Annotated in this window: 47 protein-coding genes, 1 pseudogene and 1 riboswitch (1 of these 49 cut by a window edge); of the genes and pseudogenes, 32 read left to right on the forward strand and 16 right to left on the reverse strand. The window is 65.2% G+C overall.

The features are described from left to right. Nucleotides 1-60: 60 nt before the first annotated feature. The 5 genes from F6X61_RS07820 to F6X61_RS07840 all read left to right on the forward strand — a co-directional run bounded on the left by F6X61_RS07820 (nt 61) and on the right by F6X61_RS07840 (nt 4,763). Nucleotides 61-390, forward strand: coding sequence for an MliC family protein (locus F6X61_RS07820; protein ID WP_110994178.1), 330 nt, complete (start codon nt 61-63; stop codon nt 388-390). A gap of 100 nt (nt 391-490) precedes the next feature. Next, nucleotides 491-1,555, forward strand: a complete 1,065-nt coding sequence (fba, locus tag F6X61_RS07825; RefSeq protein WP_008093958.1) for a class II fructose-bisphosphate aldolase — start codon at nt 491-493, stop codon at nt 1,553-1,555. Between the two features lie 233 nt (nt 1,556-1,788). Further along, complete coding sequence (locus tag F6X61_RS07830) at nt 1,789-3,906, forward strand: bifunctional diguanylate cyclase/phosphodiesterase (protein WP_153786117.1); 2,118 nt, start codon at nt 1,789-1,791, stop codon at nt 3,904-3,906. 39 nt (nt 3,907-3,945) lie between these two features. Then, nucleotides 3,946-4,446: a M48 family metallopeptidase gene (locus tag F6X61_RS07835; protein WP_153786118.1), complete on the forward strand. Its 501-nt coding sequence runs from the start codon at nt 3,946-3,948 to the stop codon at nt 4,444-4,446. Between the two features lie 14 nt (nt 4,447-4,460). After that, on the forward strand, nt 4,461-4,763 hold the full coding sequence (locus F6X61_RS07840; protein ID WP_110994181.1) for a helix-turn-helix domain-containing protein: 303 nt from the start codon (nt 4,461-4,463) through the stop codon (nt 4,761-4,763). Nucleotides 4,764-4,842: 79 nt separating this feature from the next. Here the strand turns inward: F6X61_RS07840 and F6X61_RS07845 are convergent, their stop codons facing one another. Continuing rightward, nucleotides 4,843-5,295, reverse strand: a complete 453-nt coding sequence (locus tag F6X61_RS07845) for a GNAT family N-acetyltransferase (protein ID WP_153786119.1) — start codon at nt 5,293-5,295, stop codon at nt 4,843-4,845. Nucleotides 5,296-5,518: 223 nt separating this feature from the next. Between F6X61_RS07845 and F6X61_RS07850 the strand changes: the two genes are divergently transcribed. Continuing rightward, the gene (locus F6X61_RS07850) at nt 5,519-6,256 is read left to right on the forward strand and encodes an ABC transporter substrate-binding protein (protein WP_153786120.1); all 738 of its coding nucleotides are present in this window, start codon (nt 5,519-5,521) and stop codon (nt 6,254-6,256) included. 98 nt (nt 6,257-6,354) lie between these two features. On the opposite strand, the gene yccS is transcribed toward F6X61_RS07850, so the two are convergent. The 7 genes from yccS to F6X61_RS07885 form a co-directional block, all read right to left on the reverse strand. Next, nucleotides 6,355-8,538, reverse strand: a complete 2,184-nt coding sequence (gene yccS, locus F6X61_RS07855; RefSeq protein WP_153786121.1) for a YccS family putative transporter — start codon at nt 8,536-8,538, stop codon at nt 6,355-6,357. 173 nt (nt 8,539-8,711) lie between these two features. Continuing rightward, nucleotides 8,712-9,893, reverse strand: a complete 1,182-nt coding sequence (locus F6X61_RS07860; RefSeq protein WP_153786122.1) for an NAD(P)/FAD-dependent oxidoreductase — start codon at nt 9,891-9,893, stop codon at nt 8,712-8,714. A gap of 136 nt (nt 9,894-10,029) precedes the next feature. Further along, on the reverse strand, nt 10,030-11,367 hold the full coding sequence (gene dbpA, locus F6X61_RS07865; RefSeq protein ID WP_316906415.1) for an ATP-dependent RNA helicase DbpA: 1,338 nt from the start codon (nt 11,365-11,367) through the stop codon (nt 10,030-10,032). A 110-nt stretch (nt 11,368-11,477) separates the two neighbouring features. Beyond that, entirely contained in the window at nt 11,478-12,905 is a 1,428-nt protein-coding gene (gene mdtD, locus F6X61_RS07870; RefSeq protein ID WP_153786124.1) for a multidrug transporter subunit MdtD, read from the reverse strand. 136 nt (nt 12,906-13,041) lie between these two features. Continuing rightward, complete coding sequence (locus F6X61_RS07875; protein ID WP_153786125.1) at nt 13,042-14,370, reverse strand: TldD/PmbA family protein; 1,329 nt, start codon at nt 14,368-14,370, stop codon at nt 13,042-13,044. After that, complete coding sequence (locus tag F6X61_RS07880) at nt 14,370-15,812, reverse strand: TldD/PmbA family protein (protein ID WP_153786126.1); 1,443 nt, start codon at nt 15,810-15,812, stop codon at nt 14,370-14,372. Before F6X61_RS07880 ends, F6X61_RS07875 begins: the two co-directional genes overlap by 1 nt. 30 nt (nt 15,813-15,842) lie before the next feature. Beyond that, nucleotides 15,843-17,639 carry an acyl-CoA dehydrogenase gene (locus tag F6X61_RS07885; RefSeq protein ID WP_153786127.1) on the reverse strand — a complete coding sequence of 599 codons (1,797 nt, stop codon included), beginning with the start codon at nt 17,637-17,639 and terminating at the stop codon, nt 15,843-15,845. Nucleotides 17,640-17,912: 273 nt separating this feature from the next. Between F6X61_RS07885 and F6X61_RS07890 the strand changes: the two are divergent. The 4 genes and pseudogenes from F6X61_RS07890 (at nt 17,913) to F6X61_RS07905 (ending at nt 19,731) form a co-directional block, all read left to right on the forward strand. Further along, nucleotides 17,913-18,244 (forward strand): annotated as a pseudogene (locus tag F6X61_RS07890) (type II toxin-antitoxin system RelE/ParE family toxin). 41 nt (nt 18,245-18,285) lie between these two features. Next, nucleotides 18,286-18,570, forward strand: coding sequence for a helix-turn-helix domain-containing protein (locus F6X61_RS07895; RefSeq protein ID WP_153786128.1), 285 nt, complete (start codon nt 18,286-18,288; stop codon nt 18,568-18,570). Nucleotides 18,571-19,071: 501 nt separating this feature from the next. Next, nucleotides 19,072-19,314, forward strand: a complete 243-nt coding sequence (locus F6X61_RS07900) for a hypothetical protein (RefSeq protein WP_153786129.1) — start codon at nt 19,072-19,074, stop codon at nt 19,312-19,314. A gap of 153 nt (nt 19,315-19,467) precedes the next feature. Then, nucleotides 19,468-19,731, forward strand: coding sequence for a DUF3077 domain-containing protein (locus tag F6X61_RS07905; RefSeq protein WP_153786130.1), 264 nt, complete (start codon nt 19,468-19,470; stop codon nt 19,729-19,731). A 90-nt stretch (nt 19,732-19,821) separates the two neighbouring features. Here the strand turns inward: F6X61_RS07905 and putA are convergent, their stop codons facing one another. Further along, nucleotides 19,822-23,775 (reverse strand): trifunctional transcriptional regulator/proline dehydrogenase/L-glutamate gamma-semialdehyde dehydrogenase, encoded by a 3,954-nt coding sequence (gene putA / locus F6X61_RS07910; RefSeq protein ID WP_153786131.1) that lies wholly within the window; start codon nt 23,773-23,775, stop codon nt 19,822-19,824. A 361-nt stretch (nt 23,776-24,136) separates the two neighbouring features. Here putA and putP point away from each other — a divergent pair, with 361 nt between their 5' ends. The 8 genes from putP (at nt 24,137) to F6X61_RS07950 (ending at nt 34,094) form a co-directional block, all read left to right on the forward strand. After that, nucleotides 24,137-25,615, forward strand: coding sequence for a sodium/proline symporter PutP (gene putP, locus F6X61_RS07915; protein ID WP_153786132.1), 1,479 nt, complete (start codon nt 24,137-24,139; stop codon nt 25,613-25,615). 142 nt (nt 25,616-25,757) lie between these two features. Beyond that, entirely contained in the window at nt 25,758-26,594 is an 837-nt protein-coding gene (locus tag F6X61_RS07920; RefSeq protein ID WP_153786133.1) for a 23S rRNA (adenine(2030)-N(6))-methyltransferase RlmJ, read from the forward strand. A 194-nt stretch (nt 26,595-26,788) separates the two neighbouring features. Then, the gene (locus tag F6X61_RS07925; protein WP_153786134.1) at nt 26,789-28,546 is read left to right on the forward strand and encodes a carbamoyltransferase; all 1,758 of its coding nucleotides are present in this window, start codon (nt 26,789-26,791) and stop codon (nt 28,544-28,546) included. Next, a complete protein-coding gene (locus F6X61_RS07930) occupies nt 28,530-29,660 on the forward strand; it encodes a glycosyltransferase (RefSeq protein WP_153786135.1) in 1,131 nt (376 codons plus the stop codon). The genes F6X61_RS07925 and F6X61_RS07930 overlap by 17 nt, the downstream gene beginning before the upstream one ends. Then, nucleotides 29,660-30,556: an antimicrobial resistance protein Mig-14 gene (locus tag F6X61_RS07935; protein WP_153786136.1), complete on the forward strand. Its 897-nt coding sequence runs from the start codon at nt 29,660-29,662 to the stop codon at nt 30,554-30,556. The genes F6X61_RS07930 and F6X61_RS07935 overlap by 1 nt, the downstream gene beginning before the upstream one ends. Then, on the forward strand, nt 30,553-31,956 hold the full coding sequence (locus F6X61_RS07940; protein WP_153786137.1) for a PIG-L deacetylase family protein: 1,404 nt from the start codon (nt 30,553-30,555) through the stop codon (nt 31,954-31,956). Before F6X61_RS07935 ends, F6X61_RS07940 begins: the two co-directional genes overlap by 4 nt. A 47-nt stretch (nt 31,957-32,003) precedes the next feature. Then, nucleotides 32,004-32,957, forward strand: a complete 954-nt coding sequence (locus F6X61_RS07945; RefSeq protein ID WP_153786138.1) for a glycosyltransferase — start codon at nt 32,004-32,006, stop codon at nt 32,955-32,957. 48 nt (nt 32,958-33,005) lie between these two features. Then, entirely contained in the window at nt 33,006-34,094 is a 1,089-nt protein-coding gene (locus tag F6X61_RS07950) for a glycosyltransferase (protein WP_153786139.1), read from the forward strand. Between the two features lie 3 nt (nt 34,095-34,097). On the opposite strand, the gene F6X61_RS07955 is transcribed toward F6X61_RS07950, so the two are convergent. Beyond that, nucleotides 34,098-34,703, reverse strand: coding sequence for a toluene tolerance protein (locus F6X61_RS07955; RefSeq protein ID WP_153786140.1), 606 nt, complete (start codon nt 34,701-34,703; stop codon nt 34,098-34,100). A 105-nt stretch (nt 34,704-34,808) separates the two neighbouring features. On the opposite strand from F6X61_RS07955, the gene F6X61_RS07960 reads away from it, so the two are divergent. The 3 genes from F6X61_RS07960 to hldE all read left to right on the forward strand — a co-directional run bounded on the left by F6X61_RS07960 (nt 34,809) and on the right by hldE (nt 39,359). Next, on the forward strand, nt 34,809-35,984 hold the full coding sequence (locus F6X61_RS07960; protein ID WP_153786141.1) for an O-antigen ligase: 1,176 nt from the start codon (nt 34,809-34,811) through the stop codon (nt 35,982-35,984). Nucleotides 35,985-35,999: 15 nt separating this feature from the next. After that, on the forward strand, nt 36,000-37,808 hold the full coding sequence (gene msbA / locus F6X61_RS07965) for a lipid A export permease/ATP-binding protein MsbA (RefSeq protein WP_110995820.1): 1,809 nt from the start codon (nt 36,000-36,002) through the stop codon (nt 37,806-37,808). A gap of 129 nt (nt 37,809-37,937) precedes the next feature. Beyond that, complete coding sequence (gene hldE, locus F6X61_RS07970) at nt 37,938-39,359, forward strand: bifunctional D-glycero-beta-D-manno-heptose-7-phosphate kinase/D-glycero-beta-D-manno-heptose 1-phosphate adenylyltransferase HldE (protein ID WP_110995812.1); 1,422 nt, start codon at nt 37,938-37,940, stop codon at nt 39,357-39,359. An 86-nt stretch (nt 39,360-39,445) separates the two neighbouring features. On the opposite strand, the gene F6X61_RS07975 is transcribed toward hldE, so the two are convergent. The 4 genes from F6X61_RS07975 to F6X61_RS07990 all read right to left on the reverse strand — a co-directional run bounded on the left by F6X61_RS07975 (nt 39,446) and on the right by F6X61_RS07990 (nt 42,917). Beyond that, a complete protein-coding gene (locus F6X61_RS07975; RefSeq protein ID WP_153786142.1) occupies nt 39,446-40,411 on the reverse strand; it encodes a metal ABC transporter ATPase in 966 nt (321 codons plus the stop codon). A gap of 37 nt (nt 40,412-40,448) precedes the next feature. Next, a complete protein-coding gene (locus F6X61_RS07980) occupies nt 40,449-41,261 on the reverse strand; it encodes an aldo/keto reductase (RefSeq protein ID WP_153786143.1) in 813 nt (270 codons plus the stop codon). Continuing rightward, nucleotides 41,258-42,433, reverse strand: coding sequence for an FAD-binding oxidoreductase (locus tag F6X61_RS07985; protein ID WP_153786144.1), 1,176 nt, complete (start codon nt 42,431-42,433; stop codon nt 41,258-41,260). The genes F6X61_RS07980 and F6X61_RS07985 overlap by 4 nt, the downstream gene beginning before the upstream one ends. Before the next feature lie 151 nt (nt 42,434-42,584). Next, the gene (locus F6X61_RS07990) at nt 42,585-42,917 is read right to left on the reverse strand and encodes a multidrug efflux SMR transporter (protein WP_011535981.1); all 333 of its coding nucleotides are present in this window, start codon (nt 42,915-42,917) and stop codon (nt 42,585-42,587) included. A 90-nt stretch (nt 42,918-43,007) separates the two neighbouring features. Here F6X61_RS07990 and F6X61_RS07995 point away from each other — a divergent pair, with 90 nt between their 5' ends. Continuing rightward, on the forward strand, nt 43,008-43,898 hold the full coding sequence (locus F6X61_RS07995) for a LysR family transcriptional regulator (RefSeq protein WP_153786145.1): 891 nt from the start codon (nt 43,008-43,010) through the stop codon (nt 43,896-43,898). Between the two features lie 11 nt (nt 43,899-43,909). Continuing rightward, nucleotides 43,910-45,184 carry a lipid IV(A) 3-deoxy-D-manno-octulosonic acid transferase gene (waaA, locus tag F6X61_RS08000; protein ID WP_153786146.1) on the forward strand — a complete coding sequence of 425 codons (1,275 nt, stop codon included), beginning with the start codon at nt 43,910-43,912 and terminating at the stop codon, nt 45,182-45,184. A gap of 121 nt (nt 45,185-45,305) precedes the next feature. Here the strand turns inward: waaA and F6X61_RS08005 are convergent, their stop codons facing one another. Beyond that, nucleotides 45,306-46,739, reverse strand: coding sequence for a TolC family outer membrane protein (locus tag F6X61_RS08005; RefSeq protein WP_153786147.1), 1,434 nt, complete (start codon nt 46,737-46,739; stop codon nt 45,306-45,308). Nucleotides 46,740-46,900: 161 nt separating this feature from the next. Beyond that, a riboswitch (TPP riboswitch) is annotated at nt 46,901-47,007 on the forward strand. 157 nt (nt 47,008-47,164) lie between these two features. Here F6X61_RS08005 and thiC point away from each other — a divergent pair. Beyond that, complete coding sequence (gene thiC / locus F6X61_RS08010) at nt 47,165-49,045, forward strand: phosphomethylpyrimidine synthase ThiC (RefSeq protein ID WP_153786148.1); 1,881 nt, start codon at nt 47,165-47,167, stop codon at nt 49,043-49,045. A 128-nt stretch (nt 49,046-49,173) separates the two neighbouring features. After that, complete coding sequence (gene cytX / locus F6X61_RS08015; protein WP_153786149.1) at nt 49,174-50,457, forward strand: putative hydroxymethylpyrimidine transporter CytX; 1,284 nt, start codon at nt 49,174-49,176, stop codon at nt 50,455-50,457. Here cytX and F6X61_RS08020 read toward each other — a convergent pair. Next, entirely contained in the window at nt 50,426-51,172 is a 747-nt protein-coding gene (locus tag F6X61_RS08020; RefSeq protein ID WP_153786150.1) for an RsiV family protein, read from the reverse strand. The two genes, cytX and F6X61_RS08020, sit on opposite strands and share 32 nt — an antisense overlap. Before the next feature lie 185 nt (nt 51,173-51,357). On the opposite strand from F6X61_RS08020, the gene F6X61_RS08025 reads away from it, so the two are divergent. The 7 genes from F6X61_RS08025 to F6X61_RS08055 form a co-directional block, all read left to right on the forward strand. Continuing rightward, on the forward strand, nt 51,358-51,978 hold the full coding sequence (locus tag F6X61_RS08025; RefSeq protein WP_153786151.1) for an NUDIX domain-containing protein: 621 nt from the start codon (nt 51,358-51,360) through the stop codon (nt 51,976-51,978). Next, the gene (locus F6X61_RS08030; RefSeq protein ID WP_153786152.1) at nt 51,969-52,421 is read left to right on the forward strand and encodes a DUF1249 domain-containing protein; all 453 of its coding nucleotides are present in this window, start codon (nt 51,969-51,971) and stop codon (nt 52,419-52,421) included. The genes F6X61_RS08025 and F6X61_RS08030 overlap by 10 nt, the downstream gene beginning before the upstream one ends. An 85-nt stretch (nt 52,422-52,506) precedes the next feature. Next, entirely contained in the window at nt 52,507-53,310 is an 804-nt protein-coding gene (gene cpdA / locus F6X61_RS08035) for a 3',5'-cyclic-AMP phosphodiesterase (protein WP_153786153.1), read from the forward strand. A gap of 246 nt (nt 53,311-53,556) precedes the next feature. After that, on the forward strand, nt 53,557-54,165 hold the full coding sequence (locus F6X61_RS08040) for a YqiA/YcfP family alpha/beta fold hydrolase (protein WP_153786154.1): 609 nt from the start codon (nt 53,557-53,559) through the stop codon (nt 54,163-54,165). A 35-nt stretch (nt 54,166-54,200) separates the two neighbouring features. Continuing rightward, nucleotides 54,201-56,105: a DNA topoisomerase IV subunit B gene (gene parE / locus F6X61_RS08045; RefSeq protein WP_153786155.1), complete on the forward strand. Its 1,905-nt coding sequence runs from the start codon at nt 54,201-54,203 to the stop codon at nt 56,103-56,105. After that, entirely contained in the window at nt 56,102-57,088 is a 987-nt protein-coding gene (locus tag F6X61_RS08050; RefSeq protein WP_153786156.1) for an esterase-like activity of phytase family protein, read from the forward strand. The genes parE and F6X61_RS08050 overlap by 4 nt, the downstream gene beginning before the upstream one ends. Next, a protein-coding gene (locus tag F6X61_RS08055; protein ID WP_110996464.1) for a TIGR02281 family clan AA aspartic protease crosses the window boundary here: on the forward strand, nt 57,085-57,223 show its 5' portion. It continues 380 nt past the right edge of the window; the window shows 139 of its 519 coding nt (coding positions 1-139); it begins with the start codon at nt 57,085-57,087; the stop codon falls past the right edge of the window. The genes F6X61_RS08050 and F6X61_RS08055 overlap by 4 nt, the downstream gene beginning before the upstream one ends.

The raw sequence follows: 57,223 nt of genomic DNA on the forward strand, positions 1-57,223 counted from the left end.
CGCCGATGCGACTTACCCCGCGATGAGGCCGATACAGCAGGCTTGCTACGAGGATGTGTAATGAAAGCGCTTCTGGCCGCACTGGCCCTGGCGACCCTGGCAGGCTGCTCGCTGTTGCAACCAGCCCCCGCCCCGGTGGCGGACAACTGGACCCGCTGGGTCTGCGACAGCCAGGCCGAAGTGCTGTGGCGCTTCGCTGATGTGAAACAGGATGCGGTCGACGTGCGCCTTGGCGGCGGCGACCAGGTCTACCGGCTCAAGTCCGAGCCGGGCGCCTCGGGCGCGCTGTACAGCGATGGCGTGCTGGCCTTCCACACCAAGGGCCAGGAAGGCCTGGTGTACTGGGTGGCGACCAACGATCTGATTGGGCGGGGCTGCAAGGCACCGTGACTGGCCGGGCCGCCACGGTGGCCCACACTACTTGAACAGCAACCGCCCCTGCGGCAGGCTTGCACGAAACAAACGACGCTTGTCGGGAGAGAGATACACCATGGCACTCATTAGCATGCGCCAGATGCTGGACCACGCCGCCGAGTTCGGTTACGGCGTCCCAGCTTTCAACGTCAACAACCTCGAGCAGATGCGCGCCATCATGGAAGCCGCCGACAAGACCGACTCTCCGGTCATCGTCCAGGCCTCCGCCGGTGCCCGCAAATACGCCGGTGCTCCCTTCCTGCGCCACCTGATCCTGGCGGCCATCGAAGAGTTCCCGCACATCCCGGTGTGCATGCACCAGGACCACGGCACCAGCCCTGACGTGTGCCAGCGCTCCATCCAGCTGGGCTTCAGCTCGGTCATGATGGACGGCTCGCTCGGTGAAGACGGCAAGACCCCGACCGACTACGAGTACAACGTCCGTGTTACCCAGCAGACCGTAGCCATGGCCCACGCCTGTGGCGTTTCGGTAGAAGGCGAGCTGGGCTGCCTGGGTTCGCTGGAAACCGGCATGGCCGGTGAAGAAGACGGCATTGGCGCCGAAGGCGTGCTGGATCACAGCCAGATGCTGACCGACCCGGAAGAAGCGGCCGACTTCGTCAAGAAGACCCAGGTCGATGCCCTGGCCATCGCCATCGGCACCAGCCACGGTGCCTACAAGTTCACCAAGCCGCCCACCGGCGACGTGCTGGCGATCGACCGCATCAAGGAAATCCACAAGCGCATCCCCAACACTCACCTGGTGATGCACGGTTCCTCTTCGGTACCGCAAGAGTGGCTGGCGATCATCAACCAGTACGGCGGCGACATCAAAGAGACCTACGGCGTACCGGTCGAAGAAATCGTTGAAGGCATCAAGCACGGCGTGCGCAAGGTCAACATCGACACCGACTTGCGCCTGGCCTCCACCGGCGCCATGCGTCGCCTGATGGCGCAGAACCCGAGCGAGTTCGACCCACGCAAGTTCTTCGGTGAAACCGTCAAGGCCATGCGTGACGTGTGCATCGCCCGCTACGAAGCCTTCGGCACCGCCGGCAATGCGTCGAAGATCAAGCCGATCTCCCTGGAAGGCATGTTCCAGCGTTACCTGAAAGGCGAGCTGGCTGCCAAGGTCAACTGATCCGTTGGTAGTTGCTTGAAGAAACCCGCAGAGATGCGGGTTTTTTTATGCCTGCAGCAATTGAGCGACGGAGGAGGATTATTTCCACATAACCCACTGCCATACCGTTAGTCGGCTAACATCAATTTCGATGGCGCTTAGCCATCTACCCGCGTTGCGTCTTCGGTCGCCCTGTCTAGAGTAAAGATCGGATCCAATAGCGGGCCAGGGTCGGTCTAAACATGGGAAGCAGCATGGATGTCGCTCACACACAACCTCCGGACAGTCGGTCGGTGCTACTGGTAGTAGACGATTATCCAGAGAACCTCATCAGCATGCGGGCGTTGCTGGCCCGTCAGGATTGGCAGGTGTTGACCGCCAGTTCAGGGATGGAAGCCCTGAGCGCGTTGCTTGAACACGAAGTCGACCTGGTCTTGCTCGACGTGCAGATGCCCGAAATGGACGGCTTCGAGGTCGCCCGGCTGATGCGCGGCAGTCAGCGCACGCGGCTGACCCCGATTATTTTCCTCACCGCCAACGAGCAGTCCGACGCCGCCGTACTCAAGGGCTATGCCAGTGGCGCGGTGGACTACCTGTTCAAACCCTTCGATCCGCAAATCCTCAAGCCCAAGGTGCAGGCCCAGCTGGACCAGCAGCGCAACCGGCGCATGCTGCAGCGCCTGACCCGCGAACTGGAGTCGGCACGGGCCTTCAACGCCTCGATCCTGGAAAACGCCGCCGAGGGCATCCTGGTGGTCGACGAGGCGGGCACCATCGGCTTTGCCAACCCCGCCATCTCGCGGCTGCTCAATGCACCGGTGGACACCTTGCAGGGCGCCCACGTGCTGGACTTGATCCAGCTGCCTTGCGCCAGCCTGTGGCGCGAGTCGGACTTCTACCAGGCGTATCTGGGCCGGCAGATCTTCCGCGTGCATGACGCCCAATTGCGCACCGTGTCCGGCCAGCTTGTGCCGGTGGCGCTGTCCTGCGCGCCGTTGCCCGTCGAGCAGCGGGCCATGGTGGTGACGGTGCTGGACATGTCGGTGGTGCGCAGCCTGCATCAACAGCTTGAGTATCAGGCGGTGACCGACCCGTTGACCGGGCTGCTCAACCGCCGTGGCTTCTACCAGGCCGCCGAAGGCGCGTTGCTGCGCAACGAACGCTCGGACAAGGCCCGGGCCCTGATGTACATGGACCTGGACGGCTTCAAGCGGATCAACGACCTGCTTGGCCACGAGGCCGGCGACAAGGTGTTGCGCTGGGTGGGCGAGCAGCTCAAGGACTGCCTGGGCAACGACGCGCTGCTGGCGCGCATGGGCGGCGATGAGTTCACCGCGCTATTCGACGGGCTGCCGTACCCGGAGCAGGCCGGGCGCTTTGCCGAGAAACTGCTGGAGCGCCTGTCGGGCCTGCAGGAAGTGGACGGGCTGGAGGTCAGCCTGGGGGTGAGCATCGGCATTGCCACCTACCCCGATTGCGGTTCCAGCGTCGAGGGCTTGCTGCGTGCGGCGGATGCTGCGATGTACGCCGCCAAGCAGGCCGGGCGCCAGCAATACCGTTTCTATGACCAGGAGCTCAATGGGCGGGCGCGCTCGCGGCTGATGCTCGAAGATGGCGTGCGCGCGGCCATCGAGCAGAATGACTTCAACCTGGTCTATCAACCGCAGGTGGCGTTCGGCGATGGCCAGTTGCGGGGCTTCGAAGCCTTGCTGCGCTGGAAACACCCGAGCGTCGGCGATGTGCCGCCGGGGTTGTTCATCCCCTTGCTCGAAGAAGCGCGCCTGATCAATCGCCTGGCCAGCTGGATTTACCGCAAGGGCGCTGCCCAGCGCAAGGAATGGGGGGCGCGTTTCGGGCCCAGGCTGGTACTGAGCATCAGCCTGAGCCGCGCCCAGTTCGCCATGCCGGGCCTTGCCGACGAACTGGCGCGGGTGATCGACGAATATGCCCTGTTGCCTGCCCAGTTGGAGGTCGAGGTGGCCGAGACCTCGCTGATGTATAACATCGACGCGGCGGTGAAGCAGGTGAATCGGCTGCGCGAGATGGGCATCCGCGTGGCGCTGGACGACTTCGGTGCGGGTGACTGCTCGCTGCGCATGCTGCGCGACCTGCCCATCGATACCCTCAAGCTCGACCGGCACCTGGTGGCGCGGCTGCCGGATTCGGCGGCCGACATTGCCCTGGTACGCAGTGTCATCGAACTGTGCGCGGCCTATGGCATCACCGTGATTGCCGAGGGCGTGGAGACGCAGGCGCAGGCGCAATGGCTCAAGGGTGCGGGTTGTGCCTACGTGCAAGGCTTCCTGGTGGCAAGGCCGATGACCGCCGCCGATGCCGGCGACTTCCCGGCGGTATTCCCCTGGGGCGAGTGATTGGTAAACTCGGCACTCCTTACCCCGATCTGCATCCTGATGACCGCCTTACGCTACCTGCAAGCCTACCCGCCGCATCTACAAGACCAGGTGCGTCAACTGATCGCCAGCGGTCGCCTGGGCGCCTACCTGGACCAACGCTATGCCGAGCGGCATACGGTGCAGAATGACAAGGCGTTGTACGGCTACGCCCAGGATCTCAAGCAGGAATACCTGCGCAGCGCGCCGCCGCTGGACAAGGTGCTGTTCGACAACCGCCTGGACCTGACCCATCGCGCCCTCGGCCTGAACACCGCGGTGTCGCGGGTGCAGGGCGGCAAGCTAAAGGCCAAGAAAGAGATCCGCATCGCCTCGCTGTTCAAGGAAGCGGCGCCGCAGTTTCTGCGCATGATCGTGGTGCACGAACTGGCGCACCTGAAGGAGCGCGACCACAGCAAGGCCTTCTACCAGCTCTGTCAGTACATGGAGCCGGACTACCACCAACTGGAATTCGACCTGCGCGTCTACCTGACCTATCGGGAGCTGCCGGGCAACACCTGAGGGACAAGCACCAGATGACCACGGAAGTGAGCAAGACCCGCAGCAGTTTCTACCGTCGCCTGTACGTGGCCTGGCTGATCGACAGCCAGACCGCCACCAGCGTGCCGGCGCTGATGGAGGCCACCGGCATGCCCCGGCGCACCGCCCAGGACACCATCGCTGCGCTGGCCGATCTGGACATCGTCTGCGAGTTCGAGCAGCAGAGCGGCGCCCGCAATCATGCCGGGCATTACCGCATCCGTGACTGGGGGGCGATCGACAAGCAGTGGATCATCCAGCATCTGCGCCAGATCAGGGATGTGCTGGGTTATCCGTGATCTCGGTGTGGTCCTGCAGCTGCAGTACATGTGGGAGCCGGCTTGCCGGCGAAAGGGGCGCGACGCGCCCCCGGCAGTTTCAGCCCTTGCGCATGCCGATATGGGGAATGTCGTCTTCCAGATATTCCTCGCCCACCGCCACGAACCCGTGCGTGGCATAGAACGCCTGCAGATGCGCCTGCGCCGACAGGTAAACCGGAACACCTGGCCAGCAATGCCCGGCCGCTTCCAACCCTTTCATCAGCAGCGGATGGCCCAGTTTCAGGCCGCGCACTTCGGGCGAGGTCACCACGCGCCCGATCACCACGTCGCCACCTTGTGATTGCGGGTCGAGCAGGCGCAGATAGGCCACCAGCTTGTCGTCTTGCCAACCCATCAGGTGCAGGGTGTCGCCGCTCAGGTCCTGCCCGTCGACTTCCTGGTAGGCACAGTGCTGCTCGACCACGAACACTGCCGTTCGCAGTTGCAGGACGGCATAGAGCTGCTCCTTGCCGAGGTCGCTGTGGTGTTTGCAAATCCACTCGATGGACATGGGTATGAGCTCCTTGTATGGGCGCTCGATCATCGCAAATCCTGCCGCTGCGCACGAGCCTGGCCTTGCTGCAAATTACGTCTGATGGCGTTCGGCCAAAATAGAGGCTAAATGACATTATTGTCCGCTGTCGCCGGGCTGCGGCTTGTGTAATCTGCAGGATCTGTTGTGAGTAGAGATCGCCATCTTCAGCGTGGGCCCCCAACTGCGAAAGGATTTGAGCATGCGGCCACTGCTTTGCGTTCTTGGAATACTGGGTGTGTTGTGCGCGATGCCGGCAGCTGCCCAGGAGAAACTGCGACTGGTGGCCGACAGCTGGCCGCCCTTTACCGACGCCGCCATGCCCGGCGGTGGCCTGGCCACCAGCATCGTCACCACGGCGCTTAACCGCGCAGGTTTCGCCACGTCGTTCGAGGAAGTGCCCTGGGCCAGGGCGCTCATGGGCATTGGCGAGGGGCGTTACGATGTATTGGTCAACGCCTGGTACAACGATGAGCGCACGCGCATCGGCGAGTTCTCCGGCCCTTACCTCATCAACCGTATCCGCCTGCTCCAGCGCCAGGGCGAAGGCTTCGTCTTCAAGCGTCAGGCCGACCTCTACCCCTACACCATCGCCGTGGTGCGCGACTATGCCTACTCACCCGGCTTCGACAGCGATGAGCGTCTGAACAAAGTGCCGGTGCGCAATTTCTCGTCGGCGGTGCGCATGCTCGCGGCCGGGCGAGTCAACCTGACGGTAGAGGACGAGTACGTGGCGCGTTACAACCTGCAGCGCGAACCGCAGCAGGTGCGGGACGGGGTGAGCTTCGTCGATCCGCCGCTGAGCGAGAACAGTCTGCACATTCTGGTCAGCCTCAAGCACCCGGAGCACCGGCAGGTGGTGGCACGGTTCGAGAAGGCCATTGCGGCGATGAAGGCCGATGGCAGCTACGCCCGGTTGTTGCGTCAGCACGGCTTCTGATCTGCGTTGGCCCTATCGCCGGCAAGCCGACTCCCACATGGATCGCGCCTGTGGGAGCCGGCTTGCCGGCGATAGGGCCAGTACAGGCTACCCCGCAATCAGCCCGGCTCACTTTCCTTGATCAGGTGCCCCGCCAGCGTGCGCAGCGGCCCCAGCTGCCGGCAGATCAGCGCCAGTTGGGTCTGCACCAGGCGCTGGTGCTCGTCCAGCTCCTCGGGCATCTGCTCCAGCGCATTGGCCAGGGCCTCTTCCGCGTCGCTGTGGATCGCCACCGGCAGGCGTGCGGCCAGGCCGTTGGCGATTTCGTCGAGGCTGGCGGCCAAGGTCTGGCCAGCACCCTCGATCAGCTGTTCATGGACCTCGGCCGGCAACGCAGTGTCGCGGTGTGCGCCAAGCCCTGAGAGATAACTGAGCAGGGTGTGCGACAGCACCAGGAAGCGAAAGCCCACATCCGCTTCCTTACGGAAATGCCCGGGCTCCATGAGCATGTTGGCCAGGGTGGTGGACAGCGCCGCATCGGCGTTGTGCGCGTTGCGCCGGGCCAGGCGGTAGGCCAGGTCATCGCGCTTGCCGTGGGCATACTGCTGCATGATCTGGCGCAGGTACTGGCTGGCGCAGGCCAGGGTATTGCCCAGCACCTTGTTCAGTCGGCGGCCCTGCCAGTCGGGCAGGAACAGGAACACTGCAAGGATGGCGATCAGGCTGCCGACCAGGGTATCGAACAGGCGCGGCAGGAACAGCCCGTAGCCATCGCCGGTCTGGTTGAAGCAGAACAGCACCATCAGGGTGATCGCCGCCGTGGCCAGGGTGTAGCGGGTGGTGCGGTTGACGAAGAACACCACCCCGGCGACCACGGCGAAGGCCGACTGGATCAGCGGGTTGGGGAACAGGTCGAACAGCGCCCAGCCCACGGTCAGGCCGATGGCGGTGCCGAGCATCCGCTGGCCCAGCTTGCGCCGGGTCGCCCCGTAGTTGGGCTGGCAGACGAACAGCGTGGTGAGGATGATCCAGTAGCCCTGGGTCGGGTGGATCAGGTGCACCATGCCGTAACCCACCGACAGTGCCAGCGACAGGCGCAGGGCGTGGCGGAACAGCAGCGAGGTGGGGGTCAGCTGGGTGCGCAAGCGCTGCCACACGTCCTTCAGGTTGCGCGGCGAGCGGTCGAGCAGGCTGCTGTCGCTGGCGTCTGCCAGGCTGTCCGGGTTGCTCGCGGCGCCCAGCAGGCGGTCCAGCGTGGCCAGGTTGGCGGCCAGGGCCCGCAGCGAGCGCAGCAGCCCGCGCCAGGCCGGGTTGTTCTGTTCGCGCAGGTGCTCCAGCGAAGCATTCAGGTCTTCCAGCGCTTCGGGGTAGCCGCTGGCGAGCACGAACGGCTGGCGCAGGCGGATCGAGCGTGCCAGCTCCTGGCAGGAGGCACCCTGTTTGCGCAGCAGGCGCTGGCAACGGAACATCACGTCGCTGTGGAAGAACGCCTCGTTGAGGGCGTTGTAGGGGTAGTGCGAGGCGCTGACCCGCTCGTGCAGGTCCTGAGCCAGGAAGTACAGCTTGAGGTAGCGGCTGACCTTGGAGTTGGGCTGGCTGTTGCCGACACGGTGCAGGATGATCTCTTTGGCGGCATTGAGCGCGGCCACCACCTTGCCGTTCTGCTTGGCCAGTTCCAGGCGCGTGGCCTCGACGTCCAGGCCACGGATCGGTTCGAACAGGCTGGCCTTGAGCTTGAGGTAGCTGCCCAGTTCATAGAACAGCTTGGCCAGGCTTTGCTGCACCGGCTGGTTGGAAAACAGCGCCTGCCACAGCACCGACAGCAGCCCGTACCAGGCGGCGCCGGTCACCAGCAGCAGCGGCTCGTGCCAGAAGTCGCTGACTTCGCCGCCGCGCTGGTCCACGCCGATCATGGTGTAGACCGACAGGATCAGCGTTGCCGAGGCGATCGCCCCGTAGCGTTCGCCCAATGCGCCGAGCATGGTCAGGCCGAAGGCGGCCAGGGCCAGGGCGATGGCAAAGATCCAGGGGTAGGGGAACAGCAGCTCCACCGACAGGGCGGCGATGGCAAAACAGCCGAGGGTGACCAGCAGGGCACTGAGGCGGCCCTGCCAACCGTCATCGGTCTCGGCCAGGGCGCTGGCGATGATGCCGAGGAACAGCGGGATGAGCAGGCTCATCTCGTTCTGGTACCAGCACCAGGCCATGCTGCCGGTGAGGGCGATGGTCACGCGAATGGCGTAGCTGAACTTGTCTTGGCCCCACAGGCGACGCAATGAATGGCGGAACGAGCTCGATGACATGATGGCCTGCTGGGCAGTTTGCGGACTAGAACCTTGAGGGCCTCATCGCGGGGCAAGCCCGCTCCCACGAGCCGAGTCGGCCTTTGTGGGAGCGGGCTTGCCCCGCGATGGTTTTACCCCCTTCACAACACAGACCGGCAAGAAGCGTTCCGTGCTGCTGAAAGGATTCTACTCTACACGAACTGCGCCGCAGCGTTGGCCGAAGCCCAGGCCCACTGGAAGTTGAACCCCCCCAGGTGCCCGCTCACGTCCAGCACCTCGCCGATGAAGTACAGCCCGGGGCTCTTCAGCGATTCCATGGTCTTGGACGACACCTCGCGGGTATCCACGCCGCCCAGGGTCACCTCGGCGGTGCGATAGCCCTCGGTGCCCGCCGGCACCACCTGCCAGGCCGCCAGTTTGTCGGCGATCTGCGCCAATTCCGCCGGGGTGTACTGCTTCAGCGGCTTGGATTCGAACCACTGCTCGGCCAGCAGGTTGGCCAGCTTGCGGGTGAACACCTCGCCCAGCACGGTCTTCAGCTCGCTGTTGGGGCGCTCGACTTGCTGGCCCTGCAGCCACTCCAGGGCATCGCGGTCGGGCAGCAGGTTGATCTCGACGGTGTCGCCGGCCTCCCAGAACGACGAAATCTGCAGGATCGCCGGGCCGCTCAGGCCGCGGTGGGTGAACAGCAGGTTTTCCCGGAAGCTTGTGCCGTTGCAGCTGGCGGTGCAGTCCAGCGAGGTGCCGGACAGCTCGGTGCACAGTGCCTTGAGCTGGGGCTCGGTGATGGTGAACGGCACCAGGCCGGCGCGGGTCGGCAGCAGTTCGTGGCCGAACTGGCGCGCCACCTGGTAGCCGAAGCCGGTGGCGCCCAAGGTCGGGATCGACAGGCCGCCGGTGGCGATCACCAGCGACTGGCAGGCGAACGGGCCGGCGCTGGTCTGCAGACGGTAGCCGCCTTCGGTTTTTTCGATCTGTTCGATGCTGGTGTTCATGCGCAGCTCGGCGCCGGCCTGGTCGCACTCGGCCAGCAGCATGTCGAGGATGTCGCTGGACTTGTTGTCGCAGAACAGCTGGCCGAGCTTCTTCTCGTGGTACGGCACGCCGTGCTTGCACACCAGTTCGATGAAGTCCCACTGGGTGTAGCGGGCCAGCGCCGACTTGCAGAAGTGCGGGTTGTGCGAGAGGAAGTTGGCAGGCTCGGTGTACATGTTGGTGAAGTTGCAGCGCCCGCCGCCGGACATGAGGATCTTCTTGCCCGGTTTGTTGGCGTGGTCGAGCAGCAGCACCCGACGGCCACGGCGGGCGGTGAGCTGGGCGCACATCAGGCCGGCGGCGCCGGCGCCGAGGATGATCACGTCGGTGGAGTGCACGGTTGGAACCTTTGGCAAGTTAGGGGGAAGCGTGGGAGCGGGCTTGCCCCGCGATGCGCTGGTGCAGGCAATGCTGTTGGCCCTGCTGACGCCATCGCGGGGCAAGCCCGCTCCCACGAGCGATCTGCTGATCGGTTCAGATAATGCGGACTTTCAGGGCACGGCCCTTGATCTTGCCGCTGTTCAAGCGCTGCATGGCCTGCTTGGCCACCGCCCGCTCCACGGCCACGAACGCCACGAAGTCGAAGATGGCGATCTTGCCCACCTGCTTGCCCGGCAGTCCGGCATCGCCGGTCAGCGCACCGAGGATATCGCCCGGACGCAGCTTGTCCTTGCGTCCGGCGCCGATGCACAAGGTGGTCATCGCCGGCAGCAGCGGCTCGCCACCTTTGTTCTTCAGGCTGTCCAACTGCTCCCAGCGCAGCGGCTTCTGTTGCAGGTCTTCGATGGCCTGGGCGCGGTGGCCCTCGGCCGGGGCCACCAGGCTGATCGCCACGCCCTTCTCGCCGGCACGGCCGGTACGGCCGACACGGTGCACGTGGATTTCGGCGTCACGCGCCAGCTCGACGTTGATGACCATGTCCAGGCCATCGATGTCCAGGCCGCGGGCGGCCACGTCGGTGGCCACCAGCACCGAGCTGCTGCGGTTGGCGAACATGGTCAGCACCTGGTCGCGGTCGCGCTGCTCCAGGTCGCCGTGCAGCGCCTGGGCAACGATGCCCTTGGCAGTGAGGTGGGCCACTACGTCTTCGCACTGCTGCTTGGTGAAGCAGAACGCCACGCAGGACTGCGGGCGGTAGTGGCCGAGCACGCGGGTCACGGCTTCCAGGCGCTGCTGCGCGTCGATCTCGATGAAACGCTGTTCGATCTGGGTGTCGCTGTGCAGCGCTTCGACCTTGACCTGCTGCGGCTGGCGCATGAAGTCCTTGGCCAGTTGCTCGATGCCGGCCGGGTAGGTGGCCGAGAACAGCAGGGTCTGGCGGCGCGACGGGGTCTTGCCGATGATGCTGGCGATGGCGTCGAAGAAGCCCATGTCGAGCATGCGGTCGGCTTCGTCGAGCACCAGGGTGTTGAGGCCGTCGAGTACCAGGGTGCCTTTGTCCAGGTGCTGCTGGATGCGCCCCGGGGTGCCGACGATGATGTGCGCACCGTGCTCCAGCGAGGCGATCTGCGGGCCCAGCGAAACGCCACCGCACAGGGTGAGGATCTTGATGTTGTCCTCGGCGCGGGCCAGGCGGCGCAGCTCCTTGGCCACCTGGTCGGCCAGCTCGCGGGTCGGGCACAGCACCAACGCCTGGCAGCCGAAGTAGCGTGGGTTGATCGGGTTGAGCAGGCCGATGCCGAAGGCGGCGGTCTTGCCGCTGCCGGTCTTGGCCTGGGCGATCAGGTCCTGGCCCTTGAGGATGACCGGCAGGCTCTGGGCCTGGATCGGGGTCATCGAGGCATAGCCCAGGGCGTCCAGGTTGGCCAGCATGGCGGTGGACAGCGGGAGGGTGGCAAAGGCGGTGGTTTCAACGGTCACGAGGCGGGCCTGCTGCGATGCAAAAAATGTCGCACAGTCTACCAGCCTCATGGCCATTCGCCCTACGACTCGACGTGCTCTTCCGGACGACGGGCGCGCCTTCCGTCTGTCGGCGCCAGTTGCAGGAAGATCGCCGCCGCCAGCATGGCCATCACGCCGATGGTGACGAAGGTCAGCTGGAACGCCCCCAACGTGCTCTCTACGCCTTCGGCACTGCCGGCTGCAGTAAAGCCACCGAGCAGCGCACCGGCGCAGGCCACGCCCAGGCTCAGCGACAGTTGCGCGACCACCGACAGCAGGCTGTTGCCGCTGCTGGCGCTGGCGTCGTCGAGGTCGATCAGGGTCACGGTGTTCATCGCCGTGAACTGCATCGAGTTCACCGCCCCCAGCAACGCCAGTTGCACCAGCAGCAGGGCATAGGGCGTCTGCTCGTCGACCAGCCCCAGGCTGGCCAGCAGCAGGCCCAGCAGCAAGGTATTGCCGGTGAGTACGATGCGATAGCCCAGGCGTTCGATCAGCGGCCGGGCGACCGACTTGGCGAGCATCGCCGCCGCTGCCAGCGGGATCATGCTCATGCCTGCCTGGGCCGGCGAGTAGCCCAGCGCCACCTGCAGCAGCAACGGCACCAGGAAGGGCAGGGCTCCGCTGCCAAGGCGGGCGAACAGGTTGCCGAGGATGCCGATGGCGAAGGTGCGCACGCGGAACAGCGACGGCGAGAACAGTGGCTCCGGGTCACGCCCGGCACGCAGCCAGTACGCGGCCAGGCAGGCCATGCCGGCGAACAGCAACAGCATCACCCGCAGGTGCGGCAGGTGCAGCTCGCCCAGGCCTTCCATGGCGATGGTGATAAGCACCATCGCCGCACCGAACAGCACGAAACCCGGCCCGTCGAAGCGGGTACGCTCGGCGCCGCGCAGGTCGGGGATGAACTTCCACACCGCATAGCAACCGAGGGCGCCCACCGGCAGGTTGAGCAGGAAGATCCAGTGCCAGGTCAGGATTTCCACCAGCCAGCCGCCGAGGGTCGGGCCGAGCAGCGGGCCGAGCAGGCCGGGGATGGTGATGAAGCTCATGATCCGCACCAGCTCGCTGCGCGGGTAGGCGCGCAGCACTACCAGCCTGCCGACTGGCAGCATCAGCGCCCCGCCCAGGCCCTGCACCACTCGGGCGAAGATCAGGAAACCCAGGCTGTTGGCCATGGCGCACAGCAGCGAGCCGAAGCTGAACAGCAGGATCGCGCTGAAGAAGATGCGCTTGGTGCCGAAGCGGTCGGCGATCCAGCCCGAGGCCGGGATCAGCAGCGCCACGGTGAGCATGTAGGCGATGATCACGCCCTGCATGCGCAGTGGGTCCTCGGCCAGCGAGCGGGCCATGGCCGGCAGCGCGGTGTTGAGGATGGTGCCGTCCAGCGACTGCATGAAGAAGGCGATGGCCACTACCCAGGGGATCCAGCGGGCGGTGACAGGGTCCAGCGGGGCACGGTCGGGCATGTGTTACCTCAGGTTCTTCGTTGTCCTGTGTCGGCCCTTTCGCGGGTAAACCCGCTCCCACAGGTTCAATGCTGCCTTCAAGGCATAGGTAATCCTGTGGGAGCGGGTTTACCCGCGAAGAGGCCGGTCCTGCGGATCACAGTGTCAGGGTCAACCCCTTCACCAACGCCCCCGGCAAATGGCTCGACCCAGTACTGCGCTGCCCATAGGTGCTGGTCGACAGGATCATCTCGCGCTCCTGTGTCAGGTCTTCGAGCTGGCTGCCCAGCAGGCTGTACAGGCTGTCATCAAAGCGCATGGTGCTCACCGGCCCCTGGATCTGGCCGTTTTCCACCCAGAACGTGGCGAACCGGGTCAGCCCGGTCATCCGCGCCGCCGGCAGGTCCGAGTAGTTCAGGTACCACAGGTTGCTGATGTACAGCCCGGTGCCCAGGCGTTCAAGGATCTGCGCGCTGGGCAGGTTGCCCGGCGCCAGGCTCAACGCGCACGGCGATTCGTAGCTGTCGGCGCCATTGGCCTGAAGTGCGAACTCGGCGGCGCTGCGAGCGCTCACCAACCGCTCCAGCCCCCGGCCTTCACCGATCAGCAGCAGGTCGCGACGCGGCGAGCCTTCGTCGGAGAACGCCGGGCTCAACGAGCCGCTGACCTGTTCGCTGAAGCTCACCAGCGGGCTCAGTCGTGCATCGCCGTTGTACAGGCGTTGCAGCGAGCTGTTCCCCGTGGCCAGTGCCTGGGCGGAGAAACCACCCCAGCAGAGCATCCCGGCAATCTCGTCCATCGCCGCTGGCGCCAGGTAGGCGCGGTAGCTGCCGGGCTTGAGGGTGATGGCCGGGCGGCCCAGGTGTTGCAGCTGTTCGCGGGCCAGGCGCAGGCGCGCGGCAAAGGCTTCGCCGCTCCAGGCCTGGCCTGCGTAGTTGGCTTTGACCGCCTGACCGTTGGTGTGGAACAGGCTCCAATCGAAGTTGAAGCTGTTGGCCTGGTGCCAGCCGAAGGCGCCGAACGAGCTGGCGAAGCCGCGGCAGATGGGGCCGGCGGCGTATATGCCGACCAGGTCCAGGTCGTTGGCCTCGCGCTCGATCAGGGTTAGCACTTCATCCAGCTCGGGCAGTGGCTGCTCCAGCAGGCTGTGGCTGTGCCAGGCACTCTCGTCGAGGCTCAGGTACGGATCGACCGGCAGCAGCGGCAGGGTCTGACGCAGTTGCCCGAGGCCATCGTGCAAGCGCTGGCGATCCAGCTCGGCGTCATCACCCAGGGTGATCTGCTGCTCTGCCTGGCGGCCGTCGCGAATCAGCCGCAGTTGCACGTTGGCCTGGCTGACCAAACCAGCCTGGCGCACCTGGGCATGGTTGAAGCGCACGAACTGCGAGTGCTCGGCGCTGTAGCCCAGGGTGAACTGCTCGCCGGGTTGCAGCGCATCGCGCAGGGCACCGAGCAGGTCTTCGAAACGTTGTTGATAGGTGCTCATCAGGCGTCCCCTCCGAATACGTCGATCTGGCGGAACACGCAGGCCGGCGAGGCGTGGCCGACCCGCACCACCTGGTTGGGTTCACCCTTGCCGCAGTTGGGCGTGCCGAGTACCTGGAAGGTGCTGCGATCGCCGACCGCCGACAGGTTGCGCCAGAAATCGGCGGAGATGCCCCGATAGTTCGGGTTTTTCACCACGCCCTTGAGCTCGCCGTTCTCGATCAACTGGCCCCATTCACAGCCGAACTGGAACTTGTTGCGGGCGTCATCGATGGACCACGAGCGGTTGGTGCGCATCAGGATGCCGTTTTCGATGCCGCCGATCAGTTGCGCCAGCGGCTGGTCGCCCGGCTCGATATTGAGGTTGGCCATGCGGTCGATCGGCGCGCGGTTCCAGCCACAGGCGCGGCTGTTGGCCACGCCGTCCAGGCCTGAACGCAGCTGCGACAGCGCGCCGCCCAGTGGGCGCACCAGCAAGCCGTTGCGGATCAGGAACTGCTTGCTCGCCGGGGTGCCGTCGTCGTCGAAGCTGTAGCTGGCCAGCTCTTCGCCGATGGTGGGATCGAAGGTCACGTTGAGCAGCGCGGAGCCGTATTGCAGGTGGCCGAAGTCGGCGGCTTTGACGAAGCTGGTGCCGGCGTAGTTGCGCTCGTCGCCGAGGATGCGGTCCATTTCCAGCGGGTGGCCGATGGACTCGTGGATCTGCAGCATCATCTGGTCGGGCATCAGCAGCAGGTCGCGGGTGCCGCTCGGCGTGTTGGGCGCCAGCAGCAGTTGCAGGGCTTCGTCGGCCACGCGGCGGGCCGCGCCGACCAGGCCGCAGCGCTCGATTACCTCGAAACTGCCTTGCTGGCCGAAGTTGTCGCGGCCCAGGGTGCGGCTCTGGCTGTCCTGGCCGTCGCTGGCGGTGACGCCCAGGCCCGGGTAGACGAAGCGCTGGGCATGGCGCAGCTCGGCGCCGGCGGAGTTCAGGTAGGTCTGCTCGACCAGGCTGATGCCGAGGCTGGCCTGCCAGTCCACCAGGCGGCTGTCCTTGGGCACGCTGGCGGATTCTGCGGCCAGCAGGTCCAGGCAGTCGGCGAGGTTGGGCAGGGGCTGGTCGAAGTTGGGCGAAACGTGGTCGTGACGCTCGCTCGGGGCGGGCTGGCCGCTGAGGTCGAGAAGGCTATGGGCCTTGATGCGCCGGGCCAGCGCTTCGGCCTGTTCCAGGGCGCGCTGCAGGCCGCTTTGCGACAGGTCGGCGGTGGCCGCGTAGGCCTCGACGCCGTTGACCCGCACGGTGAGCATGGCGCCTTCATCCTGGCTGAAGTGCGGCGGCTCGGTAACGTTGCGGCGTACTGAAAGGGACTGGTGCGATTGCTTGACGTGGCGAAGCGAAAACACTTCGGCCGTGCTGCGCAGCGCGGCGAAGCGCTGGCGCAGCAGGGCGCTGGAATCGAACATGGGAAACCTCCGTTGGCGCGGTGGCTCCCCCTAGAACCACCCCTCTTGCATGCCCAGGCACGTATCGTCGCGTGCTTCGAGCAAGGCGAGGTCATTATGGCAGCCCGGTACTTCCCAGGTGAGGAAATAACGCGCGGCCTGCAGCTTGCCCTGGTAGAAGTCGCGGTCGCTGCCCTTGAGCAGGCCGAGCTCGGCATGGATGGCCTGCTCCAGCCAGCGCCAGCCGATCACGCAGTGACCGAAGGCCTTCAGGTACAGCGCCGAGTTGGCCAGGGCCCTGGCGACCTTGCCTTGGGCCAGGTCGCCGAGCAGGGCCAGGGTGACCGTTTGCAGGCGATTGACCAGCTGTTCCAGCGGCTGGCGCAGGTTGTCCAGGTTCGGGTGATGGCTGGCGCGCTCGCAGGTGCCGGCGATCAGGCGGATCAGTTGCTTGAGCCCGGCGCCGCCGTTCTGCGCCAGCTTGCGGCCAAGCAGGTCGAGGGACTGGATGCCCTCGGTGCCCTCGTGGATCGGGTTCAGGCGGTTGTCGCGGTAGTACTGCTCGACTGGGTATTCGCGGGTGTAGCCATGGCCGCCGAGGATCTGGATCGCCAGTTCGTTGGCCTTGAGGCAGAAGGTCGAAGGCCAGGATTTGACGATCGGGGTAAGCAGGTCGAGCAGTTGCTGGGCTTGCTGGCGGGTGTTTTCATCCGGCGCAGTGTGGGTGTCGTCGAACAGCCGTGCGGCGTACAGGCCCAGATCGAAGGCACCTTCCACGTAAGCCTTCTGGGCCAGCAGCATGCGTTTCACGTCGCTGTGCTCGATGATCGGCACCGCCGGGCTTTGTGGATCCTTGTTGTCCGGCAGGCGGCCTTGCGGGCGCTGGCGGGCGTACTCCAGTGAGTAGAGGTAGCCGGCGTAACCGAGCATCACCGCGCCCATGCCGACGCCGATGCGCGCTTCGTTCATCATCTGGAACATGTAGGCCAGGCCCTGGTGCGGCTGCCCGACCAGATAGCCCACGCACTGGCCGTTGTCGCCGAAGTTGAGGGCGGTGGAGGTGGTGCCGCGCCAGCCCATCTTGTGGAACAGCCCGGCCAGCAGCACATCGTTGCGCGGGCCCAGGTTGCCGTCATGGTTGACCAGGTACTTGGGCACGATGAACAGCGAGATGCCTTTCACCCCGGCCGGCGCGCCCGGTAGCTTGGCCAGGACCATGTGCACGATGTTCTCGGACAGCTCGTGGTCGCCGCCGGAGATGAAGATCTTGTTGCCCTTGAGCCGGTAGCTGCCATCGCCGGCAGGTTCGGCGCGGGTGCGGATATCGGCCAGCGAGGAGCCGGCGTGGGGCTCGGTGAGGGCCATGGTGCCGAAGTAGCGGCCTTCGATCATCGGTTGCAGGAACAGGCGCTTCTGTTCTTCTGTGCCGAAGCTCTCGATCAGGTTGGCCGCGCCCATGGTCAGGAACGGGTAGGCCGTGGTGCCGGCGTTGGCGGCCTGGAAGTGGGCGAAGCAGGCTTGTGAGACCAGGCTGGGCAGCTGCATGCCGCCGACGTCGAAATCGCGGTTGGCGTTGAGGAAGCCGGCTTCGAGGAAGGCATCGACTGCTGGTTTCACGTCCGGGATCAGTTCGGCGCGGCCGTCCACGTAGCGTGGCTCGTTTTCGTCGCCCTTGCGGTTATGTGGAGCGAAGTACTTTTCGGCGATGGTGCGGGCGGTAGTCAGCGCGGCGTCGAAGGTTTCGCGGCTGTGCTCGGCGAAGCGCGGGCGCTGGGTCAGGGCCTCGGCGTCGAGGACTTCGTAGAGTTCGAAGGCGAGGTTGCGGCTGCTGAGGAGTTGCTCGGACATGGCGGCATTCCTGGGTCGGGGTGCGGCGAGTCTAGGCGGGGTGGTGGGGCAGGGGACAGGTTAATTGGTTTGGGTGATATGGGTTTAGAAGTCGCCATCGCCCTGACTGCTGTCGCGCGCCCGGCGGTATGCAGGTGGGCGTCAGCCGTCGTAAAGCCTTGTCATGGAATTGCGCTTATATCGATACCGATATAGTTTTAACCTTGCCGCTCATGGAGAGCTTGCACCTTTGGCTGATCGGGCCGGGTGTAGGCGTTGGCAGGAGCGTGCAGGATGCAGAATGAGCAGAAGCCAATCGAGTGGTTGGGTAGCAGCAAGCAGGACCTGCGGGATTTTCCAGTAATGGCAAGGCAGCGGGCGGGGTATCAGTTGGCGCTGATTCAGGACGGGGAAGAGCCCGTCGACTGGAAACCGATGGACAGCGTAGGTGCAGGGGCGCGGGAAATCCGAATCAAGTGCAGGGATGTGCGTTTCGCGTGTTTTACGTAGTGAGTCGGCCAGAAGCGATCTATGTCCTGCATGCGTTTCGCAAGACGACCGAGAAGACTGAAAAGCGCGACATTGACCTGGCGAGAGCGAGATACAAGTTGTTAGGCACCTGTTGAAGCGCATTGTTATGAAATACGGACGCACAGAGGGATTTGCGATGACAAACGAACGCTCCACTTCGGTATGGGATGCGCTGTTCGATTCACCTGAAGAGGCCGAAAACCTGCGGCTTCGAGCGAAACTGATGAGAGTACTGACCAAGCTCGTCCAGGCTTGGAATTTGCCGCAGAAAGACGCAGCACGGCGGCTGCACCTCACTCAGCCTCGCTTGAGTGATCTGCTCAATGGCAAGATCGACAAGTTCTCGTTGGATGCTTTGGTGAATATTCTGGCGAATGCTGATCTGGAAGTTGACTTCACGGTGAGGAAGAAATCTGCGTGAGGGTTGCTTCGCTTTAGTTGCGCGGGCTTTTCCTGATTAGGTGAGGGCTGCCAGGTGTTCGCCGAAAGTTCTTCAGCACCTATCAGATTGAGCGCGCTGCAAGGCTTTCGCCCAGCGCTTGGACGCCCTCATGCGATCGTAGCTATGGACCTGAAAACGCTGGATCCAAGGGTCACCTCTGCCGCGTTTCCTACGCAGATCCCGAGACTTCCCTTATTCCATGTAGTCCATTTCCCAAACATACTTCTGCCCCCTTTCAAGCCATTGCGGTGCTCTGAGTTGGTCACTAGTCTCGGGCGGTCGCTGCGAAAACAGTGACCGGCTTTGACAGGCCGACTCAAATACGACCGTATGGCTATGCCCTTATGGCGGCTGTGCGTGGGGCATCTTCGGGTGCGCCGGGTTTCCTCTATTTGACCGGTCTGTCAACCCATGTACAGCTGCCACCCTTTGTTTGACAGCGAATGGTGATGGTCCCATCTCTCAAATTGAGGATTCATCATGCTAAAGATCGTCCCCGATCCACCCCACAACCATCATTCCCTTGAAGACACCCTGATCCAGGCCACCGAGTACGCCCTGTGCGCAGTGACCGTGGTCCATCAGGCAATGCTGCTGCAGCCCAAGCCGCCCGTTTCGGTCTTGTTGATGACGGCGATGCACGAGACCGAAGCGCTGCGGGTGTTGCTGGAATCGGCACTGATTCAGGTGCAGATGCCGGCGCAGGCGTCGGCGTTGCATTGAGCCGCTAGGCATGTGTTGCCTGATCGGGCCCATTCGCGGGTAAACCCGCTCCCACAGGTTCACCTGTGCCTTGGAGCCAGCGCAGTACCTGTGGGAGCGGGCTTGCCCGCGAATAGGCCCGCACAGGCACCGACCATTTCAGGGAGAACAACCATGTCCATAGACGACACAAAAACCACCGTCGGCAAGACCAAGTTCTACCAAGGTGAGGGCATGACCGCCCCGCTGTTCTGTATCGAACCCGGCATCCCTTGCCAGCACGCCCGCGATCAAGCGTCGGAACTGATGGGCTGCGTGCGCGACTTGACCATCACCGGGATCATGGAGGAGAAGCCGCAGCTGCTCTGGGCGTCTTATTACCTGAGCGCCCTGGCCAAGGCGCTGATGGATGATGCAGAGCTCGGCATGAAACACTGACACCCCAAAAGCATCGCGGGGCAAGCCCGCTCCCACGCCATGTAGCAATTGGCGTGGGAGCGGGCTTGCCCCGCGATGGCGTCAGCTGGCTTAACCGATGGTCATCAGGCTGGCATTACCCCCCGCCGCAGCGGTGTTCACACTCACCGCCCGCTCAATCACCAGGCGCTCCAGGGCAATCTGATGATCGCCGCTCGACAGCCCATGCACGCCAACGATCGCACCGGCACGCTTGGCCACCTGCTCGCAGATGCCGCGCAGCTGGTCCGAATCACCGTGGTGGATCACCGCGTCGAACACCACCTCATCCTTGTTCCAGTCGGCCACCAGCTTGATCTTGCCTTGCAGCTCCTTCGGCAGACGGCCGCGCACGGTCTTGGCCGGCTCGCCATCCTGGAACACCGCCGAGCTACCCACCGCCAGTACCGCCGCGAACTGCGCCAGCAGGTCGGCTTCGTTGTCGGCCAGGCATAGCACGTGTTCGCGTGGCAGCACGCTGTAGCTGTTGCGCTCGCCGGTCGGGCCAGGCAATACGCGGGTGATGCCGCTCTGCGACTGTTCGGCGAACTGCTCGCACAGCGCGGCCAGGTCGCTCTGCTGGCTGCCGGCCGCCCAGGTCTTGAGGGTGGTCAGCGGCTTGATCTGCTGGTCGCGCAGGGTGGTGTCGGCCGGGCTGCGGGCATCGTCGGCCTGGAAGTGGCGGGCGATGGCGTCGGCCGGGCGGGTCGACAGCAGGCGGTACAGGTACAGCGGGCCGCCGGCTTTCGGGCCGGTGCCGGACAGGCCTTCACCGCCGAATGGCTGCACGCCGACCACGGCACCGACGATGTTGCGGTTGACGTACATGTTGCCGGCATTGACGTTGCCCACTACCTTGGCGATGGTCTCGTCGATGCGAGTGTGCACGCCCAGGGTCAGGCCGTAGCCGGAGGCGTTGATCTGCTCGATCAGCTGGTCCAGGTCCTTACGGTTGTAGCGCACCACGTGCAGCACCGGGCCGAAGATCTCGCGCTGCAGCTCGTCGAAGCTTTCCAGCTCGATCAGGGTCGGCATCACGAAGGTACCGCGCTTGATCTCTTCACCTTCGGCGATGGCCACCTGGTACACGGCGCGGCCTTTGTCGCGCATGCCCTGGATGTGCTTCTCGATACCGGCCTTGGCTTCGGCGTCGATCACCGGGCCGATGTCCACGGACAGTCGCTCGGGGTTGCCCAGGCGGCTTTCGGCCATGGCGCCCTTGAGCATCTCGATCACGCGGTCGGCGGAGTCTTCCTGCAGGCACAGCACGCGCAGGGCCGAGCAACGCTGGCCGGCGCTGTCGAACGCCGAGGACACCACGTCGATCACCACCTGCTCGGTGAGGGCCGAGGAGTCGACGATCATGGCGTTCTGGCCGCCGGTTTCGGCGATCAGCGGGATCGGACGGCCCTGGTTGTCGAGGCGGCCGGCGATGTTGCGTTGCAGCAGGCGGGCGACTTCGGTGGAGCCGGTGAACATCACGCCCTTGACGCGCTCGTCACCGACCAGGCCGGCACCGACTGTTTCGCCTTGGCCCGGCAGCAGTTGCAGCACGCCTTCGGGGATGCCGGCTTCCAGCAGCAGGCGCACGGCCTGGGCGGCGATCAGCGGGGTCTGTTCGGCGGGCTTGGCGAGTACCGGGTTGCCGGCGGCCAGCGCTGCGGCCACCTGGCCGGAGAAGATCGCCAGCGGGAAGTTCCACGGGCTGATGCACACCACCGGGCCCAGTGGGCGGCAGTTGTCGTTGCGCAGGTCGTTGCGCGCCTGCACCGCGTAGTAGCGCAGGAAGTCCACGGCTTCACGCACTTCGGCGATGGCGTTGGCGAAGGTCTTGCCGGCTTCGCGCACCAGCAGGCCCATCAGCGGCTGGATGTCGGCTTCCATCAGGTCGGCGGCACGTTCCAGGATCGCGGCGCGCTCGGCCGGCGGGGTGGCCTGCCAGATCGGTGCGGCGTTCAGCGCGCACTGGATGGCGTTGTCGACGTCGGCAACGGTGGCTTCCTGCACGTGGCCGACCACATCGCGGTGGTCCGATGGGTTGAGCACCGCAACGGCGGCTTGCTCGCTGGCGGCGCAGGCCAGCAGCGGGGCGGCTTTCCAGTCGTTGTGGGCGGTGGCCAGCAGGGCGCAGGAAAGCGACGCCAGGCGGTGTTCGTTGGCCATGTCGATACCGGCCGAGTTGGCCCGCTCGTTGCCGTACAGTTCACGCGGCATCGGGATGCGTGGGTGCGGCAGGCCGATGCTGCCTTCCTGGGTGCCCATGCGCTCGATGCTGGCGACCGGGTCGGCGACCAGTTCCTGGATGGAGATCGAGTGGTCGGCGATGCGGTTGACGAACGAGGTGTTGGCGCCGTTCTCCAGCAGGCGGCGGACCAGGTAGGCCAGCAGGGTTTCGTGGGTGCCGACCGGTGCGTACACGCGGCACGGACGGTTCAGCTTGCCTTCGGAGACCTTGCCTACAACCTGCTCGTACAGTGGCTCGCCCATGCCGTGCAGGCACTGGAACTCGTACTGGCCCGGGTAGTAGTTCTGCCCGGCGATGGTGTAGATGGCCGACAGGGTGTGGGCGTTGTGGGTGGCGAACTGCGGGTAGATGGCTTCCGGCACGGCCAGCAGCTTGCGGGCGCAGGCGACGTAGGACACGTCGGTGTACACCTTGCGGGTGTAGACCGGGTAGCCTTCCAGGCCTTCGACCTGGGCGCGCTTGATCTCGCTGTCCCAGTACGCGCCTTTTACCAGGCGGATCATCAGGCGGTGGCGGCTGCGCTTGGCCAGGTCGATGACGTAGTCGATCACGTACGGGCAGCGCTTCTGGTAGGCCTGGATAACGAAGCCGATGCCGTTCCAGCCGGCCAGCGATGGTTCGAAGCACAGGCGCTCGAGCAGGTCCAGCGACAGCTCCAGGCGGTCGGCCTCTTCGGCGTCGATGTTCAGGCCGATGTCGTACTGCTTGGCCAGCAGGGTCAGCGACAGCAGGCGCGGGTACAGCTCGCTCATCACGCGCTCGTACTGGGCGCGGCTGTAGCGCGGGTGCAGGGCCGACAGCTTGATCGAGATGCCCGGGCCTTCATAGATGCCGCGGCCATGGGAGGCTTTGCCGATCGAGTGGATCGCCTGCTCGTAAGAGGCCAGGTATTTCTGTGCGTCGTGCTCGGTCAGCGCGGCTTCGCCGAGCATGTCGTAGCTGTAGCGGAAGCCCTTGGCTTCGAACTTGCTGGCGTTGGCCAGGGCTTCGGCGATGGTTTCGCCGGTGACGAACTGCTCGCCCATCAGGCGCATGGCCATGTCGACGCCCTTGCGGATCATCGGTTCGCCGCTCTTGCCGATGATGCGGGTGAGCGAGGAGGTCAGGCCGGATTCGTTATGGGTGCTGACCAGCTTGCCGGTGAGCAGCAGGCCCCAGGTGGCGGCGTTGACGAACAACGACGGGCTGTTGCCCAGGTGCGGCTGCCAGTTGCCGGTGCTGATCTTGTCGCGGATCAGGGCGTCACGGGTGCCTTTGTCGGGGATGCGCAGCAGGGCTTCGGCCAGGCACATCAGCGCCACGCCTTCCTGCGACGACAGCGAGAACTCCTGCAGCAGGCCCTGGACGATGCCGGCACGGCCGCCGGCGCTCTTTTGGTTGCGCAGCTTGTCGGCCAGGCTCGCGGCCAGCTTGTTGGTGGCTTCGGCCTGGGCGGCCGGCAGGCGCGCCTGCTCCAGTAGCATCGGCACCACTTCCTGCTCGGGGCGGCGGTACGCGGCGGTGATCGCCGAGCGCAGCACCGACTGCGGCAGGATGCTTTCGGCGAACTCCAGGAAGCACTGGTGGGCGTGGTCGGCGGCGACTTCACCGGCGTCGTCGCCGAGGCTGGCGACGTGGCCGTTGAGTTCGTTCAGGGTGGCGCCACCCTCGAGCTTCTCGAGATAGTTGAAGATCGCTTGCTTGATCAACCAGTGCGGCGTGCGGTCGATGGACTGCGCAGCTGCTTTGAGTCGCTCACGGGTAGGGTCGTCGAGTTTGACCCCAAGGGTGGTAGTCGCCATTTCTTATCCTCGTTATTGCCACGGGTGTGGCCTAAGCTGAAGGCAAGATTAGCCTGTAGGACAATCCGGGTGCAACCGGGTGCAACCCGAAATTTCCGTGGCGAAGGTGCAACTCGTCTGAAGGGCGTTTCCGTACAGCGGAAAAGGTCTTTCTCGGTATTTTTTGTTATGGAAAACGCTGTGTTTGCTCCGAAATGGAGCAAAAACACGCTTTTATCGGAAAATGCAGGATTGGGTGCAACTTGCAAATGAAAAGTGGTTGCACCTCGTTCACGTTGTTGCATAGGATTCGCCGCCTGGGTGCAACCGCCGTCGTGCACGGCGGGTCGCAAGAGATAAAAACAACGCCAGGGCACAACTCATGGGCAATCCACTAACGATCACCTTCGTGATCTACATCGCGGCAATGGTGCTGATCGGCTTCGCCGCCTATCGCTCCACCAAGAACCTTTCCGACTACATTCTCGGCGGCCGTAGCCTCGGCAGCGTGGTAACCGCGCTTTCCGCCGGCGCATCGGACATGAGCGGCTGGCTGTTGATGGGCCTGCCGGGCGCCATCTACTTCGCCGGCCTTTCCGAGGCCTGGATCGCCATCGGCCTGACCGTCGGTGCCTACCTGAACTGGCTGTTCGTCGCCGGCCGTCTGCGCGTGCAGACCGAGCACAACGGTGACGCCCTGACGCTGCCGGACTACTTCTCCAGCCGCTTCGAAGACCAGACCGGCCTGCTGCGGATCATCTCCGCCATCGTCATCCTGGTGTTCTTCACCATCTATTGCGCCTCCGGCATCGTCGCCGGTGCCCGTCTGTTCGAAAGCACCTTCGGCATGTCCTACGAGACCGCCCTGTGGGCCGGTGCCGCCGCGACCATCGCCTATACCTTCATCGGTGGTTTCCTGGCAGTGAGCTGGACCGACACCGTGCAGGCCTCGCTGATGATCTTCGCGCTGATCCTGACCCCGATCATCGTGCTGATCTCCACCGGTGGCTTCGACACCACCTTCCTCGCCATCGAGGCGGTGAACCCGGCGCACTTCGACATGTTCAAGGGCGCGACCTTCATCGGCATCATCTCGCTGATGGGCTGGGGCCTGGGCTACTTCGGCCAGCCGCACATCCTGGCGCGCTTCATGGCTGCTGACTCGGTGAAGTCGATCGCCAAGGCCCGCCGCATCTCCATGACCTGGATGATCCTCTGCCTGGCCGGTACCTGTGCCGTGGGCTTCTTCGGCATCGCCTACTTCTCGGCGCACCCGGACCTCGCCGGCCCGGTCACCGAGAACCATGAGCGCGTGTTCATCGAGCTGGCCAAGATCCTGTTCAACCCATGGATCGCCGGTGTGCTGCTGTCGGCCATCCTGGCGGCGGTGATGAGCACCCTGAGCTGCCAGCTGTTGGTGTGCTCCAGCGCCCTGACCGAAGACTTCTACAAGAGCTTCCTGCGCAAGAACGCTTCGCAGCAGGAGCTGGTGTGGGTCGGCCGTCTGATGGTCCTGGCCGTTGCGCTGATCGCCATCGCCATGGCCTCCAACCCTGAAAACCGCGTGCTGGGCCTGGTGGCCTACGCCTGGGCTGGCTTCGGTGCCGCCTTCGGTCCGGTGGTGCTGATTTCGGTACTGTGGAAGGGCATGACCCGCAACGGCGCCCTGGCCGGTATCGTGGTCGGTGCGCTGACCGTGATCCTGTGGAAGAACTACGTCGGCCTGGGCCTGTACGAGATCATCCCTGGCTTCCTGTTCGCCAGCATCGCCATCTTCCTGGTGAGCAAGCTGGGCAGCCCGACGAACAGCATGGTTTCGCGTTTTGAAACCGCTGATGCGCAGTATCACGCCGACAAGTAACGCCTGCTGAATCGGCGTTATCCCTATCGCGGGGCAAGCCCGCTCCCACGTGTCTTCGGGCATTTGTGGGAGCGGGCTTGCCCCGCGATGCTTTTTGCCACCCGCAAGGCAGGGTAAACTTGCTGCCTTCGCAGGAGCCGCCATGAACTATCGTCACGCCTTCCACGCCGGCAACCACGCCGACGTCCTCAAACACATCGTGCTCACCCGCCTCATCGCCCTGATGTCGCGCAAGGAGCAGCCGTTCGCCTATATCGACACCCACGCAGGCCTTGGTCTGTACGACCTGCAGGGCGACCAGGCAAGCCGCACCGGTGAATACCTCGAAGGCGTTGCCCGCCTGTGGAATCGCGATGACCTGCCGGCCGTCACCGCCGACTATATGGGCGTCATCAAGCGCCTGAACAAGAACGGCGAGCTGCGTTACTACCCGGGCTCGCCCGAGCTGGCCCGGCGCCTGATGCGCGAGCAGGACCGTGCGCAGTTGAACGAAAAGCACCCCGAAGACGGCGTGCTGCTCAAAGAGAACATGAAGAAGGACCCGCGCGTCACCGTGCACCTGGGCGAGGGTTGGCACATTCCGCGGGCCCTGCTGCCGGTACAGGAAAAGCGCGCAATCATGCTGATCGACCCGCCGTTCGAGCAGGCCGACGAGCTCAAGCGCTGCACCGTAGCGATGAAAGAGGCGATCGGCCGCATGCGCCAGACCGTCGCGGCGATCTGGTACCCGATCAAGGACCAGCGCTCGCTGACCCGCTTCTACCAGGACCTGACCAGCACCGGCGCGCCCAAGCTGCTGCGGGTGGAACTGTACGTACATCACCAGGACAGCCCGCAGGGCCTGAACGGTTCGGGCCTGGCCATCGCCAACCCGCCGTGGGGGCTTGAAGATGAACTCAAGGCGCTGCTGCCGTGGCTGGCCAAAGAGCTGGCGCAGACCGCTGGCAGCTACCGCATGGACTGGTTGATTGCCGAATAACCGGCCAATTCGAGCTTCGTGGGAGCGGGCTTGCCCCGCGATGGCGTCGCTGCAGGCACCGTCATCGCGGGGCAAGCCCGCTCCCACGTCCAGCTCATCGCGTTGGCTGCGCTTTGCGTTATAATCCCGCCCTTTAGCCGCCATCCGCCCATCGGGCCGCTGGCGCACTTCTACCGATTTGAGAGGCTAACCCCTTGGCACTGACGATTCTTGGCCTGTCCGGCGCCCTTAGCCATGACCCTTCCGCGGCCCTGTACATCGACGGCAAGCTGATTGCCGCCGCCGAAGAAGAGCGCTTCGTGCGTGACAAGCATGCGAAGAACCGCATGCCCTACGAGTCGGCGAAGTTCTGCCTGGAACAGGCCGGCATCAAGCCGTCGGACGTCGACGTGGTGGCCATTCCCTTCGCCCCGATCAGCCTGTTCGGCAAGGCCCGCTGGCACTACGCCAAGCGCTACTGGTACGCCCCGGACCGCGCCCTCGACGCGCTGCTGATGGGCAACCGCCGCTACAAGCGCTACCGCAAGAAGATCGTCTGGTGCCTGGAGCAGCTGGGCTTCGACCCGAAGAAGATCAAGATCGAGCCGGTCGAGCACCACCTGGCCCACGCTTCCAGTGCCTACCACTGCTCGGGCTTCAAGGAGAAGACCGCGATCCTCGGCATCGACGGCAAGGGCGAGTACGCCACCACCTTCTTCGGCTATGGCGAAAACGGCAAGATCCACAAGATCAAGGAATTCTTCGACCCGGATTCGCTGGGCGGCCTGTATGGCGCGATCACCGAGTTCCTCGGCTTCGAGATGCTCGACGGCGAGTTCAAGGTCATGGGCATGGCGCCGTACGGCGACGCCAGCAAATACGACTTCTCGCGCCTGGCCAGCTTTGAAAACGGCGAACTGGTGATCAACACCGAGTACGCCAACGTCATCGGCCTGCGCCGCTATAAAGAGAAGGGCAAGGGCTTCTACTTCTCGCCCAAGCTGATCGAGTGGCTGGGCCCGAAACGCGAAGGCGACATCGCCGACGAGCCGTACATCCACTACGCGGCGAGCATGCAGGCGCTGTTCGAGAAGCTGGCCCTGCAGATGATCGACCACTACCTGGGCGACACGCTGAAAGAAACCGGCAAGCTGGCCTTCGCCGGCGGCTGCGCGCTGAACGTCAAGCTGAACCAGAAGATCATCGCCCGCCCGGACGTCAAGGAGCTGTTCGTGCAGCCGGCCTCCGGCGACGCCGGTACCGCTGTCGGCGCGGCGGCCTATGTGTCCCACGCCCGTGGCGTGCCGGTCGAGAAGATGGAACACGTCTACCTCGGCCCTGCGTACTCCAACGAAGACGTGATCGCCGCCTGCGCCCGCCACCCGAGCAAGCCGACCTGGCGCAAGCTCGAGAACATGCCCGAGCAGATCGCCAAGATCATGGTCGACGGCAACCCGGTGGCCTGGTTCCAGGGCCGCATGGAGTTCGGCCCGCGTGCCCTGGGTGGTCGTTCGATCATCGGCTGCCCGAGCGTGCCGGGCGTGGCCGACCGCATCAACCACCAGATCAAGTTCCGCGAGCGCTGGAGGCCTTTCTGCCCGTCGATGCTCGACACCGTCGCACCACAGATGATCAAGATCGATCACCCGGCGCCGTTCATGACCTTCACCTTCGAAGTGGCTGAAGAGTGGAAGACCCGCGTGCCGGAAGTGGTCCACGAGGACGGTACCTCCCGTGCCCAGGTGCTCAAGCGCGAGTACAACCCGCGCTACTACGACATGATGAAGGCGCTGGAGAACCTCACCGGTAACGGCGTGTCGCTGAACACCTCGCTCAACCGCCGTGGCGAACCGATGATCTGCTCGCCGACCGATGCCCTGAACATGTTCTTCGGTTCGGACCTGCAGTACCTGATCATGGAAGACATCCTGGTGGTCAAGGACGGCGCGGCGCCTTATGACCAGCCGCTCTGAACCGCGGATCCTGCAGTTCTGCCATGGCTATGACGGGCCGTTCCTCGATTGCGCCCGTCAATACGCCAGCCTGTTCCAGGGCAGCGGCTACAAGGTCACCACCGTGTTCCTCACCGGGGCAGCCGACGCAAAAGTAGCGGCGGGCTGCGCCTCGGACGAGGTGCTGTTCCTGGAGTTCAGCTCCAAGGCCGTGCGCGGCCTGAAGCTGGGCGCCATCGCTGCGCTGCGCAAGATCGCCGCGCAGCGCAACTTCAGTTTCTGCATTGCCCACCGCTTCAAGCCGATCTACGTGGCGCTGCTGGGCACCGGCTTGCCGGTGATCGGTGTGCACCATGCCTTCGGCGACTACGAGCGCAAGGGCCGGCGGCTGTTCGCCAACCTGTTCCGCCAGCGCCTGAGCCTGCTCGGTGTGTCGGACGCCGTGCGCGATGACATGCGCCGTTGCCTGGCGCAGTGGCCCGCCGAGCGCATCCAGACCCTCTACAACCGCATCGATGTCGAGGCGCTGCAGGCCAGCCTGGTGCCGCGCAGCGAGGCACGCCGGGCCCTGGGGCTCGACGAGCAGGCCTGGGTGGTCGGCAATGTCGGCCGCCTGCATCCGGACAAGGACCAGGCCACCCTGCTGCGCGGCTTTGCCGAAGCACTGCCGGGGCTGCCGGCCGGGGCGCGCCTGGCGATCCTGGGCAAGGGCCGCCTGGAGTCGAAGCTCAAGGCGCTGGCCGTTGAGCTGGGGATTGCCGCGCAGGTCGACTTCCTCGGCCAGGTGCCGGATGCCCGTCGTTATTTCAAGGCGTTCGATGTCTTTGCGTTGAGTTCCGACCACGAGCCGTTCGGCATGGTCCTGCTCGAAGCCATGGTCGCCGGCGTACCGCTGCTGGCCACGGCCTGCGGCGGTGCGCGCGAGGTGGTCGAAGGTGTCGGCGTGTTGTTCCCGCTGGGTGATACCGCGCAACTGGCCCAGGGCCTGAAGCACTTGGCCGGGCTGGACCCGCAGCAGCAGGCGGCCTGTGCGCAGCACATGCTGCAGCGCCTGGGTGAGCGGTTCAGCGATCGGGCGGTACGCGAAACCTTCTGGCAACTGCCGCAAGTCCGTGCACTGGTTGCGGAGGCCTGATGCTCAACTTTATTCAGGGCTGGCGCGAGCGCGGCTGGCAGGTCATCGATGCGGCTGCCTACAACGAGGCCTGGCAGCGTTTTGGCGGCAGTGTCGCCACCCATCCGCAGGTGATCGAGCAACTGGCCGACCTGGCGCAGATCCCGGTGCGTTACCTCGGTTATCCACAGGCTGGTGAAATCAAGGCCGCCGTGCCGGTGTGGGGGCGCCACCTGGCGCTGTCCAAGGACGTGCTCAAGCGCCATGGCAAGAAGGGCCTGTTCGACCTGGGCAATGCCGAGATCATCCTGCCGGCCGCCGCCGATGCGGCCGCGCCGCTGCGCCATGCAGGGCGCTACCTGTCGCAGCTCAACGAGGGTCGCTTCAGCGGCCTGAAGGCGCAGCCCGAGCAGCTGGCCATGGCCCGTGCCCATGAGGACCTGTCGAAGAAGTTCCGCTACAACCAGCGCCGCGAGCTGCGCCTGCTGGAAGAGGCGGGCGGGCAGGTGCGGCCGATCGGTGACTTCACCTCGGCGCAGATCGCCGCCATGTACTGCGACCTGTTCCAGCGCCGCTGGGGCTTCCCGGCTACCGGTGCGACGCACATGGCCGAGGTGGTCGAGCGCCTGCGCGAGCTGCTGGTCGGTTCGGTGCTGTTCCTCAACGACGCCCCCATCGCCATCCAGCTGGTGTACCGCGTCGAGGCGCCGCAGTGGATCAGCGTGGAGTACGTCAATGGTGGCGTCGACCCCGAGACCAAGGCGTTCAGCCCCGGCAGCGTGCTGAGTTTCCTCAACACCCAGGCCGCCTGGGAGGATGCCAACAGCCGTGGCAAGGCGCTGCGGTTCTCCTTTGGCCGTGCCGACCGTGAATACAAGGACCGTTGGTGCAACCCTGTGCCGGTGTTCCAGTCGTGAGCCGCAAGCAGCAACTGCTCAAGCGCCATCGGCGCAACAAACGCCTGGGATTGCTGGCCGGGCTGGTACTGCTGGTCGCGCTGGGCCTGTTCAGCTGGTGGTGGCTGCCGCTGTTGCTGCTGCCGCTGCTGTGGGCCGCGCATGAAGCCTGGTTCGCCGACCACCTGTTCTATGCGCCCGGTGAAGACTACGTCTACCGTTTCGGCGAGCAGACCCGCGAAGCCGACGCGACGCTGCAAGGTGATCTGCTGCGCACCGATGCTGCCTTGCAGGGCAATGAGACGCTGGTCCTTGAAGTTGGCATCAAGAGCGGCTGGCTGGGGCGCTTCCTCGATCCGCGGGTCGAGCTGCTGTGCGGCACGAAGCGTGACGTGCAGACCTTCGAGCGCGGCGCCAACGGTGTGCGTTATCTCAACCTGACTGGCCTGGCCGAGCCGCTGGCGGCGGGCACCTTGCACATGCGCGGGCGCCATTGCCGGCTGCAGGGGGCGCCGCGCCTGTGGACAACCCCGGCCATCGAGTTGCGCAAGCGTCGGGTGATGGTGATCGCGCCCCACGCCGACGACGCAGAGCTGGCTGCCTATGGCTTGTACAGCCAGGCCGAGGAAACCTGGGTGGTCACCCTGACCGCTGGCGAGATCGAAGCCGAGCATTACCAGCAGATGGGTATGCAGAAGGCCGAGGCCGCGCGGCTCAAGGGCCGGCTGCGGGCCTGGGACAGTATCGCCGTGCCGCGTTGGGCGGGTGTGCCGGAATCGCGTTGCGTGCAGTTGGGCTATTTCTGCCTGCAATTGCCCGCCATGCAGGCGGCGCCGGATCAGCCACAGGGTTCACGTGAAGCGGACATGGCCGATATCCGCCCGTTCCGCTGCTTCAACCCGTTCCCGCTGCCCGCCGATGCCGACGGTGCGCCTACCTGGCACAACCTGCTGGCCGACCTGCGCGCGCTGCTGGAGCTGGCCAGGCCGCAAGTGCTGGTGATGCCGCACCCGACCCTCGACCCGCACCCCGACCACATCTGCGCCCAGGCCGCCGTGCGCGAAGCGCTGCAAGGCCTGGCCTGGCAGCCGGAAACCCTGCTGTGCTACGCCAACCACCTGCACGACAACGACCGCTGGCCGATGGGCGACAGCGGTGATGGCGTGGCCTTGCCGCCTCAGCTGGAAAGCACCGAAGCCTGGGCGCCCTGCAGCCTGGTGCTGGACACCGCGACCCAGCGTGACAAAGCCATGGCCCTGGGCATGATGCACGACCTGCAGCCCCCGGCCGCTTTCAAGCGCCGCCTGCGCCGCCTGCTGCAACGCTGGCTGGCGGGCCGCCAGCCATCGCCCTATGGCGAGAATGAATTTTTCCGCAAGGCCGTTCGCCGGCACGAGCTGTTCTGGCGCCGCGACCTGTGAGCCTGACCCATGATGACCGCGATAGCGCCGAGCGCCCAAGGAACGCAATGAAAGTCCTATTTCTGGTGCAGAAGGAACAACGGGCGATTCTCGATCGCCTGTATGACGGCGTCGCGGCCCACTGCGACTGCGACCTGCGTTGGCTGAGTGACGAAGACCAGCGCAACCTGCGCCGCTACTTCAAGCGCGAAGTCGACGCCACGCGCTATGACCGCATCGTGTTCTTCCTGCGCTTCAAGCAGGAGATTCGCCAGGTCGCGTTCATTCGCAGCATCCCCAACCTGGTGATTCTCGAGCACGACGCCTACCAGAACTACATCCCCTGCAAGTACACCGGCAAGTTCAGTGCGCATTACCGGCAGCTGCCGTGGGCGCGGGTGATCAGCTCCGGTTACATGGTCAGTGAGCGCTTGCGCCAGGAAGGCTTCGACGCCGTGTTCGTGCCCAAGGGCTACGACGAGCAGCTGTTGACCGACCAGGGGCGTGAGCGCGATATCGAGCTGGCTTTTGTCGGCAGTACCAACAGCGTTGCCTACAGCGGCCGCAAGGCGCTGCTGGACGAGCTGGGGCAGGTGGAAAACCTGGTGGTGACCCGCACCAAGTCCGGTGAGGACTACTGCAATACCCTCAATCGCATCCGCTTTTTCGTCAGTGCCGACGTCGGTATGGGCGAATACATGATCAAGAACTTCGAGGCCATGGCCTGCGGGTGCGTGCTACTGGCCTACGATCAGGGCGAGGAGGAGAATCGTGCGCTGGGCCTGGTCGACATGCATAACGTGGTGCTGTACGACAGCATCCCGGTGCTGCAGGCCAAGTTGCGGCAACTGCGCGACGATCCGGCACTGGCGGCACGCATTGCCGACAACGGGCGCGAACTGGCAACGTCGCGCTTCAGCTTTGCCCAGGTCGGCCGAAGTATTGTCGAACACATGGAGCCCCCTCTGCGGCCGCATCCGCCGCTGACCTTCTGGCAGCGAGTGCTGATGCACATCGGCTGATCGAAGAGCTGGCTGGCCCATTCGTATGACCGTAGGGGCGCGATACCGTTGAATATCGTCAATGTGATGTGGTCGGGTGGCTCGCCGTTCATGTCCGTACACACTGTCCACCGCCAGCTGCTGGCGCACGCCCCGAAAGGGGCGCAGATCCGCAACTGGCTGTTGCTAGGCGATGGATTGTGCAGCGGTGTCGGCGAGACACGTAGTTGGCATTTACCGTCGCGTGTACTCAAGGGGCGCATGCCCCACCGCCTGGCTTTGTCCTGGGTGCGCTGGCGCATGCTGCGCGCGCTGCGTGAGGCGGCTGCCGATGTGCTGCTGCTGGACGGGGTCGGGGTCGCCCGCCTGTTGCTGCCGCTGCTTCACCGCCTGCCAGGCGTGCAGGTGGCTGTGCTGTTCCATGGCACGACCCGCCTGAATGCCAAGGATGTGGGCCTGTTCCGCCAGTTCCCGGCCGAGCGCCTGCGGGTCGCGGCGGTGTCGGCCACGCTGGCGCGTGCGCTCGAGCAGGATCTTGGGCGGCCGGTGCAGACGGTGCGGATCGCCCTTGACCCGCAGGCGTTTTGCCAGCAGTTGCTGGGGCGTGAACAAGCCCGCCAGGTGTTGGGGCTGCCGGAAGGCGGGCCGGTGCTGGGCGCGGTGGGGCGGCTGGTGGAGAGCAAAGGCTTTGCGATGCTGTTGGAAGCCTTCGCCGAGGCGCACGCACGGATGCCGGGCGCGCAGCTGGCAATCCTGGGGGATGGCGAGTTGCGCACGCACTTGCAGGCCCGTGCCGAGGCGCTGGGGGTGGCCGACAGCGTGCGTTTCTGCGGCCATCGTGACGATCTGGCGCGGCTGTATCCGGCGTTCGACTGGTTGCTGGTGCCCTCGCGCTCGGAAGGCCTCGGGCTGGTGCTGCAGGAGGCGCTGCTGTCCGGGGTGCCGGTGGTCTGCAGCGACCTGCCGGTGTTCCGTGAGCAACTGGGTGAAGCGGGCGTTTATCTGCCGGTCGGCGACCAGCCCTCTTGGGCCGAGGCCATCGCCAGCTGCGCCACGCGCGATGGCGCGGCAGTGGCGCGGGAGCAATGGCAGGCGCTGGCGCCCGAGCAGGGCTGGGCGGCGTTCAAGGCCGGCTCGGCAAGCCTGCTGGGGGGCTGAGCATCAGTGGCCGATCAAGGCCGCCTGGAACTGCGCGAGGGGGAACTGCTGGTCCAGTTGCTCGCGCTCGATGTAACGCGCCATGTGCTGCACGTTGCGTCGCACCATTCGCGATGACAAGGGCGCGCGCAGGAAGCGCATGTCGGCTACGTCGATCAACCCCAGCAGCCCTTCGGGAGTCTGCACCACGTTGCCCAGGTGCAGCGAGCGGAAGTAGATACCCGAGCGATGCAGGCGCCGGACCAGCTCGATCAGCTGCGGCAACAGCTCGTCCCAACTGAAGCCGGGTTGGCGGGAGAGGCCCAGCAGGGTGTCGCCCGGCAGCGGGCGATACAGCACGGCGGTGCGGCCAGGCAGTGGCAGCTTGTGATGGCTGATCACTTCCAGGGTTGGCAGGCCCAGTTGCGCCAGGCGCAGGGCGTTGTCGATGAAGCGTTGCGAGTAGGGGCGCAGCAGCGCAGATGAAATCAGCCGCTTGCGACGAAAAACCTTGAGGATATTTCCATCTTCAAGCAGGTAGACTTTGGCACCATGGCTATCTGCCTCTAGCACCTTGGCGCCGAGTATCAGCCGATCGAAGTCGGTCTGGGAAAGCCGGGAGCATTGCATGAGTTCTGGCCTTGTCTTCATGGGCAGGCAAAATGACCGGCAATAATGCCGAAAATTATCTGTTAGCACCATGCCGGTGTATTCGGGTTTCAACGAGGGAAAGGGATGTTGTACGAAAAGCGCTGGGCCAAGGCCTGGCTGGGGCTGGGTTTTGTCTGGTTCCTGGCGGCGATCGCACTGGCGCCGAGCAACAAGGTTTACCAACAGGGCCTGGTCCTGTTCCTGTGGTTGCCCACCCTGGGCCTGGCCTGGTCGGCCCGGCAGGTGTTCATCGAGGCTTGGCGGCGCCAGCCGGCATTGTGGCTCGCGCTGCTGGGCTTGTTGGCCTGGAGTGCCGTGACACTGGCCTGGTCCACCGCCGAGGATGTCTCGCGCGAAGGCAAGCGGCTGTTGTACATCGTGCTTTTCCTGATGGCCTTCCCCCTGTTGGCACAGGCGGGTATCGACCGCATCTGGCGCCTGCTGATGCTGGGCGGCGGGTTGCTGGCGCTGGCGGCGCTGATTTCGGTGGTGCGCTTCTACGGTCTGCAGGGCCAGCCACTGGTGACCCGTATCGAGGGTATCGGTGAAATTTCCCACCCGATCCTGGGTGGCTATGTAGTCGCAGCGGCGGCGCTGTGGCTGTTGTACGGCAACCCGCGCCAGCGCGGTCTGCAACTGGCCTGGGCGCTTGCCCTGGCATGCCTGGGGGCCTTCGTGTTGTTCAGCCAGAGCCGTGGTGCGGCCCTGGCGCTGGTGGCGACGGTGATCCTGGCGCCGCTGTGGCATCGCACTCGCAGCAGCGCCCTGTTCGCACTGCTGGCGGCCCTGGCGACCGCCGTGGCCTTCTACCTGATGTACGGGTTGATCACCCAGCGGGGTTCATCGTACCGGCCGGAGATCTTCCAGGCGGCCATGCAGATGATCAGCGAACACCCACTGACCGGCCTTGGCCTGGGTGCCTTCTACCGGGTACAGGCGGCGGGCCAGGAGTTCGACCACACCCACAACATGTTCACCCATATCGCCGTGGAGCTGGGCTTGCCCGGCATGCTGCTGTGGACGGCGGTCTGGCTGTTCGCCCTGGGCGAGATCGTGCGGGCCCGCGCCACGCTGTTCGGCAAGGTCCTGTTCGGCTTCTGGGTGTTCTCCACCCTGGCCATGCAGTTCGACGCCGCCAGCCTGACCGGCACCCCTCGCGCCGAATGGTTCATCAGCTGGCTGCCAGTGGCGCTGGTGATGTTGTTGCCCTGGGCACATGTACGGCAACAACCCTGTGGTAAAATCGCCGGTTCAACCTGAACAGCGAGCTCGATGATGGCCGAAACACCGCTCCCGGCGGAGAACTCCTCCAGCCTGAAGATCTACTTCAGGCTGCTGAGCTACGTGAAACCCTACGTCGGCATTTTCCTGCTGAGCATCGTCGGTTTCGTGATCTTCGCCTCTACCCAGCCGATGCTGGCCGGCATTCTCAAGTACTTCGTCGACGGCCTTAGCAACCCAGAGGCCGTCCTGTTCCCCAACGTACCCTACCTGCGCGACCTGCAGCTGCTGCAGGCCGTGCCGCTGCTGATCATCCTGATCGCGGCCTGGCAGGGCCTGGGCTCGTTCCTGGGCAACTACTTCCTGGCCAAGGTTTCGCTGTGCCTGGTGCACGACCTGCGGGTCGAGTTGTTCAACAAGCTGCTGGTGCTGCCCAACCGCTATTTCGACAACCACAACTCCGGGCACCTGATTTCGCGCATCACCTTCAACGTGACCATGGTCACCGGTGCTGCCACCGATGCGATCAAGGTGGTGATCCGTGAAGGCCTGACCGTGGTCTTCCTGTTCGTCTACCTGCTGTGGATGAACTGGATGCTGACCCTGGTCATGCTCGCCATCCTGCCGGTGATCGCGGTGATGGTGAGTACCGCCAGCAAGAAATTCCGCAAGCAGAGCAAGAAGATCCAGGTGGCCATGGGCGACGTGACCCACGTCGCGTCCGAGACCATCCAGGGCTATCGGGTGGTGCGCAGCTTCGGCGGCGAGGCCTACGAGCAGCAGCGTTTCGACAACGCCAGCCAGAGCAACACCGACAAGCAACTGCGCATGACCAAGACCGGCGCGCTGTACACGCCGATGCTGCAGCTGGTGATCTACACCGCCATGGCCGCGCTGATGTTCCTGGTGCTGTTCCTGCGCGGCGATGCGTCGGCCGGTGACATGGTTGCCTACATCACTGCCGCAGGCCTGCTGCCCAAGCCGATCCGCCAGCTTTCCGAAGTCAGCTCGACCATCCAGAAAGGCCTTGCGGGTGCCGAGAGCATCTTCGAGCAGCTCGACGAAGAGCCGGAGGTCGATACCGGCACCGTCGAGAAGGCGCGGGTCGAAGGCCGCCTGGAAGTGCGCAACCTCAGCTTCACCTACCCTGGCACCGAGCGCCAGGTGCTCAGCGATATCAGCTTCACCGCCGAGCCTGGGCAGATGATTGCCCTGGTCGGCCGCTCCGGCAGCGGCAAGTCGACGCTGGCGGCGCTGATCCCGCGCTTCTATCACCACAGCGAAGGGCAGATTCTGCTCGATGGCGTGGAGATCGAGGAGTACCGGTTGCGCAACCTGCGCCGGCACGTGTCGCAGGTCACCCAGCACGTCACCCTGTTCAACGACACCGTGGCCAACAACATCGCCTACGGCGACCTCGCCGGCGCGCCGCGCGCCGACATCGAAGCCGCGGCGGCCGATGCCTATGCCAAGGAGTTCGTCGACCAGTTGCCCAAGGGCTTCGATACTGAAGTCGGCGAGAACGGCGTACTGCTCTCCGGCGGCCAGCGCCAGCGCCTGGCGATTGCCCGGGCACTGCTGAAAAACGCACCGCTGTTGATCCTCGACGAGGCCACCTCGGCCCTGGATACCGAGTCCGAGCGGCATATCCAGGCGGCCCTGGACCATGTGATGCAAGGCCGGACCACCCTGGTGATCGCCCACCGCTTGTCGACCATCGAGAAGGCCGACATGATCCTGGTGATGGACCAGGGGCGGCTGGTGGAGCGTGGGACCCACACCGAGCTGCTGGCGGCCAATGGCTATTATGCCCGCCTGCATGCCATGGGCCTGGATGCGCCGGAAAACGCCGATATCACCTGAAACCTCAAAGATCGGGGCCTGCATGGCCCCGATTGTCACTGCAGTTGTCCACAGTGAAGCTGGCCGTAAAGCCATCCTCGACCCTGTGCTAATATCCTGCCCCTGTTCACTTTTTCATATGGGTTGCCCATGAAGTTGTCCATGCCGCGTTTCGATCAAGCCCCGGTACTGGTGGTCGGCGATGTCATGCTCGACCGCTACTGGCATGGCGGTACTTCACGTATTTCGCCTGAAGCGCCGGTGCCGGTGGTCAAGGTTGATCAGATCGAGGATCGCCCCGGCGGTGCGGCCAACGTCGCGTTGAACATTGCCGCCTTGGGCGCGCCAGCCGCGCTGGTCGGCGTCACCGGCCAGGACGAGGCTGCCGACAGCCTCGCCAACAGCCTGCAGGCTGCCGGCGTGCGCTCGATCTTCCAGCGCATTGCGCACCAGCCGACCATCGTCAAGCTGCGTGTCATGAGCCGTCACCAGCAACTGCTGCGCATCGATTTCGAAGAACCCTTCGCCACCGACGCGCTGTCGCTGGGCGCCGAGGTCGACGGCCTGCTCGAAGGCATCAAGGTGCTGGTGCTCTCCGATTACGGCAAGGGCGCGCTGAAGAACCACCAGGCGCTGATCCAGGCCGCCCGGGCCAAAGGCATTCCGGTGTTGGCCGACCCCAAGGGCAAGGATTTTTCCATCTACCGTGGCGCCAGCCTGATCACGCCCAACCTGAGCGAGTTCGAGGCCATCGTCGGCCGTTGTGCCGACGAAGCCGAACTGGTCGCCAAGGGCCTCACCCTGCTCGACGAGCTCGACCTGGGCGCGCTGCTGGTGACCCGTGGCGAGCACGGCATGACCCTGCTGCGCACCGGCCACCCGGCCTTGCACCTGCCGGCTCGGGCCCGTGAAGTGTTCGATGTCACCGGTGCCGGCGATACCGTGATCTCTACCCTGGCCGCCGCCATTGCTGCCGGTGAAGAGCTGCCCCACGCCGTCGCCCTGGCCAACCTGGCCGCTGGCATCGTGGTCGGCAAGCTCGGTACGGCGGCCATCAGTGCCCCGGAACTGCGCCGGGCCATCCAGCGCGAAGAAGGTTCCGAGCGGGGCGTGCTGGGCCTGGAGCAGTTGCTGCTGGCGATCGACGATGCGCGTGCACACAACGAGAAGATCGTCTTCACCAATGGCTGCTTCGACATCCTGCATGCCGGCCACGTGACCTATCTGGAGCAAGCGCGCGCCCAAGGCGACCGGCTGATTGTCGCGATCAACGACGATGCCTCGGTCAGCCGTTTGAAAGGCCCGGGCCGGCCGATCAACAGTGTCGATCGGCGCATGGCCGTGCTGGCTGGGCTGGGTGCGGTGGACTGGGTGATCAGCTTCCCTGAAGACACCCCGGAGAACCTGCTGCGCCAGGTGAAGCCGGATGTGCTGGTCAAGGGCGGTGACTATGGCATCGACCAGGTGGTCGGCGCCGATATCGTCAAGGCCTACGGCGGTACGGTGAAGGTGCTGGGGCTGGTCGAGAACAGCTCGACCACCGCCATTGTCGAGAAGATCCGCAAGCACTGATGCTGTAGCAATCGCGGGGCAAGCCCGCTCTCACGGTCTTAAACGCTCGTGGGAGCGGCGGTGCGCCGGTGCGACTTGCCCCGCGATCATTTGTGCAGTTTGTCTCGCGCCCGCTCGAGCAACTCGCGGGCCTTGTCACTGAAGCGCTGCAGGTGCGTTTCCGGCTTGTGCTTCTGGGCCAGCCCCTGCTGCTTCAGCCAATCCCGCCAGCGCACCCGCTCATCGCGTACCACCCAGCCCTCCTGGCGCGCAAAGCTTTCTGCCAGCCACACCCCGCGCGTACTCGCTGGCAGCAGCTGGTCCTTCTTCAGGGTGTAGAGCTCAGGCAGCGGCTGGCCATCCTTCAAAGGCATCAGGTACAGGTCCGGGCGCTTGCGGTTCAGCCGCGCCACCAACTGATCACCTTCCAGCCGTTCATCGACGTGGAACAGGCTCAACGGCTTGGCTTCCCTGGGCACCTGCAGGCGCAGGTCATAGATCAACTGCAGCGAGGCCGTCGGCAGGTGCACGTAGGCCCGTGGCCGCTCCAGCAGCATCAGCTTGGCACAGTGCACCGGGCGGGCGGCGCCGGATTCGGGCGAGAGCACGAAGGGCGGTGCTTCGCGGTAGTGCAGGGCGGCGGCGTAGGGCGCCGGCAGCCAGGTATCGTTGAAGCGCCCGCCCAGCCAGCCCTCGGGCGTTTCCAGCAGGCATTCCTCGGCCACTTCCTGAATGGCGGTGAGTAGCGGCAGGTTCAACTCGTGGGCGGGCACATAGCCGGAAATCAGCTTGAGCACCACATCGCCACGGTCCTGGCGGCGCTGGCGCACCAGCACCCAGTAGTCGCGGCCCTGCCAGTTCAGGGTGAGGCGCACCGAGACGCCGAGGTTGGCCAGCTCGGCCACGAAGTGCTCGGAGTCGGCGACCTGAATGGCCTTGCGCCGCTGCAGGGTCTGGGCGAAGTTCAGCGGCATGCCGATGCTCTGGTAGGTCAGGCCATCGGGGGTGGCCTCGACGTGCAGCGGCAGCGTCTTGAAGTTGCTCGGGTTCTTGCGGATCAGCGTACGCGGCACGAGGCTCCTCCTTGCGTTGGGCCCCCGCCCGGGCGGCTCAGGGCCGGGCCAGGATGCGGGCGACGGTGGCCACGTTGTGGGCCAGGTGCAGCGGGTTGATGGTGCCGACGATGGCACTGTTCACACCCGGGTGGGCAAACAGCAGCTCGAAGCTGGCCTGCACCGGGTCGACCCCGGGGGCCAGGCAGACATGCCCGCTGGCCAGGGCTTTCTTCACCAGGATGGCCTTGCCGTGCTCGGCAGCGTAGTCCAGCACCGGGCGCTCCGCCTGCTCGTTGAGGTTGTAGGTGACCATGGCGCAATCGCCCTGTTCCAGGGCTTTCAGGCCACCGGCAACGGTTTTGCCAGAGAAACCATAGCCGAGAATCTTGCCCTCCTGCTTGAGTGCGGCAAGGGTTTCATAAACCTCTTCGTGCTCGAGGATCGCCAGGTCGTTGCCGTCGGAGTGCACCAGCACCAGTTCGATGCGGTCGGTTTCCAGGCGCTTGAGGCTGCGCTCCACCGAGCGACGGGTGTGCGCGGCGCTGAAGTCGAAGCGCGATTGGCCGTCGTCGAATTCTTCACCGACCTTGCTGACGATCACCCATTGGTCGCGCTGGCCACGCAGCAGCGGGCCCAGGCGCTCCTCGCTGCGGCCATAGGCCGGTGCGGTGTCGATCAGGTTGATGCCCAATTCGCGGGCCTGGGCGAGCAGCAGGCGGGCGGCTTCGTCATCGGGGATGGTGAAGCCGTTGGGGTATTTCACGCCCTGGTCGCGGCCGAGCTTGACCGTGCCCAGGCCCAGTGGCGAAACACGCAGGCCGGTGCTACCCAGTGCGCGGTGATGATCGTGCAGGGTTGGCAGGCTCATGGCAGCAGTTGCTCCCAGGCCGGTACGCCCAGTGGCGGGCGCGGCAGGTCGGTGAGGTCGGGGCGGGCGGCCGGGCGGATGCCGTCGCGCTCGAGGCTGGCCAGCACGCGGTCGGTCAGGTCCGGCGCCAGGGCCAGCTTGGTCGGCCAGCCCACCAGCAGGCGCTGTTGCTCGGCGAGGAAGGCGTTGTCCGGGCGCACCAGGCCAGATTGCCCAGGTTCGGCACGGTCGATGCGCAGCGTGGCCCAGCGGATCAGGCTCTGATCGACCCAGGGCAACAGGCCGGCAACTTCTTTTTGCGCGGCAGCAATCTGCGCGGCCGGTTCGCGGGCGACGCCGTCGGCTTCGGCGAGGTCGCCACCGAGGTACCACACCCACTGGCCGTCGGCCGCCGGGTGGGTGGTGACGGTGATGCGCGGCTTGGGCCCGCCGCCCAGGCAGTGGGCATACAGCGGCTTGAGGTTCGGCCCTTTGGCCAGGACCATGTGCAGGGGGCGGCGCTGCATGGTCGGCTGGTTCAGGCCGAGGGCGTGCAGCAGGTCTTCGGTGCCGCCACCGGCACTGAGGACGATGCGCTGGGCGCGGATCTCGCGGCCATCGACGTTCAACCCGACCAGTTCGTCGCCCTCGCGCAACGCTTCGATGCGCTCGCCGGCCAGCAGGCTGTCACCGGCCAGCTGCGCCAGGTTGGCCAGCAGGCTGGGTACGTCGATGACCAGTTCGGCCAGGCGGTACACCTTGCCCTTGAAGGCGCGGTCCTGCAGGGCCGGCGGCAGTTGCTCGCCCTTGACCTGGTCGACCCGGCCACGCACGGCCTTGCTGGCGAAGAAGCTGGTGAGGTTGCCGGCCAGGGTGCCGGGGGACCAGAGGTAGTGGGCATCGGACAACAGGCGGGTGCCGGTCAGGTCCAGCTCGCCCGTGCCGGCGAGGGCTTCGCGCCAGCGCCGCGGCATGTCGGCGATGGCCTCGGAGGCGCCGGTCAGGGCGCCATGCAGGGCGTACTTGGTGCCGCCGTGGATGATGCCTTGCGACTTGATGGTCTGCTCGCCGCCCAGGCTGGCGCGCTCCACCAGCACGGTCGAATAACCCTGCTTGCGCAGGCGGGCATTGAGCCAGAGGCCGGCGACCCCGGCACCGACGATCAGCACGTCGGTGGAAATGGCGGATGGCATGCGGGCACCTCTAAAGCTGGGACAAGGTGCGCAGTATACAGGCTGTGCAAGGGCGCTGGTCGTGGGAGCGGGCTTGCCCCGCGATCAGGTAGGCATCCCGCTATCGTCATCGCGGGGCAAGCCCGCTCCCACGCAAAAAATGCGACCGGTCTCAGTGCCCGGCAGTGTTCGAGAACACCTGGATCACCACCACCCCGCCGACAATCATGGCCATCCCCAACATAGCCGGCACATCCAGCTTCTGCCCATAGATCACCAGCGCTGCGACGCTGATCAGCACGATGCCCAGCCCCGACCAGATTGCATAGGCGATGCCCACCGGGATGCTGCGCACCACCAGGGTGAGCATCCAGAACGCCACGCCATAGCCACAGATCATCAGCAGCAGCGGCAACGGCGTGCTCAAGCCCTTGACCGCTTTCATGGAAGCAGTGGCGATGACTTCGGCGCAGATGGCGATGGCGAGATAGGTATAGGCGTTCATGGTTCGGTTCCTCCGTTGCTGGTCGGGCATTCTAGGGGATGCTGGGATGGGGTAAAGTCATTACCTATCTGCAATGGAGATAGGTTGGTCATGACCGAACACTGGAACCTGGAGCAACTGCGCCTGTTCGTGCGCACCGCTGAACTGCGGTCGTTCTCCGCCGTGGCGCGGGAGCAGCGCAAGGCGCAGTCAGCGGTGAGCACCGCCATCGCCCTGCTTGAGACCGACCTGGGCGTGACCCTGTTCGAGCGCAGCAGTGGCCGCCAGCCGCGGCTGACCGAAAGCGGCGCGGCACTGCTGGAAGACGCCCGCGAACTGCTGCGCCAGTGCGAACGCCTGGACGGCCGGGCGCTGGCCCTGATGCGCGGCCAGGAAGCCTTGCTGCGGGTAGCCCAGGATGAGGCCATGCCCTATCAGCCGGTGATCGACAGCCTCGACGAACTGGCCGCGCACTACCCCTACCTGGAAGTGCAGCTGGCCAGCGGTGCCCAGGGCGATGTGGCGCGCAAGCTGGTGGAGCGACGTGCCGACCTGGGCCTGTTCTTCCACCACGAAAGCATTCCCTCCTCGCTGGAGCGGCGCGCCCTGGGCAGCGTCGAGATGGTCACCGTGTGCGCCATCGGCCACCCCTTGGCAGGGCAGGGCAAGGTCAGCCGTCAGCAGCTGGCGCGTCATCGCCAGTTGTTGATCACCCCACAGCAGAGCGGTTATCCGGGCGGCGAGGCGATCAGCCCGCAGGTCTGGCGTGCCGACAGCTTCTACGCCATGGCCGAGCTGCTGATGCGCGGCCTGGGCTGGGCCTGGTTGCCGCGCCACGTGGTGCAGTACCCCACCTACCAGGCACAGATGGTCGAGCTGGACAGCGAGTGGCGCCCGCCCGCGCTGGTGGCCGAGCTGGCCTGGCGCCGTGACGAGCCGCTGGGGCCGGCGGCGCAATGGTTGGCCGAGCGTTTTGCCGTGCACCTGCGTGCGATCGGGTAAACTCCGCCGCCATGAACAGAACCCTCTACTCCCTGCTGTTTCACCTGGGCCTGCCGCTGGTCGCGCTGCGCCTGTTCCTGCGTGGGCGCAAGGCGCCGGCGTACCGTGCACGTATCAATGAGCGCTTCGCCTGCAAGCTGCCGCCGCTGAAACAGGGCGGGATCTGGGTGCATGCGGTGTCGGTGGGCGAGAGCATCGCTGCCGCGCCCTTGGTTCGCGCGCTGCTCAAGCAGTACCCGGACCTGCCGATCACCCTGACCTGCATGACCCCGACCGGGTCGGAGCGCATCCGCGCCATGTTCGACGGCGAGCCGCGGGTGCAGCACTGCTACCTGCCCTATGACCTGCCCTGGGCGGCCGGGCGCTTCCTCGACCATGTGCGGCCGAAACTGGGCATCATCATGGAAACCGAGCTGTGGCCGAACCATATCCACCAGTGTGCCAAGCGCGGCATCCCGGTGGCGTTGGCCAATGCGCGGTTGTCCGAGCGGTCGGCGCGTGGTTATGCCCGCTTTGCCGGCCTGACTCGGCCGATGCTCGAGGAAATGAGCCTGATCGCCGTGCAGACCGAGACCGAGGCCGAGCGCTTTCGCAGCCTTGGTGCGCGCAGCGAATGCGTGCAGGTGACGGGGTCGATCAAGTTCGACCTGAAAGTCGATGAGCAGCTGCTGCCCCGCGCCCAGGCGTTGCGCGAGCAATGGGGCGCGGCGCAGCGCCCGGTGTGGATCGCCGCCAGCACCCATGACGGCGAGGATGCGTTGATCCTCGACGCGCACCGGCAACTGCTCCAGGTGCACGGCGATGCGCTGCTGATCCTGGTGCCGCGCCACCCCGAGCGCTTCAATGCGGTGCATGCACTGTGCAGCGCCGGATTCGCCACGGTGCGCCGTTCCACGGGGGAGGCGGTTCAGGCCCAGACCCAGGTGCTGCTGGGCGACACCATGGGCGAGTTGCTGTTCCTCTATGCCCTGGCCGACATCGCCTTTGTCGGTGGCAGCCTGGTGGCCACCGGCGGGCACAACCCGCTGGAGCCCGCAGCGCTGGCGTTGCCGGTGCTGATGGGGCCGCATGTGTTCAACTTCCTCGAGATCAGCGCGATGCTGCGTGATGCAGGGGCGTTGCAGCAGGTGGACGATGCCGAGGGGCTGGCCGGCGCGGTGCGCCGCCTGGTCGAGCTGCCGCAGGATGCCCGACGCATGGGCGAGGCGGGCAGGGCGGTGATGCAGGCCAATCAGGGCGCGTTGCAGCGGTTGCTGGATGGTTTGGGGCGACTGCTGAGTTTGTAGGTACCCGTGGGAGCGGCGGTGCGCCGATGCGACTTGCCCCGCGATAGCGTCCGACCAGGCAACATCACTGCCTGATAGGGCCCTATCGCGGGGCAAGCCCGCTCCCACGAAACTCGTTCCTTCAAGGCCTGCGTTCGAAATTCTTCGCCGCCGCCGCCGCCAGGTCCGGTGGCAGGAAGTCCTTGTCCGGGTTGTAGTCGGCCTTCAGGTAGCGCCCCAGGTCCTGCAGGTCCTGCGGGCTCAAGGTCCCCGCCGCCTGCTTCAGGCGCAGGTTGTCGAGGATGTAGTCATAGCGGCTGTTGTTGTAGTCGCGCACCGAGGTGTACAGCTGGCGCTGGGCATCCAGCACGTCGACGATGTTGCGGGTACCCACCTGGTAGCCGATCTCGGTGGCTTCCAGCGCGCTCTGGTTGGAGATGATCGACTGCTTGCGCGCCTGCACCTGTTCCACGTCGGTGTTCACCGCGCGGTGCAGGTTGCGGGTGTTCTCCACCACCTGGCGGCGCAGGCTCTCGCGCTGCTGCTCGCTCTGGCTCAGGCGCTGGTAGGCCTCGCGTACCTGCGAGCTGGTCAGCCCGCCGCTGTAGATCGGAATGTTCAACTGCAGGCCGACGCTGGTCTGCTCCACGTCGCCGCCGTAACGGATGCCGTTCTGCGAAGGGTTGGTGAAGCCGAGGCTATCGTTGTCGCCCTTCTGGTACTTGGCCACCGCATCGAGGGTCGGCGCGTGGCCGGCCTTGCGCTGGCGCAGGGTCTCTTCGGCGGCATCGACCGCGTGGTTGGTGGCCAGCAGGTTGAGGTTCTGGCGCCCGGCGGTTTCGACCCAGGCCTTGGCGTCGTTGGGGATCGGTACCTGGATCGGCAGGGTGTGGACCACGCCCTGGATCGAGCTGTACTGGCGGTTGGTCAGGGTGATCAAGGCCTCGAAGGCGTCCTGCACCTGGCGCTCGGCGATGATCCGGTTGGCCCGGGCGGTGTCGTAGCTGGCCTGGGATTGCAGTACGTCGGTCTTGTCCGAGAGGCCGACGTCGAAACGCTCGTTGGACTGGTCCAGCTGGCGCTTGAACGCGGCTTCCTCGGCCTTGGTCGAGGCCAGGTTGTCCTGGGCGCGCAGCACGCTGAAGTAGTTCTCGGCGGTTTGCAGGATCAGGTTCTGCTCGGTGGCCGACAGTTCCAGCGCGGCCTGCTCGTTGACGGCTTCGGCGGCTTGCAGCTGGAACCAGCGATCGGCGCGGAAGATCGGCTGGGCCAGGGTGGCGCTCCAGGAATTGCCGCTGCGGTTGGAGGTGATCGACGGGTCGTCGAGCTTGGTTCGGGTGTTCATCATTTCGGCACCGGCCGACAGGTTGGGCAGCAGGCCGGCGCGGGCCTGTGGCACCACTTCGCGGCGGGCGCCGTAGTCGGCGCGGGCGGCGGCCAGGTCGGCGTTGTTGTCGACCGCTTCCTGGTAGACGCTGACCAGGTCGGTCTTGACCGTGGTGGGCGTATCCACTGCCCACGCCACTCCGTGGGTCGCACAAGACACGGCAATCGCCAGTGAGAGTTTGCGCAGCATAGGGCAATCCTTGATCAAGATTTAATTACTGTACTGTCGGGTATCGAGCGGTGCGCCAGTGTAGTGCCACGCGCAGGCATCAACAATCCACTGTTTGTGCCTTTTGTCATGCCCCCCAAATACCCGCTTGGCTTTGCCGACCACTCCAGCTTAGACTGCGCAGGTTCTTGTCGGGGTGCCTTGATGCAAAGGCTGAGATCGCAAAGTTGCGGATCCCGTTGAACCTGATCAGGTTAGCGCCTGCGTAGGGAACAAGATTGCTCTCACATCCCGGGAGCCTCTTGTGCCAGGTCCGGGATCGTCACAGCTGCGTGCAGCTCATGGCACCCCATATCCGGCACTGCACTCGTCACCACGAGTGCGTCCGCGCCTTTCAGGTTCACCCCGACATTCCGCCCGCTAGGAAGCTGTCTGGAGAGCCTGTGATGAGCAAACAAGAAAAAATTATCAGCCTGAGCGAGTCGGCCCAAGTCGACCAACAGTCCGTACAACCCCTGCCCAATTCGCGCAAGGTCTACGTCGAAGGTTCGCGCCCCGACATCCGCGTGCCCATGCGTGAAATCAGCCTGCACGACACCCCCACCGACTTCGGCGGCGAAAAGAACGCCCCGGTGCTGGTGTATGACACTTCCGGCCCGTACACCGACCCCAACGTCGTCATCGACGTGCGCAAGGGCCTGGGCGATGTGCGTTCGGCGTGGATCGATGCCCGTGGCGACACCGAGCGCCTGGAAGGCCTGAGCTCCAACTTCGGCCAGCAGCGCCTGAACGATGCCGAGCTGGCCAAGCTGCGCTTTGCCCATGTGCGCAACCCGCGCCGCGCCAAGCCCGGCGCCAACGTGTCGCAGATGCACTACGCCCGCCAGGGCATCATCACCGCCGAGATGGAATACGTTGCCATCCGCGAGAACATGAAACTGCAGGAAGCCCGCGCCGCCGGCCTGCTGGACCAGCAGCATGCCGGCCACAGCTTCGGCGCCAACATCCCGAAAGAGATCACCCCCGAGTTCGTCCGCGAAGAAATCGCCCGTGGCCGCGCGATCATTCCGGCCAACATCAACCACACCGAACTCGAGCCGATGATCATCGGCCGCAACTTCCTGGTGAAGATCAACGGCAACATCGGCAACAGCGCCCTGGGTTCCTCGATCGAGGAAGAAGTGGCCAAGCTGACCTGGGGCATCCGTTGGGGTTCGGACACGGTCATGGACCTGTCCACCGGCAAGCACATTCACGAAACCCGCGAGTGGATCATCCGCAACTCGCCGGTACCGATCGGCACCGTGCCGATCTACCAGGCCCTGGAAAAGGTCAATGGCGTTGCCGAAGACCTGACCTGGGAGCTGTTCCGCGACACCCTGATCGAACAGGCCGAGCAGGGCGTGGACTACTTCACCATCCACGCCGGCGTCTTGCTGCGCTACGTGCCGCTGACCGCCAAGCGGGTCACCGGCATCGTCAGCCGCGGTGGCTCGATCATGGCCAAGTGGTGCCTGGCGCACCACAAAGAGAACTTCCTGTACACGCACTTCGACGAGATCTGCGAAATCATGAAGGCCTACGACGTCAGCTTCTCGCTGGGCGACGGCCTGCGCCCGGGCTCGATCGCCGACGCCAACGACGCCGCCCAGTTCGGTGAACTGGAAACCCTCGGCGAGCTGACCAAGATCGCCTGGAAGCACGATGTGCAGTGCATGATCGAAGGCCCTGGCCACGTGCCGATGCAGCTGATCAAGGAGAACATGGACAAGCAGCTGGAGTGCTGCGACGAGGCGCCGTTCTACACCCTCGGCCCGCTGACCACCGACATCGCCCCGGGTTACGACCACATCACCTCAGGGATAGGTGCGGCGATGATCGGCTGGTTCGGTTGCGCCATGCTTTGCTACGTCACGCCCAAGGAGCACCTGGGCCTGCCGAACAAGGATGACGTCAAGACCGGCATCATCACCTACAAGATCGCCGCCCATGCCGCCGACCTTGCCAAGGGCCACCCGGGCGCGCAGATCCGCGACAACGCGCTGTCCAAGGCACGCTTCGAGTTCCGCTGGGAAGACCAGTTCAACCTCGGCCTGGACCCGGACACCGCGCGCTCGTTCCACGACGAGACGCTGCCCAAGGAGTCGGCCAAGGTCGCGCACTTCTGCTCGATGTGCGGGCCGAAGTTCTGCTCGATGAAGATCACCCAGGAAGTGCGTGAGTATGCCGCGAAGATCGACACCGTCGATGTGACGGCCGAGCAGGGCATGCGCGAGCAGGCCGAGCGGTTCCGCCAGGAAGGCAGCCAGCTGTACCAGAAAGTCTGACGCGTCAGCTGTAACGCAACGTGGGAGCGGGCTTGCCCCGCGATGGCGATGTCGGGTCTGCCGACGCCATCGCGGGGCAAGCCCGCTCCCACGTTTGCCAACTTAGTCCAGTCATCCGGCGAACAATCATGACAACACCCAGCCACTTCTCCCCCGACTACCCGGTCCCTTCCCATCACCGCCAATTCGGCGCCCGCGACCTGTTCTCGCTGTGGTTCTCCCTCGGCATCGGCCTGATGGTCCTGCAGGTCGGCGGGCTGCTGGCCACGGGCCTGGGCCTGGCCGGGTCGATCCTGGCGATCACCCTGGGCACGGCAGTAGGCGTGCTGCTGCTGGCGGCCGCCGGGGTGATCGGCAGCGACACCGGCCTGTCGGCCATGGCCACCCTGCGCCTGTCGCTGGGCCGACACGGCGCGCGCCTGCCGGCGCTGCTCAACCTACTGCAGCTGGTGGGCTGGGGCTCGTTCGAGATCATCGTCATGCGCGATGCCGCGAGCCTGCTGGGCGCGCGCACCTTCGGCGAGGACAGTGGCTGGAACAGCCCGCTGCTGTGGACCTTGTGCTTCGGTGCCCTGGCCACCTTGCTGGCGGTCAGCGGGCCCTTGGCGTTCGTGCGCAAGGTGCTGCGCAAATGGGGGATCTGGCTGCTGCTCGGCGCTTGCCTGTGGTTGACCTGGAACCTGTTCGCCAAGGCGGACCTGGCCGACCTGTGGCGCCGCCCAGGCGATGGCTCGCTGTCGCTGGCGCTGGGCTTCGATATCGTCATCGCCATGCCGCTGTCGTGGCTGCCGTTGATCGCCGACTATTCGCGTTTCGGCAAGCGCGCCAGCCGGGTGTTCGGCGGTACCGCGCTGGGCTTCTTCATTGGCAATGCCTGGCTGATGAGCCTGGGCGTGGCCTACACCCTGGCCTTCGCCCCGAGTGGCGAGGTGAATGCACTGCTGCTGGCCCTGGCTGGCGCCGGGCTGGGCATTCCGCTGCTGCTGATTCTGCTCGACGAGTCGGAGAACGCCTTTGCCGACATTCACTCGGCAGCGGTTTCGACCGGCCTGCTGGTGAAAATGAAGGTCGAGCACCTGGCGCTGGCCATCGGTGTGCTGTGCACCCTGATCGCACTGCTGGCGCCCTTGGCCCAGTACCAGAACTTCCTGCTGTTGATCGGCTCGGTGTTTGCGCCGCTGTTCGGCGTGGTGCTGGTGGACCACTTCGTGGTTCGTCGTCGGCGCATGCCGGCGCTGGTCGAAGGGCTGCACTGGCAGGCGCTGCTGGCCTGGGCGCTGGGGGTGGCGGCTTATCACCTGATGGCCAGCCAGGCACCGGAGCTGGGGGCGACCCTGCCGGCACTGCTGCTGGCAGGGGTACTGCATGGGGTGCTATCGATCAGCCGCGGCCGGGAAACAGCTCGGGCCTGATCACGCCATTGAGGCGTGGGTAGGGGATCTTCAGCTCGACGTGGCCCATGGAGTAGGGCGCGATGGCATAGACCTCGTACTTCACGATCACCGCGCCGTAGGTCAGGGCGATGTGCGGCGACGGCTTGAACGGCCAGGTCTTGACGAACTCGGGGTCCTTGTCCACGCCGGTGCTGATCTGCCAGGCGCGGTGGGACTCCTCGACGGTCTTCCAGAAGGTGTCTTTCTGGCCGGGCACCAGCATGTCGTCCAGGGTCAGCACCTTGTCCAGCTTGCGCGAGTAGTTGATGAAACCGCGCCCGGGCATGCCATGGGCGCCGCCGCTGTCGAGGTAGCTGGACAGCTCGACGATCACCAGCCCGTCATGCTGCTCGCGTACCTTGGCTTGCAGGTAGCTGCTGTTGCGCTTGTCGGCGCGGGCCAGGTACTGCTGCTCATAGGCCTGCAGCGAGGCTGGCGGGGTGCCGCGCTGGTTGTCCTCGGTCAGTTGCAGCAGGCGTTTTTCGACGATGGCGTCGAGCTTGGGCAGCGCCGGGAAGTGCACGGTGTCGATGTTCACCAGCGGGCAGTCGCTCTCGCTGCAGCCGGGTTTTACATGCTCCCAGGCATCGCGCTTGACCTCGAGCGGTGCCCGGTAGTTGGGCGTGAACAGGCTCTGGCAGGCGCTGAGGGCGACTGCCAGCACGGCCACGGAAGTCAGTTTGACTAGCGTCATGATGATCCTTGCACAACGGTGATGATCGGCCTTGGACCGCCTGCGCGGCCTTCAGTTCGCCACTAAGCTAACAGAGAGCGTAGCGCCTGTCCCGAGTGCCCGAACGGTCGCCACAAAGGGATGAAACCGGGCGGCGCGCAGAGTAGGATTGCGCGATGCGGTAAACGAGGTAATGAGGAGTTTGCATGACGGATACGTTGAATTCGGTGCCCCAGAAGGTCGAGATTGCCCGGCGCGAGCAGTTGTTCAAGGGTTTCTACAAACTGGACAAGCTGCACCTGCGTCACGAGCTGTTCGCTGGCGGCATGAGCCGTGAATTCACCCGCGAGCTGTTCGTGCGGCACGACGCCGTCTGTGTGCTGCCCTACGATCCGCAGCGCGACGAAGTGGTATTGATCGAACAGTTCCGCGTGGGTGCCCTGGACAAGGTCGACAACCCGTGGCTCATCGAAATGGTGGCCGGGCTGATCGACAAGGATGGGGAAGACCCTGAAGAAGTTGCCCGTCGCGAAGGTGAAGAAGAAGCGGGCCTGACGTTCAAGGCGCTCTGGCCGATCACCAAGTACTTCCCGTCACCCGGCGGCAGCGACGAATTTGTCCATCTCTACCTTGGGCGTTGCAGTAGCGAAGGTGCGGGCGGCCTGCATGGCCTTGAAGAAGAGAGCGAGGATATCCGGGTGCGCGTCTGGGCATTCGAGGATGCGTTGCAAGCGGTGCGCGATGGCAGGATTCACAACGCTGCCACGATCATCGGCCTGCAATGGCTGGCACTGAACCGTGATGAAGTACGAGGTATGTGGAAGTGAACCTGCTGCGCGAGCGCTATCGAGTCGACCTGGTCGGGCTGCAGACGGCCTGTGAGGCCAACTACGCCCGCCTGATGCGCCTGCTGCCGGAGATGCGCACCACGCAAAGCTCGCGGCGCATCGGCATGACCCAGGGCGACCAGATGCTCGGCGTGCTGGTGCTCGAAGTGCTGTTGGCCTGCCCCTATACCACCACCCTGCGGGTGCGCCAGGAGCACAGCCTGCCGTGGTTGCCGGTGCCTGAGCTTGAGGTGCAGGTGTATCACGACGCGCGCATGGCCGAAGTGGTCAGCGCCGAGCATACCCGCCGCCTGCACAGCATCTACCCGTACCCCAACAGGGCGATGCACCAGCCTGACGAGAAGGCCCAGCTCAACCTGTTCCTCGGCGAATGGCTCAGCCACTGCCTGGCCTGTGGCCACGAACTGGCGACCGTGCGCTGAAATGTGACGCCCGTCGGCTTCGAGTATTTGCTCCACAGCGATCCATCGCCATAATCCGTGCTGAATCCGTTCGAGGAGACGGCCGTTGCCGCAAGCACTTTTCGCAGAGTCACCCGTTCATGTGGTGCAACTGACCGATGCCCATCTGTTCGCCGATCCGGCTGGGACGCTGCTGGGGCTCAATACCCGTGACAGCCTTGAACATGTGGTGGCGCAGGTGCGCCGTGAACAGCCGCGCATTGACCTGCTGCTGTGCACCGGGGATCTGTCCCAGGATGCCAGTGTGGCCTCCTATGAAGCATTCCGCGGGTTGACCGCCGTGTTCGGTGCGCCGGCACGCTGGTTGCCGGGCAATCATGACGAAGCCCAGGTAATGGCCAAGGTGGCGCCGGAGCTGATCACGGCGGTGACCGATATCGGTGACTGGCGCATCGTGATGCTCGATTCGGCGGTGGTCGGTGCCACGTTCGGGCTGCTGGCCGAAGACCAGCTGGCCACGCTGGACCAGGCGTTGGCTACTGCCGGTGAGCGGCATTGCCTGGTGTGCTGCCACCACCAGCCGGTGGATATCGGTTGTGCGTGGATGGCGCCGATCGGTTTGCGCAATGCTGACCAACTGCTGATGCGCGTGAAACGTTATCCACAGGTGAAAGCGCTGCTCTGGGGGCATGTTCACCAGGAATTCGACCAGCTGCGCGAGGGTCTGCGCTTGCTGGCCACGCCCTCGACCTGCATCCAGTTTGCGCCGGGCAGCGAGGACTTCCAGGTGAGTGAAGAGCAGCCGGGGTATCGCTGGTTGCGCCTGCATGCCGACGGGCGGCTGGAGACCGGGGTGGAGCGGGCGCGGGATTTTGTGGTGACGCTGGACTTCAACAGCCCCGGCTACTGAACCCAAGCGGGAACTAATCCTGTGGGAGCGGCTTTAGCCGCGAAGCAGGCGACGCGGTGGATGGCACCGGCTCTGCCGGTGTTCGCGGCTAAAGCCGCTCCCACAGTGTCCTTGCTAAGTCAGAAGCTGATGATCTTTCCATGAAAGTCGCAGCGCGCATTTTGAAGAATGTGTTGCGAAAATCCCCACACTGCGCCAATGCCCTTCGAACAGGCTACACTGCGCGTCTTTGCGTCCGGGGGCAGCATGTCGGGTTCCATCCTTTATATCCATGGCTTCAACAGCTCGCCGCTGTCGAAGAAGGCCCGCCAACTCGAGGCGGTCATGCAGCAGCTCGGCCTGGCTGAGCAACTGCGCGTCCCGGCCCTGCATCACCACCCGCGCCAGGCCATCGCCCAGCTGGAGGCCGCCATCGGCGAGCTCGGCGCGCCCTTGCTGGTCGGCAGCTCGCTGGGCGGCTACTATGCCACCCACTTGGCCGAGCGCCACGGCCTCAAGGCCCTGCTGATCAACCCGGCGGTCGCCCCGCACCGGCTGTTCGATGGTTATCTCGGCACCCAGCGCAACCTGTATACCGACGAAGCCTGGGAGCTGACCCACGACCATGTGCAGGCCCTGGCCGAGCTCGAAGTGCCACCGCCCACGGACGCCGCCCGCTATCAAGTGTGGTTGCAGACCGCCGATGAAACACTGGACTATCGCCAGGCCGAGGGCTATTACCGAGCCTGTGCCCTGCGCATCCAGGCCGGCGGCGACCACAGCTACCAAGGCTTCGCCGAACAGCTCCCGGCGTTGCTGACCTTTGCCGGTATTGCCCGTGGGCAGTATGCGGCGCTGGATTTTTCTGTACTTTGAGCTTTTTGCATTCACCTGACTGACGACGAGACCCCATGGCCAATCCCAGCGCTAGCGCCTATAACGCAGACGCCATCGAAGTCCTCTCGGGCCTTGACCCGGTCCGCAAACGCCCGGGCATGTACACCGACACCAGCCGGCCGAACCACCTGGCCCAGGAAGTCATCGACAACAGTGTCGACGAAGCCCTGGCCGGCCACGCCCGTTCGGTGCAGGTGATCCTGCACGCCGACCACTCGCTGGAAGTGTGCGACGACGGCCGCGGCATGCCGGTGGACATCCACCCCGAAGAGGGCGTGTCCGGTGTCGAACTGATCCTCACCAAGCTGCATGCCGGCGGCAAGTTCTCCAACAAGAACTACCAGTTCTCCGGCGGTTTGCACGGCGTCGGTATTTCGGTGGTCAACGCCCTGTCCACCCAGGTGCGGGTGCGCGTGAAGCGCGATGGCAACGAATACCAGATGACCTTCGCCGATGGCTTCAAGGCCAGCGAGCTGGAAGTGGTCGGCACTGTCGGCAGGCGCAACACCGGCACCAGCGTGTACTTCACGCCTGATCCCAAGTACTTCGACTCGCCCAAGTTCTCCATCAGCCGCCTCAAGCACGTGCTCAAGGCCAAGGCCGTGCTGTGCCCAGGGCTGTCGATCAGCTTCGAAGACAAGGGCACCGGCGAGAAGGTCGAGTGGCACTACGAAGACGGCCTGCGTTCCTACCTGGTCGACTCGGTCAGCGAATACCTGCGCCTGCCCGACGAGCCGTTCTGCGGCAGCCTGGCCGGTAATAAAGAGGCGGTCGACTGGGCCCTGTTGTGGTTGCCCGAGGGCGGCGACAGCATCCAGGAAAGCTACGTCAACCTGATCCCCACCGCGCAAGGCGGCACCCACGTCAACGGCCTGCGCCAGGGCCTGCTGGATGCCATGCGCGAGTTCTGCGAGTTCCGCAACCTGCTGCCGCGTGGGGTCAAGCTGGCCCCGGAGGACGTCTGGGAGCGCATCAGCTTCGTCTTGTCGATGAAGATGCAGGAGCCGCAATTCTCCGGCCAGACCAAAGAGCGCCTGTCGTCCCGCGAGGCGGCGGCATTCGTCTCGGGTGTGGTCAAGGACGCGTTCAGCCTGTGGCTCAACGCCCACCCCGAGCTGGGCATGCAACTGGCGGAGCTGGCCATCAGCAACGCCGGCCGCCGCCTGAAGGCCAGCAAGAAGGTCGAGCGCAAGCGCGTCACCCAGGGGCCGGCACTGCCGGGCAAGCTGGCCGACTGCGCAGGCCAGGACCCGATGCGCGCTGAGCTGTTCCTGGTCGAGGGCGACTCCGCCGGTGGTTCGGCCAAGCAGGCGCGGGACAAGGAGTTCCAGGCGATCCTGCCGCTGCGCGGCAAGATCCTCAACACCTGGGAGGTCGATGGCGGTGAAGTGCTGGCCAGCCAGGAAGTGCACAACATCGCCGTGGCCATCGGCGTCGATCCGGGTGCCACCGACCTGACCCAACTGCGCTACGGCAAGATCTGCATCCTCGCTGACGCCGACTCCGACGGCCTGCACATCGCCACCTTGCTGTGCGCGCTGTTCGTCCAGCATTTCCGCCCGCTGGTCGAGGCCGGTCACGTCTACGTGGCCATGCCGCCGCTGTACCGCATCGACCTGGGCAAGGAGATCTACTACGCCCTCGACGAAGCCGAGCGTGATGGCATCCTCGATCGCCTGGTCGCCGAGAAGAAGCGCGGCAAGCCGCAGGTCACCCGATTCAAGGGCCTGGGCGAGATGAACCCGCCGCAGCTGCGCGAAACCACCATGGACCCGAACACCCGGCGCCTGGTCCAGCTCACGCTCGACGACCTGGCGGGTACCACCGAGATCATGGACATGCTGCTGGCGAAGAAGCGCGCCGGTGACCGCAAGAACTGGCTGGAGACCAAAGGCAACCTGGCCGAGGTCCTGGTTTGATTCGTCCGCTCCTGGCACTTTGCCTGGCGTTGTCGATGTTGCCGGCCCTGGCGCAGGACTGGCCGGAGCTCAAGCTCACCCGCGAGCATCCGGTCGAAGGCATGCATGGCGGCAACCTGTCCGGCCTGGCGATGTGCCGTGGGGCACTGTGGGCGGTGTCCGACCGCGACGATGACCGCATCTATCGCCTCGACCGGGGCGACAGCACCTGGCGCGCCGAAGCGCTGGTGTTCACTCCGCCTGCGGCGCCGGACACCGGCCTGCCGTGGGGGCTGAAGTCGCGCAACTGGGCCGCATCGTTCATCCGTGGCGGGGCGCTGGATTTCGAAGGGATCGCCTGTGATCAGGCCGGTAACTTCTATGTCGTCAGCGAAGCGCACGCAGCAGTGCTGCAATTGCCAGCCGAAGGTGAACCGAACTGGTTGAAAATCGATCAGGCGATGGTCCGCCAGGCCCGTGGCAGTGGCATGCTGCTGCACTTCAATGCCTTGTTCGAAGGCCTGGCGATCAACCCGGCGGGCGACCGCCTGTGGCTGGCCGCCGAGCGTGAGCGCCGTGGCCTGCTTTCGGTGCGGCGCCAGCAGTCGGTATGGGACTGCGGGCGCAGTTGCGTGATATTCAGCGAGGCCGGCGTCGAGATGCAGCCAGCTCAATTCCCGGGCGCTCGCGCCCTGTCGCGGGACTTCGCCGACCTGGCGTTGTTCGACGGCAAGCTGTTCACCCTGGAGCGCAATGCCTACCGCATTTGCCGGCGCGATGCCGACAGCGGCGCGGTCGAGCGCTGCTGGTCGTTTGCCGCCGACGCGTTGCTGGCGCCCCGTCAGTACGATCAACCCTACGGCCTGGCCGAAGCGCTGGTGATCGACAAGGACGGCGCCTGGATTGGCCTGGACAACAACAACGGCGTGCGCGCCGATGGTGAAGCGCGGCCGATCGTCTGGCGCTTCGCCGCGCCACAGGGCGGCTGGAGCGGCAAACCATGAGCCAGGCACCGGGCAAACGTGCGGGCAGGGTGCTGATGGTGCTCGCCTGGGCGGCGGCGATGTTCCTCGCCACGCGCTTTTTCGGCCAGTGGGAAGCACGCCAGGAAAACCCCAACAGCGAAGTGCAGAGCACCC

Source organism: Pseudomonas sp. EMN2, assembly GCF_009650555.1.
Taxonomy (GTDB): Bacteria; Pseudomonadota; Gammaproteobacteria; order Pseudomonadales; family Pseudomonadaceae; genus Aquipseudomonas; species Aquipseudomonas sichuanensis.

What these genes read in the sequence shown, in the direction of transcription:
- F6X61_RS07820 (WP_110994178.1), top strand. Translation starts at nt 61, where the DNA reads ATGAAAGCGCTTCTGGCCGCACTGGCCCTGGCGACCCTGGCAGGCTGC.
- fba (WP_008093958.1), top strand. Translation starts at nt 491, where the DNA reads ATGGCACTCATTAGCATGCGCCAGATGCTGGACCACGCCGCCGAGTTC.
- F6X61_RS07830 (WP_153786117.1), top strand. Translation starts at nt 1,789, where the DNA reads ATGGATGTCGCTCACACACAACCTCCGGACAGTCGGTCGGTGCTACTG.
- F6X61_RS07835 (WP_153786118.1), top strand. Translation starts at nt 3,946, where the DNA reads ATGACCGCCTTACGCTACCTGCAAGCCTACCCGCCGCATCTACAAGAC.
- F6X61_RS07840 (WP_110994181.1), top strand. Translation starts at nt 4,461, where the DNA reads ATGACCACGGAAGTGAGCAAGACCCGCAGCAGTTTCTACCGTCGCCTG.
- F6X61_RS07845 (WP_153786119.1), bottom strand. Translation starts at nt 5,295, where the DNA reads ATGTCCATCGAGTGGATTTGCAAACACCACAGCGACCTCGGCAAGGAG.
- F6X61_RS07850 (WP_153786120.1), top strand. Translation starts at nt 5,519, where the DNA reads ATGCGGCCACTGCTTTGCGTTCTTGGAATACTGGGTGTGTTGTGCGCG.
- yccS (WP_153786121.1), bottom strand. Translation starts at nt 8,538, where the DNA reads ATGTCATCGAGCTCGTTCCGCCATTCATTGCGTCGCCTGTGGGGCCAA.
- dbpA (WP_316906415.1), bottom strand. Translation starts at nt 11,367, where the DNA reads ATGCTGGCCAACCTGGACGCCCTGGGCTATGCCTCGATGACCCCGATC.
- mdtD (WP_153786124.1), bottom strand. Translation starts at nt 12,905, where the DNA reads ATGCCCGACCGTGCCCCGCTGGACCCTGTCACCGCCCGCTGGATCCCC.
- F6X61_RS07875 (WP_153786125.1), bottom strand. Translation starts at nt 14,370, where the DNA reads ATGAGCACCTATCAACAACGTTTCGAAGACCTGCTCGGTGCCCTGCGC.
- F6X61_RS07880 (WP_153786126.1), bottom strand. Translation starts at nt 15,812, where the DNA reads ATGTTCGATTCCAGCGCCCTGCTGCGCCAGCGCTTCGCCGCGCTGCGC.
- F6X61_RS07885 (WP_153786127.1), bottom strand. Translation starts at nt 17,639, where the DNA reads ATGTCCGAGCAACTCCTCAGCAGCCGCAACCTCGCCTTCGAACTCTAC.
- F6X61_RS07895 (WP_153786128.1), top strand. Translation starts at nt 18,286, where the DNA reads ATGACAAACGAACGCTCCACTTCGGTATGGGATGCGCTGTTCGATTCA.
- F6X61_RS07900 (WP_153786129.1), top strand. Translation starts at nt 19,072, where the DNA reads ATGCTAAAGATCGTCCCCGATCCACCCCACAACCATCATTCCCTTGAA.
- F6X61_RS07905 (WP_153786130.1), top strand. Translation starts at nt 19,468, where the DNA reads ATGTCCATAGACGACACAAAAACCACCGTCGGCAAGACCAAGTTCTAC.
- putA (WP_153786131.1), bottom strand. Translation starts at nt 23,775, where the DNA reads ATGGCGACTACCACCCTTGGGGTCAAACTCGACGACCCTACCCGTGAG.
- putP (WP_153786132.1), top strand. Translation starts at nt 24,137, where the DNA reads ATGGGCAATCCACTAACGATCACCTTCGTGATCTACATCGCGGCAATG.
- F6X61_RS07920 (WP_153786133.1), top strand. Translation starts at nt 25,758, where the DNA reads ATGAACTATCGTCACGCCTTCCACGCCGGCAACCACGCCGACGTCCTC.
- F6X61_RS07930 (WP_153786135.1), top strand. Translation starts at nt 28,530, where the DNA reads ATGACCAGCCGCTCTGAACCGCGGATCCTGCAGTTCTGCCATGGCTAT.
- F6X61_RS07935 (WP_153786136.1), top strand. Translation starts at nt 29,660, where the DNA reads ATGCTCAACTTTATTCAGGGCTGGCGCGAGCGCGGCTGGCAGGTCATC.
- F6X61_RS07945 (WP_153786138.1), top strand. Translation starts at nt 32,004, where the DNA reads ATGAAAGTCCTATTTCTGGTGCAGAAGGAACAACGGGCGATTCTCGAT.
- F6X61_RS07955 (WP_153786140.1), bottom strand. Translation starts at nt 34,703, where the DNA reads ATGCAATGCTCCCGGCTTTCCCAGACCGACTTCGATCGGCTGATACTC.
- F6X61_RS07960 (WP_153786141.1), top strand. Translation starts at nt 34,809, where the DNA reads ATGTTGTACGAAAAGCGCTGGGCCAAGGCCTGGCTGGGGCTGGGTTTT.
- msbA (WP_110995820.1), top strand. Translation starts at nt 36,000, where the DNA reads ATGGCCGAAACACCGCTCCCGGCGGAGAACTCCTCCAGCCTGAAGATC.
- hldE (WP_110995812.1), top strand. Translation starts at nt 37,938, where the DNA reads ATGAAGTTGTCCATGCCGCGTTTCGATCAAGCCCCGGTACTGGTGGTC.
- F6X61_RS07980 (WP_153786143.1), bottom strand. Translation starts at nt 41,261, where the DNA reads ATGAGCCTGCCAACCCTGCACGATCATCACCGCGCACTGGGTAGCACC.
- F6X61_RS07985 (WP_153786144.1), bottom strand. Translation starts at nt 42,433, where the DNA reads ATGCCATCCGCCATTTCCACCGACGTGCTGATCGTCGGTGCCGGGGTC.
- F6X61_RS07990 (WP_011535981.1), bottom strand. Translation starts at nt 42,917, where the DNA reads ATGAACGCCTATACCTATCTCGCCATCGCCATCTGCGCCGAAGTCATC.
- F6X61_RS07995 (WP_153786145.1), top strand. Translation starts at nt 43,008, where the DNA reads ATGACCGAACACTGGAACCTGGAGCAACTGCGCCTGTTCGTGCGCACC.
- waaA (WP_153786146.1), top strand. Translation starts at nt 43,910, where the DNA reads ATGAACAGAACCCTCTACTCCCTGCTGTTTCACCTGGGCCTGCCGCTG.
- F6X61_RS08005 (WP_153786147.1), bottom strand. Translation starts at nt 46,739, where the DNA reads ATGCTGCGCAAACTCTCACTGGCGATTGCCGTGTCTTGTGCGACCCAC.
- thiC (WP_153786148.1), top strand. Translation starts at nt 47,165, where the DNA reads ATGAGCAAACAAGAAAAAATTATCAGCCTGAGCGAGTCGGCCCAAGTC.
- cytX (WP_153786149.1), top strand. Translation starts at nt 49,174, where the DNA reads ATGACAACACCCAGCCACTTCTCCCCCGACTACCCGGTCCCTTCCCAT.
- F6X61_RS08020 (WP_153786150.1), bottom strand. Translation starts at nt 51,172, where the DNA reads ATGACGCTAGTCAAACTGACTTCCGTGGCCGTGCTGGCAGTCGCCCTC.
- F6X61_RS08025 (WP_153786151.1), top strand. Translation starts at nt 51,358, where the DNA reads ATGACGGATACGTTGAATTCGGTGCCCCAGAAGGTCGAGATTGCCCGG.
- F6X61_RS08040 (WP_153786154.1), top strand. Translation starts at nt 53,557, where the DNA reads ATGTCGGGTTCCATCCTTTATATCCATGGCTTCAACAGCTCGCCGCTG.
- parE (WP_153786155.1), top strand. Translation starts at nt 54,201, where the DNA reads ATGGCCAATCCCAGCGCTAGCGCCTATAACGCAGACGCCATCGAAGTC.